General features: G+C 33.3%; 40 protein-coding genes and 17 pseudogenes (2 of these 57 cut by a window edge). 43 read left to right on the top strand and 14 right to left on the bottom strand.

The genetic code is table 11. The features are described 5' to 3' along the window. The 6 genes and pseudogenes from ACZZ95_RS15635 to corA all read right to left on the bottom strand — a co-directional run. Positions 1-455: the 5' portion of a TonB-dependent receptor plug domain-containing protein gene (locus ACZZ95_RS15635; RefSeq protein ID WP_463469736.1), read on the bottom strand. The gene continues 337 nt to the left of window position 1, outside the view; 455 of the gene's 792 nt are visible here — the first part of the coding sequence; it begins with the start codon at positions 453-455; its stop codon lies beyond the left edge, outside the window. A 244-nt stretch (positions 456-699) separates the two neighbouring features. After that, the gene (locus ACZZ95_RS15630) at positions 700-1,341 is read right to left on the bottom strand and encodes a helix-turn-helix transcriptional regulator (RefSeq protein ID WP_463469735.1); all 642 of its coding nucleotides are present in this window, start codon (positions 1,339-1,341) and stop codon (positions 700-702) included. Between the two features lie 46 nt (positions 1,342-1,387). Beyond that, positions 1,388-3,445, bottom strand: a complete 2,058-nt coding sequence (locus ACZZ95_RS15625) for a ligand-binding sensor domain-containing protein (protein WP_463469734.1) — start codon at positions 3,443-3,445, stop codon at positions 1,388-1,390. A 100-nt stretch (positions 3,446-3,545) separates the two neighbouring features. Further along, a pseudogene (locus tag ACZZ95_RS15620) lies at positions 3,546-4,731 on the bottom strand (acetate/propionate family kinase). Between the two features lie 74 nt (positions 4,732-4,805). Beyond that, positions 4,806-6,900, bottom strand: a pseudogene (gene pta, locus ACZZ95_RS15615) (phosphate acetyltransferase). Positions 6,901-6,967: 67 nt separating this feature from the next. Further along, positions 6,968-8,043 (bottom strand): annotated as a pseudogene (gene corA, locus ACZZ95_RS15610) (magnesium/cobalt transporter CorA). 166 nt (positions 8,044-8,209) lie between these two features. On the opposite strand from corA, the gene ACZZ95_RS15605 reads away from it, so the two are divergent. The 6 genes from ACZZ95_RS15605 to ACZZ95_RS15580 all read left to right on the top strand — a co-directional run bounded on the left by ACZZ95_RS15605 (position 8,210) and on the right by ACZZ95_RS15580 (position 15,994). Further along, positions 8,210-8,812: a transposase gene (locus tag ACZZ95_RS15605; protein WP_463469733.1), complete on the top strand. Its 603-nt coding sequence runs from the start codon at positions 8,210-8,212 to the stop codon at positions 8,810-8,812. A 1,266-nt stretch (positions 8,813-10,078) separates the two neighbouring features. Continuing rightward, complete coding sequence (locus ACZZ95_RS15600) at positions 10,079-10,870, top strand: hypothetical protein (protein WP_463469732.1); 792 nt, start codon at positions 10,079-10,081, stop codon at positions 10,868-10,870. 94 nt (positions 10,871-10,964) lie between these two features. Continuing rightward, positions 10,965-12,008 carry a hypothetical protein gene (locus tag ACZZ95_RS15595; protein WP_463469731.1) on the top strand — a complete coding sequence of 348 codons (1,044 nt, stop codon included), beginning with the start codon at positions 10,965-10,967 and terminating at the stop codon, positions 12,006-12,008. Further along, a complete protein-coding gene (locus ACZZ95_RS15590) occupies positions 11,998-13,128 on the top strand; it encodes a hypothetical protein (protein ID WP_463469730.1) in 1,131 nt (376 codons plus the stop codon). The genes ACZZ95_RS15595 and ACZZ95_RS15590 overlap by 11 nt, the downstream gene beginning before the upstream one ends. A 447-nt stretch (positions 13,129-13,575) precedes the next feature. After that, on the top strand, positions 13,576-15,144 hold the full coding sequence (locus tag ACZZ95_RS15585; protein ID WP_463469729.1) for a hypothetical protein: 1,569 nt from the start codon (positions 13,576-13,578) through the stop codon (positions 15,142-15,144). Further along, complete coding sequence (locus tag ACZZ95_RS15580) at positions 15,065-15,994, top strand: T9SS type A sorting domain-containing protein (protein ID WP_463469728.1); 930 nt, start codon at positions 15,065-15,067, stop codon at positions 15,992-15,994. Before ACZZ95_RS15585 ends, ACZZ95_RS15580 begins: the two co-directional genes overlap by 80 nt. Before the next feature lie 514 nt (positions 15,995-16,508). On the opposite strand, the pseudogene dnaK reads toward ACZZ95_RS15580, so the two are convergent. Beyond that, positions 16,509-18,391: pseudogene (gene dnaK, locus ACZZ95_RS15575) on the bottom strand (molecular chaperone DnaK). Positions 18,392-18,811: 420 nt separating this feature from the next. On the opposite strand from dnaK, the gene ACZZ95_RS15570 reads away from it, so the two are divergent. The 16 genes and pseudogenes from ACZZ95_RS15570 to ACZZ95_RS15495 all read left to right on the top strand — a co-directional run bounded on the left by ACZZ95_RS15570 (position 18,812) and on the right by ACZZ95_RS15495 (position 29,043). Continuing rightward, the gene (locus tag ACZZ95_RS15570) at positions 18,812-19,570 is read left to right on the top strand and encodes a hypothetical protein (protein ID WP_463469727.1); all 759 of its coding nucleotides are present in this window, start codon (positions 18,812-18,814) and stop codon (positions 19,568-19,570) included. A gap of 18 nt (positions 19,571-19,588) precedes the next feature. Further along, positions 19,589-20,864: pseudogene (locus tag ACZZ95_RS15565) on the top strand (Na+/H+ antiporter). Positions 20,865-20,911: 47 nt separating this feature from the next. Beyond that, on the top strand, positions 20,912-21,355 hold the full coding sequence (locus ACZZ95_RS15560; RefSeq protein ID WP_463469726.1) for a hypothetical protein: 444 nt from the start codon (positions 20,912-20,914) through the stop codon (positions 21,353-21,355). Positions 21,356-21,605: 250 nt separating this feature from the next. Next, positions 21,606-22,073 carry a hypothetical protein gene (locus tag ACZZ95_RS15555; protein ID WP_463469725.1) on the top strand — a complete coding sequence of 156 codons (468 nt, stop codon included), beginning with the start codon at positions 21,606-21,608 and terminating at the stop codon, positions 22,071-22,073. Positions 22,074-22,158: 85 nt separating this feature from the next. Beyond that, complete coding sequence (locus ACZZ95_RS15550; protein WP_463469724.1) at positions 22,159-22,620, top strand: SRPBCC domain-containing protein; 462 nt, start codon at positions 22,159-22,161, stop codon at positions 22,618-22,620. A gap of 15 nt (positions 22,621-22,635) precedes the next feature. After that, a complete protein-coding gene (locus tag ACZZ95_RS15545; protein ID WP_463469723.1) occupies positions 22,636-23,010 on the top strand; it encodes a hypothetical protein in 375 nt (124 codons plus the stop codon). A 70-nt stretch (positions 23,011-23,080) separates the two neighbouring features. Beyond that, a pseudogene (locus ACZZ95_RS15540) lies at positions 23,081-23,519 on the top strand (acyl-CoA thioesterase). A 90-nt stretch (positions 23,520-23,609) separates the two neighbouring features. Next, entirely contained in the window at positions 23,610-23,954 is a 345-nt protein-coding gene (locus ACZZ95_RS15535) for a hypothetical protein (protein ID WP_463469722.1), read from the top strand. Next, positions 23,914-24,471: a mechanosensitive ion channel family protein gene (locus tag ACZZ95_RS15530; protein WP_463469721.1), complete on the top strand. Its 558-nt coding sequence runs from the start codon at positions 23,914-23,916 to the stop codon at positions 24,469-24,471. Before ACZZ95_RS15535 ends, ACZZ95_RS15530 begins: the two co-directional genes overlap by 41 nt. A 223-nt stretch (positions 24,472-24,694) precedes the next feature. Beyond that, a complete protein-coding gene (locus ACZZ95_RS15525) occupies positions 24,695-25,684 on the top strand; it encodes an alpha/beta fold hydrolase (protein WP_463469720.1) in 990 nt (329 codons plus the stop codon). 60 nt (positions 25,685-25,744) lie between these two features. After that, the gene (locus ACZZ95_RS15520) at positions 25,745-25,930 is read left to right on the top strand and encodes a DUF1398 family protein (RefSeq protein WP_463469719.1); all 186 of its coding nucleotides are present in this window, start codon (positions 25,745-25,747) and stop codon (positions 25,928-25,930) included. Further along, positions 25,893-26,135 carry a DUF1398 family protein gene (locus ACZZ95_RS15515; protein WP_463471692.1) on the top strand — a complete coding sequence of 81 codons (243 nt, stop codon included), beginning with the start codon at positions 25,893-25,895 and terminating at the stop codon, positions 26,133-26,135. The genes ACZZ95_RS15520 and ACZZ95_RS15515 overlap by 38 nt, the downstream gene beginning before the upstream one ends. A gap of 82 nt (positions 26,136-26,217) precedes the next feature. Continuing rightward, positions 26,218-27,069 carry a sulfurtransferase gene (locus tag ACZZ95_RS15510; RefSeq protein WP_463469718.1) on the top strand — a complete coding sequence of 284 codons (852 nt, stop codon included), beginning with the start codon at positions 26,218-26,220 and terminating at the stop codon, positions 27,067-27,069. A gap of 55 nt (positions 27,070-27,124) precedes the next feature. Then, a complete protein-coding gene (locus ACZZ95_RS15505; protein WP_463469717.1) occupies positions 27,125-28,432 on the top strand; it encodes an ATP-binding cassette domain-containing protein in 1,308 nt (435 codons plus the stop codon). 31 nt (positions 28,433-28,463) lie between these two features. Beyond that, entirely contained in the window at positions 28,464-28,886 is a 423-nt protein-coding gene (locus tag ACZZ95_RS15500; protein ID WP_463469716.1) for a hypothetical protein, read from the top strand. Then, positions 28,852-29,043 carry a hypothetical protein gene (locus tag ACZZ95_RS15495; protein WP_463471802.1) on the top strand — a complete coding sequence of 64 codons (192 nt, stop codon included), beginning with the start codon at positions 28,852-28,854 and terminating at the stop codon, positions 29,041-29,043. The genes ACZZ95_RS15500 and ACZZ95_RS15495 overlap by 35 nt, the downstream gene beginning before the upstream one ends. Before the next feature lie 169 nt (positions 29,044-29,212). Here the strand turns inward: ACZZ95_RS15495 and ACZZ95_RS15490 are convergent. Further along, positions 29,213-30,257: pseudogene (locus ACZZ95_RS15490) on the bottom strand (RluA family pseudouridine synthase). Then, positions 30,247-30,865 (bottom strand): annotated as a pseudogene (locus ACZZ95_RS15485) (PASTA domain-containing protein). Before ACZZ95_RS15485 ends, ACZZ95_RS15490 begins: the two co-directional pseudogenes overlap by 11 nt. 641 nt (positions 30,866-31,506) lie before the next feature. On the opposite strand from ACZZ95_RS15485, the pseudogene ACZZ95_RS15480 reads away from it, so the two are divergent. From ACZZ95_RS15480 to ACZZ95_RS15460, 5 genes and pseudogenes are all read left to right on the top strand, one after another. Then, positions 31,507-32,480, top strand: a pseudogene (locus ACZZ95_RS15480) (D-alanine--D-alanine ligase). A gap of 122 nt (positions 32,481-32,602) precedes the next feature. Next, entirely contained in the window at positions 32,603-33,292 is a 690-nt protein-coding gene (locus ACZZ95_RS15475; protein WP_463469715.1) for a YetF domain-containing protein, read from the top strand. Between the two features lie 105 nt (positions 33,293-33,397). Further along, positions 33,398-33,857: pseudogene (gene coaD / locus ACZZ95_RS15470) on the top strand (pantetheine-phosphate adenylyltransferase). 156 nt (positions 33,858-34,013) lie between these two features. Then, positions 34,014-34,529, top strand: coding sequence for a hypothetical protein (locus tag ACZZ95_RS15465; RefSeq protein ID WP_463469714.1), 516 nt, complete (start codon positions 34,014-34,016; stop codon positions 34,527-34,529). 69 nt (positions 34,530-34,598) lie between these two features. Further along, a complete protein-coding gene (locus ACZZ95_RS15460) occupies positions 34,599-35,177 on the top strand; it encodes a PhnA domain-containing protein (RefSeq protein ID WP_463469713.1) in 579 nt (192 codons plus the stop codon). Between the two features lie 346 nt (positions 35,178-35,523). On the opposite strand, the gene ACZZ95_RS15455 is transcribed toward ACZZ95_RS15460, so the two are convergent. Together ACZZ95_RS15455 and ACZZ95_RS15450 are read right to left on the bottom strand one after the other, a co-directional pair. Then, the gene (locus ACZZ95_RS15455) at positions 35,524-35,973 is read right to left on the bottom strand and encodes a hypothetical protein (RefSeq protein ID WP_463469712.1); all 450 of its coding nucleotides are present in this window, start codon (positions 35,971-35,973) and stop codon (positions 35,524-35,526) included. 211 nt (positions 35,974-36,184) lie between these two features. Then, positions 36,185-37,550 (bottom strand): annotated as a pseudogene (locus ACZZ95_RS15450) (DEAD/DEAH box helicase). Between the two features lie 259 nt (positions 37,551-37,809). On the opposite strand from ACZZ95_RS15450, the gene ACZZ95_RS15445 reads away from it, so the two are divergent. From ACZZ95_RS15445 to ACZZ95_RS15435, 3 genes are all read left to right on the top strand, one after another. After that, complete coding sequence (locus ACZZ95_RS15445; protein ID WP_463469711.1) at positions 37,810-39,537, top strand: M14 family metallopeptidase; 1,728 nt, start codon at positions 37,810-37,812, stop codon at positions 39,535-39,537. A gap of 441 nt (positions 39,538-39,978) precedes the next feature. Then, positions 39,979-40,209 (top strand): DUF4287 domain-containing protein, encoded by a 231-nt coding sequence (locus ACZZ95_RS15440; RefSeq protein ID WP_095954715.1) that lies wholly within the window; start codon positions 39,979-39,981, stop codon positions 40,207-40,209. Between the two features lie 42 nt (positions 40,210-40,251). Further along, positions 40,252-40,701 (top strand): GNAT family N-acetyltransferase, encoded by a 450-nt coding sequence (locus ACZZ95_RS15435; protein ID WP_463469710.1) that lies wholly within the window; start codon positions 40,252-40,254, stop codon positions 40,699-40,701. A gap of 477 nt (positions 40,702-41,178) precedes the next feature. On the opposite strand, the gene ACZZ95_RS15430 is transcribed toward ACZZ95_RS15435, so the two are convergent. Continuing rightward, on the bottom strand, positions 41,179-41,832 hold the full coding sequence (locus ACZZ95_RS15430) for an NUDIX hydrolase (RefSeq protein ID WP_095954713.1): 654 nt from the start codon (positions 41,830-41,832) through the stop codon (positions 41,179-41,181). 7 nt (positions 41,833-41,839) lie between these two features. Between ACZZ95_RS15430 and pyrE the strand changes: the two genes are divergently transcribed. Together pyrE and ACZZ95_RS15420 are read left to right on the top strand one after the other, a co-directional pair. Further along, positions 41,840-42,487, top strand: coding sequence for an orotate phosphoribosyltransferase (gene pyrE / locus ACZZ95_RS15425; RefSeq protein ID WP_463469709.1), 648 nt, complete (start codon positions 41,840-41,842; stop codon positions 42,485-42,487). 215 nt (positions 42,488-42,702) lie between these two features. Further along, positions 42,703-43,095: an SRPBCC family protein gene (locus ACZZ95_RS15420; protein ID WP_463469708.1), complete on the top strand. Its 393-nt coding sequence runs from the start codon at positions 42,703-42,705 to the stop codon at positions 43,093-43,095. 243 nt (positions 43,096-43,338) lie between these two features. On the opposite strand, the gene ACZZ95_RS15415 is transcribed toward ACZZ95_RS15420, so the two are convergent. Continuing rightward, positions 43,339-44,067, bottom strand: a complete 729-nt coding sequence (locus tag ACZZ95_RS15415; protein WP_463469707.1) for a biotin--[acetyl-CoA-carboxylase] ligase — start codon at positions 44,065-44,067, stop codon at positions 43,339-43,341. 94 nt (positions 44,068-44,161) lie between these two features. Here ACZZ95_RS15415 and rsfS point away from each other — a divergent pair, with 94 nt between their 5' ends. The 8 genes and pseudogenes from rsfS to ACZZ95_RS15375 all read left to right on the top strand — a co-directional run bounded on the left by rsfS (position 44,162) and on the right by ACZZ95_RS15375 (position 50,911). After that, positions 44,162-44,533, top strand: a complete 372-nt coding sequence (gene rsfS / locus ACZZ95_RS15410) for a ribosome silencing factor (protein WP_007809313.1) — start codon at positions 44,162-44,164, stop codon at positions 44,531-44,533. Positions 44,534-44,548: 15 nt separating this feature from the next. After that, positions 44,549-46,475, top strand: a pseudogene (gene ftsH / locus ACZZ95_RS15405) (ATP-dependent zinc metalloprotease FtsH). A gap of 116 nt (positions 46,476-46,591) precedes the next feature. Beyond that, positions 46,592-47,198 (top strand): annotated as a pseudogene (locus ACZZ95_RS15400) (lactate utilization protein B/C). Between the two features lies 1 nt (position 47,199). After that, positions 47,200-48,091, top strand: a pseudogene (locus ACZZ95_RS15395) (phosphatidate cytidylyltransferase). Beyond that, a pseudogene (locus tag ACZZ95_RS15390) lies at positions 48,081-48,735 on the top strand (phosphatidylserine decarboxylase family protein). Before ACZZ95_RS15395 ends, ACZZ95_RS15390 begins: the two co-directional pseudogenes overlap by 11 nt. Beyond that, a complete protein-coding gene (locus tag ACZZ95_RS15385; RefSeq protein WP_095954705.1) occupies positions 48,736-49,005 on the top strand; it encodes an acyl-CoA-binding protein in 270 nt (89 codons plus the stop codon). Positions 49,006-49,013: 8 nt separating this feature from the next. Beyond that, positions 49,014-49,793: a superoxide dismutase gene (locus ACZZ95_RS15380; RefSeq protein ID WP_095954704.1), complete on the top strand. Its 780-nt coding sequence runs from the start codon at positions 49,014-49,016 to the stop codon at positions 49,791-49,793. 65 nt (positions 49,794-49,858) lie between these two features. After that, positions 49,859-50,911 carry a glycoside hydrolase family 130 protein gene (locus ACZZ95_RS15375; RefSeq protein ID WP_463469706.1) on the top strand — a complete coding sequence of 351 codons (1,053 nt, stop codon included), beginning with the start codon at positions 49,859-49,861 and terminating at the stop codon, positions 50,909-50,911. A gap of 79 nt (positions 50,912-50,990) precedes the next feature. On the opposite strand, the gene ACZZ95_RS15370 is transcribed toward ACZZ95_RS15375, so the two are convergent. Next, the gene (locus ACZZ95_RS15370) at positions 50,991-52,862 is read right to left on the bottom strand and encodes an alpha-amylase family protein (RefSeq protein WP_463469705.1); all 1,872 of its coding nucleotides are present in this window, start codon (positions 52,860-52,862) and stop codon (positions 50,991-50,993) included. A 326-nt stretch (positions 52,863-53,188) separates the two neighbouring features. Here ACZZ95_RS15370 and ACZZ95_RS15365 point away from each other — a divergent pair. The 3 genes and pseudogenes from ACZZ95_RS15365 to ACZZ95_RS15355 form a co-directional block, all read left to right on the top strand. Continuing rightward, positions 53,189-54,837: pseudogene (locus tag ACZZ95_RS15365) on the top strand (OstA-like protein). Between the two features lie 243 nt (positions 54,838-55,080). Then, positions 55,081-56,273, top strand: a pseudogene (locus ACZZ95_RS15360) (aspartate aminotransferase family protein). Between the two features lie 262 nt (positions 56,274-56,535). Beyond that, positions 56,536-57,671: the 5' portion of a tetratricopeptide repeat protein gene (locus ACZZ95_RS15355; protein WP_463469704.1), read on the top strand. Its footprint extends 259 nt past the window's final position; the window shows 1,136 of its 1,395 coding nt (coding positions 1-1,136); its start codon is at positions 56,536-56,538; its stop codon lies off the right edge, out of view.

The following is a 57,671-nucleotide window of genomic DNA, read 5'->3' as shown; positions in this document are numbered from 1 at the left end:
GAAGCAGTTACCTGAACCCCAGTCGCCTTACCTTGAATAGCTTGAGTTGCATTTGACACCTTCATTTTGGTAATTTCTTCTGACTTTAATGAGCTTACAGCAGAAGTATTATCAATTTTCTTTCTGGTACCATAACCAATAACAACTACTTCTTTAAGTGCAGTATCACCTGACTCTTTTAAAGTTATAGACATCATTCCCGCAGTTGCCGGCACAGAAACTGCATCAAAACCAAGCATAGAGATTTTTATAGTTTCTCCAACTTTAGCATTAATGGTAAAATTACCGTCGAAATCAGCATCAGCAGAGGCTTTGGATTCTGGAGCACTAATAATTGCACCCGGAACTCCCATTCCACTACTGTCTACTACCTTCCCTTTAATTGCTTGTGCCTGTCCCATCATATATGATGGCGACAACAAGAGTGCTAAAAAGCTAAAAATAAAATTTTTCATACAGTACGTAATCGTTTAAGTTAGTAGAGCCAAATTAAACAATTACAACGTTGTAGTACATCAAATGACACTACAACACAGCTACATCATTATGTTAAATTTTCAGTATATACTAATGATAATCAGTATAATAAATGTTAAATTAATTTCGTTAACATTACGTTATGATGTAGTAATGATGTATTGGAATTCTGTAAAAATAGGTATGTAAAAATATAAATTCCGTAAAAAACAAAATCAAATCTTACAGACTTAATAAAAACTTTGAGAGGTTTTCATCCTGAGTAAGGTTTAATTTCTTTCTAAGGCGGTATCTGTGCAATTCAACACCTCGAAAAGAGATGTTCATCATAGGTGCAATTTCCTTTGAAGAAAGGTTCATTTTAAGATAAACGCACAGTTTTATATCTTTTGGGGTAAGGTGTGGATATTTCTTAGAAAGGTTTATAATAAACTCATTATGGATTTGATTCAAATTGGTTTCAAATGTTTCCCATTCGTGTTTATTAACCTCATTAATTTTAATTGCTTTTTTGATTTCGCTCTTCAGCTTGCTGAAATCTTTTTCTTTATCTAAAATATCCTGAATTTTATCAATCATCTCTGTTTGCTTGGCAATTGATAATGATTTTCCAGCAACCTCAGAAGATTTTGTCTGAAGCTCGAGTTCTAAAATATGTTTTTCATATTCTTGAAGATTAAGCTCATTTTCTTTTTTCAGCTCCATCTCAAGAATCTCCCTTTGATGCTTTAGTTCTTCGGCCTGCAATTTTAGTTTTTGCATGTAACGCAGTTTATTCCATTTATAATAGAAAAATAAAACCGCCCCAACCACAAGCAGATACAAGAGGATCATCCAAAAAGAGAAATACCACGGTTCCGCCACTTTAAATTTGTAAAAAGAAACTTTATCATAAGTTGCTCCGTCGTGTTTAAATATTTCTACAGAATGGTAACCAGCCGCTTAAATTATTTAAAATAATTAATCCGTCCGAAATTGGAATAAAATCTTTTTCGTTATCCAGCTTATAAAATAAATTGGGTTTACTTCCTCCGTAAATTCCCGAAATGACATTTATTTTTAATTCGGTATTGAATTTAATTTTGGATTGATTGGGAATTAAAAGATCATTACTGAAAGCTTCAATTTCAACTTTCGAATTTTGTTTGTTTTCATATTGGAGATTAAGCGAAATAAATCCGTCATCCAGGTTAAATAAGTAATAATTATCTTTTTTAAAGATTCTTAGGTTTTCATTTATCAGCTTTCCTTTATAATATTTTTCCTGAATGATATTCCAGATAAATTTATTTCCTTCGGCATAAATATGATATAAAATTCCATTTTGCAAAACCATAAAATGATCTTCATCTATAGAAACAACATCGGTTACATTTTTAAAACTAGCATTAAACAGTTGGTTTTCTTCCAATTTATTGGAAATAGAATTATAAGTATACCAAGTGTTATTGATGAGAAAGAGTATTTCTTTTCTAAATTCAAAAATTTTGATTCCGAAATCATTTTGTATTTTGCTCTGCTGGGTGACATTTTCGACCTTTAGAGTATTGTAATTGTCGTCTAATAAAACTCGGTATAAACCACGATAGTTATCAGTTGCCCAAATTTCATTCTTTTTATTTTGCGCAACATATTTAATAGGCTTCGCAAGATCTTTAATGATTTTATACTTAGAAAGATTGGACGGATCATCATAAACCAAAATACCGCTGTATGTTGACTGAAAATAAGTGTCATTTATACTGCTTTTAGACATATTCCAACCGCCGCTTACTCCATTTATTTTTGTTAAAGCGTTACTTTCATAGGAGAAAGTTCCATCATTATGTCCAATAATATATTTTCCGTCTATTAAAGAAATATTCCATGCCTGTCCTTGTGTGTTGGGAATCATATTGAATTTTCCTGAACTATATTCGAAAATACCGTGATTGGAAGCAATTAAATAGCCTTTATTGATTGTCGCAACCGCATACACCGATCCTAAGATTCCAGAATTATCGTAAAAGAACGATATTGGAGAATTTACTTCAACATGAGCAATTCCATTATCCAAACCGAGCCACAGATCATTTTCTTTATCGAATCCTAAACTTAAAATCGAATTATTCATTAGAACATTGTCGCGTTCAATGTTTTTATAGGAATTGTTTTTTAAATCTAAAATAAAAATTCCTCTATTTCCAGTTCCAACAACTAATTTTTCTCCTTTTATAAATTTTGCCACGTTAATTGTAGCCGATTTTAAAGTTTCGTTGATTGGATTTTCCCACGTTTTTAAACCATCATCATCAGCAACAAAAACACCTTTTTTCTGTGTAAATATGTAGGTTTTATTGTGATACTTTTCTATGGCATGAACAACTGTCTTTTTTAAAATGTTCCATCCTTTTGGATTAGAAATATATTTACCATTCATTTTAAAAATTCCGTCCTTAACAGATGCGACATATAAATTATTATCCACAGCAAAACAATACGAAATAAGAAAAGGAAATTTAATTTTCTTGATCGTTTTTCCGTTATAAATAAAAACGTCATTGAATGACTGAAAGTAAAGCGAGCCGTTAAACCTAAAAATTTTCCAAATCTCTTCGTTATCTTTTTCATCAAATAATTTCAGGTTTTTAGTAATCGAAACATAATGCATTGTTCCATCTTTTCGATACCAATAACCAAACTCTTTATAAGAACCCGAATAGATTTTATCTCCTTCAATTAAAATAGATCGAATAATGGTTTTGTTTGGAAGCGTATATTTTTCCCATTTTACTCCATCGTAACGAAGCAAATAGTGATTATTAGCAAAATACATCGCATCATCTTTACCTTGCGCTACATTCCAGATTTGATTATCACCCTGATAATCTGACTTGCTGTAATTTTCTACGAAAGGAAGTAATTCTTGTGCTTGAAGTTGTAAAGCGATGAAAAAGAAGAAAACTGATTTTAAAAGTATCGATTTCAAGATATTCTGATTTTATTTCAAAGATACTGACAAAAAATTAATTTTTAGGCGTAAAAAAAGCTTCTCACTTGAGAAGCTTTTTTAGTATTTATTTCGAGTTTTAATTCTCTAATAACTGATAAACCTGATTTGCGATTTCATACTCTTCATCTGTTGGTACAACTAAAATCTTTACAGTCGAATCTGCAGTATTTATTTCTCTCAATTCTTTAGAGCGGATTTGATTCTTAGCTGTATCAATTTGAATTCCGAAATAATCCATATCTGTGCAGATTAAATTGCGCATAAATGAAGAATTTTCACCAATTCCAGCTGTAAAAACAATAGCATCTAATCCGTTTAAAGTCGCTTGCGTAAGCACCAATAGTTTTTCTAATTCTGTAAGCATTCATCAATAAAGCAAGTTCACAGTCTTTATTTCCTTCCTCCGCTTTTGATTCGATATCACGAAGATCGCTGTAACCTGTTAAACCAAGCATTCCGCTTTGTTTTAGTAAAATAGAATTTACCTCATCTGGTGTATAACCTAGGTTTTTTACCATATAAAAAATAACAGATTGATCAATATCACCTGCGCGAGTTCCCATAATTAAACCATTTGAAGGTGAAAAACCCATCGTGGTATCGATACTTTTTCCGTCTTTAATCGCAGTCATACTGCGACCATTTCCTAAGTGAATGGTAATAATTTTAGAATTCTTTTCTAAATAACTAATCGCTTTTTCTGAAACATATTTATGACTTGTTCCATGAAAGCCATACACACGAACTTTATGTTCTGTCAGTAAGAAATTCGGAATAGCATATTTGTGCGCTTCAACTGGAATTGTCTGATGAAAAGCCGTATCAAAAACGGCAACTTGTTTTGCATCTGAAAAAATTTCTTCCGCAACATTGATTCCCACTAAGTGTGCAGGATTATGAAGAGGCGCTAATTCTGAAAGTTCTTTTATTTTCTCTTTAACTTCTTCTGTAATAATAGCTGTTTCAGAGAAATAACTTCCTCCATGAACCACTCTATGTCCAACAGCTGTAATTTCTGAAGTAGTTTTGATTACTCCGGTTTCAGGATCTAAAAGCATATCGGCTACTTTTTGTAAACCTACTTTATGAGTTGGAACTGGCAGTATTTCTTCAAAAGAATTCACAGCCGTTTTAAAGGTAATATTTGAAGTTTCTAAACCAATTCTATCAATCATACCGCCGCAAATTACTTCATTTGTCGGCATAACCATTAATTGATATTTTATTGAAGAACTTCCTGAATTTATAATTAGTATTTTCATTCTTTTTAAGTTGCTAAGATTCTCAGAAGCTAGGATTCTAAGGTTTTTAGTTTATTATTTAAATTTTAATTGATTTACATTCCCTGCGCCTGAATCGCTGTAATAACAACTGTATTAATGATGTCATCAACAGTACAGCCACGGCTCAAATCGTTTACAGGCTTATTTAAACCTTGCGACATTGGACCGATTGCCAAAGCTCCAGTTTCTCTTTGAACGGCTTTGTAGGTATTATTTCCTGTATTTAAATCAGGAAAAATAAGTACACTCGCCTGCCCTGCTACTTCTGAGTCTGGCATTTTGCTTTTTCCTACACTCAAATCGACCGTCGCATCGTACTGAATTGGACCTTCAATTTTTAAGTCCGGACGTTTTTGTTTTACAATTTCAGTTGCGGCTCTTACTTTTTCTACTTCATCTCCTTTCCCTGATGAACCTGAAGAATAAGAAAGCATGGCAATTTTTGGTTCAATTCCGAAAGCTGCACTTGATTCTGCCGATGAAATAGCGATTTCTGCCAATTGTTCTGCAGTTGGGTTCGGATTTATGGCACAGTCTCCAAAAACAGAAACCCTGTCTTCTAAACACATAAAAAACACAGAAGAAACTACAGATGAATTGGGTTTGGTTTTAATGAATTGGAGCGCTGGCAAAATAGTATGTCGCGTTGTATGTGCCGCACCAGAAACCATTCCGTCTGCATGACCTTTATACACCATCATAGTTCCGAAATACGAAACATCTTCCATTAAATCCCTTGCCATTGTAATACTTACATTTTTAGCTTTTCGCGACTCATAATAGGTATTGGCATAATCCTCATAAAACTCAGATTCTATCGGATTTATAATATTTACTTTAGAAAAATCAAATGTAATCCCAAGTTCTGTTACCTTACTTTCAATTTGTTTTTTATCCCCAATAATTGAAATATCAACCACATCCATATCTAATAATCTTGATGCTCGCAGTAATAATTCGATCATCATTTCCTTCTGGAAGTACAATATGTTTTCGGTGCTGTTTGGCTCTTTTAACCATGTTGTATTGAAACATTTTAGGCGTCATACCTTCTGCTTCAAAAGTGATTAATCTTTCTGACAGGGCATCATTATCAACATATTTCTCGAAAGTAGTTATTGAAGTTTCAATTTTATGTGTGTTGTTGGCATAAATTTCAGATTTAATAGATCCTATTTTGTTTGTAATATGATAAGTTCCGCCATCAACAGCAATAATTGGAACAATTGCCGAAAGTCCTTCTATAAGCTTTAAAATACTTTCTTCTGGAACAATATTTCCTGTTAGAATAATTCCCGAAATAGTGGGATAATTGGCCGATTCATTTGCCTGCAAAGCGCCTAAAATGATATCCGAACGATCTCCAGGCGTGATTACTAACGCATTATTATTCAAATGAACTAAATAATTATGAAGTCGCATTGCGCCCACGCTAAAATGACCGATTTCGTTATTAAGGTAATTTTCTCCAAAGAGTACTTTAGCACCCAATTCATGTACAATCTCCTGCATGGTCGGATTGTTTAAACTTGAGATCAACGGAATTGTATTAATTAGAACATTGGACGGTAAACTTTTCTGTAAACTTTTCGTAACCAATTCTATGTTCTCAGGTCGCACTTTATTGGCAAAAACCGATAAAACTTCCACCTCTTTTACTTTGAAAGAATCATAAACCAAATACAAACTGTCTACTAATTCTTCTAAAGTTTTACCAACTCCCGAACCTATAATAATGGTTGGAATTCCAAGGTTCTTAGCAATTAAAACATTCAAATCTAGTTCGATAGAAGTTCCTTCACCAGTAAAGCTTGTTCCTTCAACCAAAACAAAATCAAAGCGTTCTTCAAGTTTCTTATATTTTTCGATAATCAAATCGAGAACTTCTCCAATTTTACCTTTGTTCTTTTTTTTGATTAATCTGCTTTTGGTAATCGCATAGGCTTCTTCAAACTGAATATCAAGGTTAAAATAAGACAAAACCGTTTCAATATGATTGTCCACCTCACCATCAACAAAATCTTCAATTATAGGCCTAAAATACCCCACTTTGGCTGTTTTACCAATTAAGATACTCATCAAACCGAGCGTGATAATCGACTTACCACTATTGTGATCACTAGTGGCTATATATATTGCTTTACTCATGATTTATTTATATTTATTCTAAATAACAAATTTATACAATTCAATTCTTTTAATACGGTAACAAACGTTAAAACCATCTTCTTTTCTTAAAATAAATGATTAAAGCTACAACCAATAAAAACATAATACCCATAACCACAAAATAACCGTTTTGGGTTTTGAGTTCCGGCATGTTTTCAAAGTTCATTCCGTATACTCCAACGATAAAGGTCAGCGGAATAAAAACGGCTGAAATTATAGTAAGGGTTTTCATAATCTCGTTCATTTTTCGGCTTTGTTCCGAAAAATAAAAATTGGATGCACTTTCTAAAGCACTCATATCAGATTCTATCTGCTCTAAAAGCTCTAAACTCTTTTGATGCAGTCTGACAAAGAAATTAAAAGTTTCTTTCTGAATAAGCCCGTTATTTTCGTCATCATCCTTTATTGTTTTGAGATAATACAATGAATCCCGAAGCGGTACAATCGAACGCTTTAAAAAATTAAAATTATCTCGATGATTCTCTATTTTTTCTAAAATAACTGGATCTGCCCCTTTTTTAGTCAAGTTGATTAATTCTTCTATCTTATCTTCTTCATCTTCAATTGTAATGTAAAAATTCTCCATTACGGCATCTAAAAGCAAGTATAAAAGATAATCTACTTTTTTTAGTTCTAACAATTCCCACATGCGTTCGAAGTCGTTCGCGGATATGTGTAAAGAAATCACTTCGCTTTTCCTGAAAAGAAATCAGCATTCCGTCTTTTAAAATAAAACTAATCTGCTCGACACTTAGATTATCCGAATATTCAGAAGGCGACAATGATTTTATATTAAAGAACAATACATTTTGCTGTTCTTCTAATTTTGTTCTTTTGGTCGTGTTTAAAATATCGGCGAGCAGAAAATCATCCAATTTAAAATGCGTTCCGATTGTTTTAATGAGATTAATATCATTTAGACCATGAATGTTCAGCCAATTGTTTTTCGTGTAATCAAAACAAGAATTAAGGGCAAGAACCGTAAACTTATCATATTCTATTACATCAGCATCATCATACACAAAAAAGTCGCATTTCGCTTTCATGCTCCTTATGAGATCCCGTATACTCTAATGTAATGTGTTGCAGCTTTCGGCCTTTCTTATATTTGATCTTTCTCATTCAAAAAAATTTACAATAGTAATATTACGAAAAAGAATTCGAATGGGAAATGACAATTGTCAGTTTGTGAAAAACTAAATCAACTTAAAATATAGTACTTTTACTACTTTTTTAATCAAACCAGACAGGTTTTTAAAACCTGTCTGGTTTCCATAGAGAATCTTTAATGCATAAAATTGAAAATCTTGAATATGGAAAATATTACCATATTTTTAATAGAGGAATTAACAGCGAAAATTTATTCAAGGAAAATAGAAATCATGAATATTTTTTAATGCTTTACAGCAAACATATCGACCCTATTGCTGAAACATATGCTTGGTGTTTATTAAAAAATCATTTTCACTTATTGGTAAGAATTAAAACCTTGGAAGAAATTTTACAGATACAAAAGGAAAATGAAATCAAAAAAAATATTCTCCTACATCAATCTTTTGGCAATTTATTCAATGCTTACACAAAGGCAATTAATAAAGGTTATAATAGACACGGAACTTTATTTGAAAGACCTTTTAAAAGAAAACTAATAGATAATGAAACTTATTTACGCTCTGTTATAAAATATATCCATTATAACCCTGTAAATCATGGATTCTGTGAACACCCAATAGAATACCCATGGAGTTCTTATCTTACTTGCATTTCCGAAAAACCAACTAAATTAAAACGTGAAAAAGTAGTTTCGTTGTTTAAAAATGTCGAAGGTTTAAAAACTTCACATAATCAAAAAGAAAATTTCACTCCCCTAGAAGAGTTTTTAAATCTGTGACGTAATCTATAACAAACCCGACAGGTTTAACGTCACGCAATACATCACAAAAAACAATATCCAAATCGTAACCGCAAAGAAAACCCGACAGGTTTAAAAAACCTGTCGGGTTTAACGTTACGCAAAATACACTGCACAAAAACAATATCTAAATATTAATCGCAAAGAAAACCCGACAGGTTTTGAAAACCTGTCGGGTTTAACGTTGCGCAAATACACGGCATAAAACAATATCCAAATCGTAACCGCAAGGAAACCCGACAGGTTTTGAAAACCTGTCGGGTTTAACGTCATGCAAATACACCGCACAAAACAATATCCAAATCGTAACCGCAAAAGAAACCCGACAGGTTTCAAAAACCTGTCGGGTTTAACGTTACCCAAATACACAGCATAAAACAATATCCAAATCGTAACCGCAAAAAAAAACCGACAGGTTTTTAAAACCTGTCGGGTTTAATATAAGCAACCATAAAAAAAACCGAGTCATTTCTGACTCGGTTCCTATCTTAATACTTTGTACTAATTACTTAGTACTAAAGAATTATTTTACCTCTTCAAAAGTAACAAACCTATATATAACGGCACATTACAAAGCAATGGTACAAATAAGGTACAAATAAATCTGCAAAATAATGAGCAAAAATACTACTAAATTAAAGTTTTGTCCACTCATTGGATCTCAAAAGTTTCCGAATCTAAAAAAAGACGTAATTAATCAAAACGCATCCAAAAGATAATTTGCTAAAAATCACATATAAGAGCTAAATCTCAGTAAATACAAGGATTTTCGCAAATATGATTCTATTATATTCCCGTTTTTCAACACACCTAATAATTTAAAGCTTAATTTGACTATATCCAAAACCGCTCAAATTTTAAATGCATAAAAATTTGAACTATACTTTTTTATTAACTCCTTAATAATAAATAATTTTATAAAACCTTTTAAACATTACTAATACAAGAAATTAAATGCGGAGCCAGCCGATTTACATATGCGGTTCAAAACATGTTCCTCCTTTAAACACATTGAGGAAGAAATTCAACCAATTGAGAAAAACATATTTACCCTGATGTATATTCATAATATTGATTTACGAACATAATAATCATTTCAAATCGTCATGCTCAAAAATGACTATTAAGATACAGATTCCCAATAATTTAAAAGAACTTATTTTCTTTTCTAGTCGACACTAGTGTAATAATGTATATATTTATAGAATTGAAAACCCAAAAAATCTATCGATAACTAAAATACTTATGAGATTAAAACTGGTTGGTAAAAAAGAACTTACCTACATACTATTCCTTTGTATTACTGTGAATTATGCCCAAAATGGAACATTTAAAAAAAATAAAACCACACCGAGCACTAAATCCAAACTAGAGACATTAGCATCAATTGAAAAAGTCTGTCAAACCATAATAGACGATTATTACGTTAATCCAAATAGTATTACTTTAACTGAAAGTAATATTAGCAAGACTTCCACAGATAAAAATTTGCTTGAAGTATTCAATGATATTTCGGTTGAACTTCAAAAAAACAAAAATAGTACTACCGAAAATCTGGGATCGGAAACTAAAGTAAATAGTGAACCGTCATTTAACGAAGTGTATCCAAAGGAAAAATATGAAGCTTTGATAGCTCATGGAACTGCTTTTGTCAAAAAATCTGAATTACTTTCACAATCGTTGCAAAAGAAAGCAACCGAATTTGACGCTGCCGCTAAAGCAAATAATATTGAAGAAGTTAAAAAGGCTTACACTAAAATGGGATTGGCATTTCATGTTATGGGTACTAAGCTTGATAGCGCAATACTTGAATTGAGAAGAACACAACCGTCTATAGTTGAAACCTATACAAAAATGACGACTGTTAGCAACGAAACAGATACCCTAAAAAAAGTAGAAACTACCGTTGATGCCACAAGCAGTATGGTTGGAATCCTATATTATTTATCGGCTATTAAAAATTGTAATACTGTAGTCTCTAAAATTCAAGAATATTTGGCACAATTATCTAAGGCATCAGCTACCCAAAAAGGTTGATTTGTATAGCGGTCCATATAAATGTCTAATATTATTTTGAAGTCCGAATACATCATAAATTAACCAGCCAGGTCGAATATAAATATTACTTAAAATGCATAAAATAAAAATCCTACTACTATTTCTTTCCCTTTCGCTAAACTGCTTTTCACAGCTTAAAACCAATAATCAAAATGGAATTAATAAAGATTTGTATCGTTTAAATTTAAATGATTCGGTCAAATCAGTCGTTTATGGTCGTACCTTTTACAAAGAAGATCTCACAGCATATGAAATAGATGATATCACAGATGTAGTAATATTACGCCAAAACTCATACGAATCATATGAATTTAATAAATATGGTTTGATATCAAAACATTTTTACGATTCGATAGTATATGCCCCAAAAGATCTTCAAAATAATTTCAAATATGAATTGGGTAAAAAGGTGTATCGAGTACCCGATTGGACGGGAATGGTTAATTTAAATATGCAAAATGTGAATAAAATTACATTTAAGAGGTCTAACTGTTTTAAATATTCAGACTCGGATTTTGCGTATAAATATAATTTCGATAAAAACGGTAAAATAACTGCTGAAAAAGAATACTTTGTAGACAAAGATAATTCTAATAATATAATTGAAACTGAACTATACCAAACCAAAAAATATATATACGATCTAAAAGGTAATTTGGTACAGCAACGCTTATTTTATGAGGGAGAATACAAAAAAGATCATTATAATACGGGGAAAGATGGGGCGTATGAAAAATGGATGTATGAATATGATGTTAAAAATCGCTTAATTAAAGTAACTGAAATGTATGCTGTAGAATCTCAGGAAGTTCAAGAGCCACGTATAGAACTGAAATACAAATATCATCCTACCGAAAATTACGTTACTGAGGTAGAAATATTTAACGACGATGGTTTTAAATTAAAATATAAAACAGCCAAATTTTATTATAACAAAAATGCAGATATCATAGCATGTGAATACATAAATGATATTTTACAAAAACAAGAAAAAGTCTTTTACGAATATGAGTATGATAGTCATAACAATTGGATAAAATGTAAACTTAGATGTAATTCCATGCAGGACGAGGTGATTAAAAGTATAAAAAGAAAAATTTCATATTATGGAAATTAAATTAGGTGTTAAAAAAGTTATTGTAGGCTTTGCATTGATATACAGTAGCCTTTGCACTGCTCAGGAAAACAAATTAAAAGTAAACAGATCGTTAAATTTAAACGGCCCTGTGAAGACCGTAAATACATTTTATTCCTTTTACAAACAAAACATTACACCACTAGTAAAATACCGTGTTTTATTTGAAAATGATATTGCTAATGATGATTCTTACGAATTTAATAAAGAGGGACTTCCTATACAAAAAGCAATTACTCTTAGAACCAAAGGTTATGAAGATCGTCCGGTGGGGAAATTATATAAATATCAATATGATGACAAAGATTATATTTTAAAGAAAGATTTGTTGCCTTACTTAAGCATTTCAAAACTATTATCTATTGATTTGGATTTACAAATCCAGACAAATTTTGCTATTGAAAATAGATTTAAAAATGACAAAGATTATAAAATAGCCAAACTAGACAGCGCAAATATAGTACTAAATCAATATCAAGATCGATATAGAGATCTAAGGCAGTTTCAATATCAATATAAAACTGAAGGAAATAAAATTATTGAAGAAAAGATTTATTATAAACCTAAACCTGAACAAAAAGTATTTAAATCACCTTCTGAAAACGAACTACTGTTAGTAAAAACATTTAAATACGATTCGAAAGGAAACCTAACAGAATGTAATTTTGATTCAAAGAACACAAGCCCGTATCGCGACACTAATTCAGACAATAAATTTCATTATGCTTGTGACACTAAATTTAAATGTTATTACAATGACAAAAGCAAAATCACCAAGATAACTTGGAGTAACTATTTAGGAACATCCCTTATTGCAATTTATACTTATGACTCTAACAATACTTATGTTCAAAAAATACATATTACAGGTCAACAAACTTATCCCTACCCAAGTGACGATCTGGTTTTCAACTATAATGAAAATAACGATTTAGTGGAAGTCAATTTTATTAGTGAAGATGAAATAAATCAGCCAACAAACAGATATTATGAATATGAATACGATAATCATAAAAACTGGATTAAGTGTAAGATGTATTTAGAAGGGAATAAAAATGAAGTAACGGCTACAATGGAGCGAAAGATTCAATATTTTAAATAGCAGATTGTTGAAAATCTGAAACTGGAGTTCCCTCCAAAAATGTCACAAAAAACTAAGATGAATTTAAAAATAATTTGTCATTAGAAATTTGTGGCAGAATCATGGCACATTACAATTTAGAAAGCAGTACTTCATCAATATATAATGTTGCTAAATAAAGGTTCGAATGGCAGAGCGTCCCTATTTAAAATTTGAAAATGTGTAAATTATTTCAAGAATAGATCTTTTTTTTCCTATATAACTACTTATTAACTTGCTGTTCTCCTAAGGCTAATTGTTGGTTTATTTCTATTTGATACATATTCATTACCATATCTTACATAAAATCATTTGTTATATTTATCAGCACATAAATTCAATGTTTATTTTAAAATATTACTCACTTTAATGAAAACTACCTCGCAGTTACTTTATTTTGTAAATTCGTGCATCTTTAAAATTAAGACAATGAAAACTAAATTTTATCTTCTAATAAGCTTATTGATTTCAACAAATACTTTTTCTCAAGCAGAACAACTGTCGAATGTAACTGTAGGAACTAAGTTTGACATGGTTTACGAGCCTATCACAGTGCAGGCCGAATATTCAAGATCACAAACAATATATTACCCTGATGAGATGCGTTTTAGAGGTACTATCACTTCACTTAAATATTTTCTAGAATTTTCATCTTCTGCTTTTGAAAACTCCACTATATGGCGTGTAGCAATAGGTTATACCAATAAAACAGAATTTGCTCAAGGTGATCCCAATATCCCAGATAGTGAACTTACCGAAGTTTTTAATGGTAGAATCAGCGGGTCTGGAAATACTGTCATTTTAACATTCGATAAACCTTTTTACTATGATGGTCAACAAAATCTAGTGATCGATGTACAGGAAATAGAACCTGGAAAAACTGCCAGTCAATTGACAACTTTCAAAGGGGTTAAAAACTACAACAAACCACCTACAAGAACCCGAATGACAATGTCTGGTGGAACAGCTATATATGAAAACGCTTATGCGTGTACCGAATTTGGAGGATCTTTGGAACGATGCGAACCATTCTATAATGGTACGTTTAGTATCGTCACTGCTACATCTGTATTGGCAAATTGGCCCAGTAATGTTATATCGCCTGCCTTCCGCTATATGATTCAAAAGTTGGGAGATCCTATGCCAACTACCTATAAAGTTGTTAATGGAAAAAATGTGCTGTTGGAAAATCTGCAACCCGCTACTAGCTATGCTTTCTACCGCAAAACGGATTGTGACATTACACCTACTAATTATTACTCTCAGCAGTTTACTACTGGCCCATATAATCTTAAGGTTCCTACAACCATTACCTTTGATGGCAATAATACATTCGACTATTTTCTGATGGCAAGTAAAAATGTCGGAGTTTACATTTCACCAATTGCGGCTTCAAATTCTGAAAACGGCATACTTTTCAGAGGAACAGATGATTTGATAAAGTCCGGGGAATGGAAAACAACTACCAACGATTCTTGGAATGACAATCCGTCGTTCATTTCAAGAGCTTATTTTACCATTGATTTAACCAATTATACTGGAAATCCGATACTTCAATTTGATCTGAGGCAGACAAAAGATTCCAAATTCAGAATCGCGACAATAACGAACTCAGATTACGCACTAATTCCTGGAGTTTATACATCAACTACCGACAATTCCGACGAATTTAAAACCATAACGATTGATTTATCTAAATCAAATGGAACCAAATTTGATTTAATTATGGAACATCTTGGTAGATATACCACCGAAGCTTCTCCGTATAATACTGCCTTTGTAGATAATGTAAAACTAATTGAAATGCCGGTTTGTAATCCTCCGCAAAAGATCATAGTCGCAAGGACAGAAAATAGCATAACACTCAATTGGACTTCTCTCTGCCGACGAATGGGAAGTGGCATGGGTCGATCACGATATGACTGCTCCAAACTCTGGTACGGTCACAAAAGACAAGTTTTTTACCATTACAGGACTGACAGTTGCCAAATCCTATGATATATATATTAGAAACAAGTATAAAAACAGTTATTGTGAATGGAAGAAAATAATAGAATCGACTAATCCTACTACAGTAAAAGTACCATATCAACAGCTTTTCACAACCGCTACAACTAATTATGCTCCAGAATTACAAGATTTTTCGAGACAATTCTTGTATTCGAATGCATTAAACTTCTATCAAAAACTACAAGGAAATGGCTCAGCTTGGGTTGGTGGATCAACTACTACAGAACAGCAGGCATGGAATGACAACAAGGCTTTCACATCAGGAATTTCTTTTAAAGTTGATGCGACAAACGTAAGTAGTTTGAAATTGGCAATTACAATGAAGCAAAAATATTACTATAGCAAAAATACTTCTTGGTTCAGAGTATTGGTAAACGGAGTCCAACAAGGCTACAGCCGAAACCCAACTACTTCTTATAATGATGCTTATGCAACATTAAACTATGATTTAACAGCATATGCTGGTACAACTTTAGATGTTACTTTAGAACATTGTGGCAGGTATATGAATAATTACTATAATAATGCGCCAATGGATCTTACAATGGTAAGCAATGTACAGTTTAGTGGTCAGACTTTGGGTACTGAGGATTTTAAACAAAAATCTGGCATAAAGGTATTCCCTATCCCATCTGATGGTTTTATCCATTTCAGTCACACCGAACCTATAGATGAAATAACAGTTCTTGACTTAAATGGGAGAGTATTGATGACAGTTAGTCCTAAAAATAAAACACAGGAAATTACTTTAAATATTGCTTCTTTAGCAACAGGGATATACATCGCAAAAATAAAAAGTAATGGAACCTATCAACATACGAAAATAGTACGTCAATAAGTCAATAATGTGACAGAAACATTTGATAAAGTTGAAATTTGAATAGGAGTACAAAAATAAGCTTCATTTAAGTTTAACTTAGTTGTTTTTTTAAAATATGATTTTAGAAAATTTGTAACACCATATATTATGTTTTTTTTTACTACGTTAGGTTGTGAAAATTCATTTTTTTTGCCCTGAATCATTCATCTAGAATAAATTAATTGGGAATCTATTATATCTTTAATCTTTGTTCAGGATTTTGATTTCTGTTTTCAACCATGACGAAACTTGATTCAAAATATTTTGTGATTTTTTTAATATATTGTATCTCTCATTTAAGTGCCATAAGTATACATAAGAGACACTTTGTCTCCACTTAAGTGCCGGTGCAAATGTGGTACAAATATATGATGAAAAACGATTAAAAAAGAGCAGAAACAATAAAAAAGAAAAAAGAAAAACCGCTGTAAACATTAAGTTTACAGCGGTTTAGCACTTATTATTAACCGATGTTAATCGATGTTAATCAAATCTATTTGACCTCTTCGAATTCAACGTCTTCAACATTGTCTCCAGAAGACTGCTCTTGTTGTGGAGCGACTTGTTGTCCTTCACCACCTTGAGCGTACATTGCTTCTGTAGCTGTTTTCCAAGTCGCATTTACATTGTCTAATCCTTTTTGGATTGCATCAAGATCTTGAGATTGGTGAGCCATTCTCAATTCAGTTAAAGCATATTCGATAGCTGTTTTGTGCTCATCTGTAAGTTTATCTCCCAATTCTTTCAATTGACTTTCAGTTTGGAAAATAGTACTATCAGCTTCGTTCAATTTCTCAGCTCTTTCTTTTGCAATTCTGTCAGCATCAGCGTTAGCTTCAGCATCTTTTTTCATTTTTTCGATTTCTTCAGCTGTTAATCCAGAAGAAGCTTCGATACGGATATCATGAGATTTTCCTGTTCCTTTATCAGTTGCAGAAACTTTGATGATACCATTAGCATCAATATCAAAAGTTACTTCAATTTGAGGAACTCCTCTTGGTGCTGGTGGAATACCATCTAAGTGGAAACGACCGATAGTTTTGTTATCAGCGACCATTGCTCTTTCTCCTTGTAATACGTGGATTTCAACAGATGGTTGAGAATCAGCGACAGTAGAGAATACTTGAGATTTTTTAGTTGGGATAGTTGTGTTAGACTCGATTAATTTAGTCAATACACCACCCATAGTTTCGATACCTAAAGAAAGAGGTGTTACGTCAAGTAACAATACATCTTTTACATCTCCAGATAAAACTCCACCTTGAATAGCGACTCCAATAGCAACAACCTCATCAGGGTTAACACCTTTAGATGCTTTTTTACCGAAGAATTTCTCCACTTCGTCAGCGATTCTTGGCATACGAGTAGATCCTCCAACAAGGATTACTTCGTCGATATCAGATGTAGATAAACCTGCATCTTTTAATGCTTTAGCAACTGGCTCCATAGAACGTTTTACTAAAGTATCAGATAACTGCTCAAATTTAGCTCTAGATAATTTTTTCACTAAGTGTTTTGGTCCAGAAGCAGTAGCCGTTACGTAAGGTAAGTTGATTTCTGTTTCAGCAGAAGATGATAATTCAATCTTAGCTTTCTCAGCGACTTCTTTCAAACGTTGTAATGACATTGGGTCTAAACGTAAATCAATACCTTCTTCAGTTTTGAATTCGTCAGCTAACCAGTCAATAATAACTTGGTCAAAATCATCACCACCTAAGTGAGTATCACCATTTGTAGATAATACTTCAAATACACCGTCTCCTAATTCAAGAACAGAGATATCAAAAGTACCTCCACCTAAATCGTAAACAGCAATTTTTTGATCAGTTCCTTTTTTATCTAATCCGTAAGCAAGTGCGGAAGCAGTTGGCTCGTTGATGATACGCATAACTTTAAGACCAGCGATTTCACCAGCTTCTTTAGTAGCTTGACGTTGCGCATCGTTAAAGTAAGCAGGAACAGTAATAACCGCTTCAGTTACAGTTTGACCTAAATAGTCTTCAGCAGTTTTTTTCATTTTTTGAAGTGTCATTGCAGACAATTCTTGAGCAGTGTATAAACGACCGTCAATATCCACACGTGGAGTATTGTTGTCACCTTTTACAACACTGTAAGGAACTCTTTTGCCTCTTCTTGAGTTTCAGCAAAAGTGTGTCCCATAAAACGTTTAATAGAAGCAATCGTTTTTGTAGGATTCGTTACTGCTTGTCTTTTTGCAGGATCACCTACTTTAATCTCTCCACCTTCAACAAAAGCGATGATAGAAGGAGTAGTTCTTTTTCCTTCTGCGTTAGGGATAACAACTGCTTCGTTACCTTCCATTACAGAAACACAAGAGTTCGTCGTACCTAAGTCAATTCCGATTATTTTACCCATTTTTTATATATTTAATTTTTGATTTAATTTTATTAACTCAGGTGGCATAAGTCAATCTTTGTGCCAATATAAAAAACCAAAGTAATTTGTCAGTTATACTATTGGCACGACAATAATCTTCTGACAACATGACATTTTTTTAACCTGACAATCATGGCATAATTTATTTTTTCATGTCATTATTAAGGTATTAACGAGCCGTTTCCCGCTATACACTATATCTTATTTCCGTCGCGACGGACATAAAATGTCTTGCGCTTTGAAAGAAGTTCACTGAACTCAGATTAAAATAAAAGCATAGTGAAGTAATCGGGGGCTAGGGCACTCATTTTCATCAGCACTTTTCGTTACTATCAAATCATAATATATTTTTAATTAAATAATGAATTACTTACATTAGCATTTTTCTAAATCATTAAAATGAAAAAACGAATTCTCCTTGCCATATCAATTCTATTCGCATGTACAATTCAATCTTGCCTCAAGAAAGATAAAAGCAATAGTACAGCAAATACCGAAGTTGTAGACAGTCTTCCCTCTAAAGACATAGAAGAAACAAGTGAAGAGTCAGAAGAAAACATTCCTGAAGAACCCAATGTTACCTATCCTAAAACAGGAAATAAAATTGCCGATTTCCTACCCAAACTTGATATTTATGACGTTCAGTATGAAGCCGAAGGAGACTTGAACAATGATGGTTTAGCAGATATTGCTGTTGTACTGAAACATAAACAAAGTAATCTTTTAAAAAGACCAACATTAGTTCTTTTGCAAAACGAAGATAAATCGTATCGTCTAGGCAAAGTTTCAAATACCGCAATGCCAATTGAATATAATGATTTCGATTACAAACTTTATGATACTGAAGATATTAGTATAGAAAAGGGAGAATTACAAATAAACCTTTACGGCGATGGTCCAAGCGGTACTCATTTAAGTACATTCAAATTCGTAGGCGACGATTTTATACTTACTGCGATGGAGACTCATTACAGCGGTGCTGGAGGTCGTTCTGGACTTTTTTACGATTATGAAAAAGGAGAAATTACAACAACCGAAACCAACACAATGAAAGAAGATGAACCTACAACATCTGAAACTACCAAGGTAAAAACAAAATCACATCCTTTTGAAAGTATTTCAATTACTGACTTCTTTAACGAAGATGATAAATCTTAAAAAATTATACGCCCAATAATGGAAAATTACAGCATTATCATATTTATACTCGCCATTGTTATCGGATTATCCGCCTTCGCTGAAAAAGCAAAACTCCCATACCCTATTCTACTTGTTATTGTCGGCATAGCAATTGGCTTTATCCCAACAATGACAGAAATCGAAATAAATCCCGAAATTATATTTCTATTATTTCTGCCGCCTTTATTGTATGATGCCTCTTTTAATATTTCTCCAAAAGATTTTAAAACTAATATTAATACGATAGGAACGCTGGCCATTACTTTGGTTTTCCTTACTACATTTTGGATTGCCGTAGTGGCTCATTATATGATTCCAGATATAACGTGGCCGCTCGCATTTGTACTCGGAGCTATTCTTTCTGCAACCGATGCCGTTGTCGCCGTAAACATTACAAAAGGTCTCGGAATTTCTCATAAAACCATTACCATCTTAGAAGGCGAAAGTCTGATAAACGATGCGTCCGCATTAGTAGCCTACCGATTCGCAGTTGCCGCCGTAATGGGTTCGGCTTTTATAATCTGGCAGGCGACATTACAATTTATTTTATTATTGGGAGGCGGTTTTCTGGTTGGTTTTGTAATGGCAAAAATTCTTTCGTTTATCTTAAGTAAAGTCAAAAAGAATGCAAATGTCACAATCAGTTTTATGCTTTTAATGCCATTTGTAACGTATTTAATAGCCGAACATTTGCACGTTTCTGGAGTAATTGCTGTTGTAATTTCAGGATTAGCCATTGCCCGTTTTAGTAAAAAGATATTTCCCGAAAGCTTAAAAAAACAGTTCGCGAAGCCTTTGGGATATTATTATCTTCTTATTAAATGGATTAATCTTTATCCTTATTGGACTTAACTTTAGATATGTCCTAAAAGATATTGATGACGATATGATACTGCCGTACATTGGTTATGCTTTTATTATCACGATCGTGGCATTATTAATCCGATTTGTTAGAATATTTCTTCAAAAAATTAATCTCCAAAAAGCCTTTCAAAAAAATCGCGGCGGAAAAAGAAAAATCACCAAAGATGCGCTTTTAGATTTTGATAATAGTATCATTTTAGGCTGGTCGGGAATGCGCGGTATTGTTTCTCTTGCCATTGCTATTGGACTTCCTAGGTTTCTGGAAGACGGCAGTCCGTTTCCAGAAAGAAATGCCATAATCTTTATTTCTGTTGCCGTTGTACTCTTTACCCTTATTGGACAAGGACTCACTTTACCATTGATTGTCAAAAGACTAAATGCTAAAAAAACAGAAGAACTTCAATCCTGATTGTTTTCCTAAATAAATAATTTAACTAAAACCAAAATACAATTTAAATGACTGATAATTTAAAATACGTTACCAAACTGTTTAGCGACGCAACATTTAGTTTTTTCAAAATCAATATTCTAGGGCAATTATTATCTGCCATTATATTAGTCATTTCTTTTTTTACAATTATTTACCAATCATCACCCAGAATGGGTCACGTAAACGGATCTGCAGTTCTAATTATATTATTTGCTTTACGACCAATTGGTTATACCTTGACCGTAATTTCTTTATTTGCAGTTCCCTTTTTATTGTTTTCTCTTGGAAATAAATATATTATATCAAAAACGATTCATAAATTATTAGCAGACAAAGGTGAGACATTACTTTTTCCAATCATCGATAAAGTTCTAGAAAAAATCAAATTAAACCAGCCCGATCTGCTAAAACAAGGAACAGATAAAACTAAATTAAAACTGAAATTGCTCGCAGGAAATCAGGGATTCTAAAGAAAACAAATGGCTCAAAAAAATAATCCTATACGGTTTTAAAAAAGTAAATCTTGACGAAATTGATTTTACAGATGAAAATGTAAGCTTTTCAGCAATTATAAAAGATAAAATTATAACGGGTTTAAAAAACGTCTCACAGCCTAACCGAAACTTTTTTTGGATCATTTTAGGAATCCAACTAACCATTATGACGCCGCTTCTTTTACAGGTAATCTAAACATAAAAATCAACATTAAAACCAAAAACAATGAATCCAGAATTACAAAGCCAATTTGACGAATTTGACAAACCTCCAATAATTAGACGCAAATTATTACCGTGGTGGATTAAAACTTTCTGCTGGATTTTTATGGTTTTAGCTGTAGTCGCCATTGGTTCGCTTATTACAAATCTTTTTGAACCAAGCGTACATCTGTCACTTTACGGATTTTCTAGCGACATTGCTTATTCTGGAACAGGCCTTTTTATAATTGCTACTATGCTCTTAAAAGGAGTTGTCGCTTATTCTCTTTGGTTTGAAAAACCAAATGCAATTATGATTGCAAAAATTGATGCCATTGTTGGAATTGCAATTTGTATTGCCTCAATGTTCATTATTCCCTTTACAATTGGAGATGGTCATATCTCTTTAAGATTAGAAATTTTATTACTCATTCCGTATTATATGAAAGTAAACAAAATTGAGTACGAATGGGATAATCTCGAAAGCATTTAAGATATAAAACAGATAAACAGCCAATTATAAAAATTTATCCTAACTTTATACTTCTGCCTTTTTATTTAATTAAAAAACATCAGAAATGACTTCAGCTATTCTTTCCACAACGCCAAATTCTGAAATTGTTACTACCCGAATTTTAAATTTCCCGCAAGAACTTGTTTTTAAAGCTTGGAGCGATCCCGAACATTTACAAAATTGGTGGGGTCCAAAAGGTTTCAGCAATACTTTTACCGAATTTAATTTTTGTGAAGGCGGTAAATGGAGCTTTATCATGCACGGTCCCGAAGTTGGAAATTATGCCAACGAATGCGAATTTATAAAAATAGACAAACCGAATCTCATTGCGTGGAAACGTCATTCGAAACCATTATTCCAAATTCTTACCACATTTGAAACCGTTACTGAGAATCAGACGAAAGTTGTTTTTAAAATGCTTTTTGAAACTGAAGAGGAATGTCAAAAACTAAAACCTTACGTTGTGGATAAGAATGAAGAAAATTTTGATAAGCTGGAGGTAGAATTATCTGAGATGAAATTGTAATAAATCGATCTTTAAATGAGCTATAATATCTTTTTAGATAACAAGAAAATTGGTACCTCACATCTTGAGAAAGCAGATGCTCCAATGGGAGTTGTAAGTGGAAAAATTAATTTTACTGAAGTAGATTTAGACTATAATTATTTTAGTAATTACTGCAAAAAGAATTCAATAAAAACAGACGAATCAAAGGAAGATAAATTCATTTCAACCCAAATTATTCCAGCCTTAAAAGTTTACAATTCAAAAGAAGTCGAAATTAAAGGAATTGGATGCTATATTGAAGGCATAGATTCAGAAGAATTCGAAATTAATATCATTGGAATTCCATATCCACTTTATGAAGAAGAATTTCCTCAGCATGTAAATGAATATAGAGAATTATTCAAATAAGATTTTATACTTACAGCTGATTTGTTTTTTATTTGTAATTTCGATTTATCATTAAAATACAAATACTAAAATGGCTTCATTTACTAAAGAAATTTCTTTTCGCTGGTCAGATCTTGACCCAAACTTTCACGTTCGTCATAGTGCTTATTACGATTTTGGCGCACAGCATCGTATTGAAATCCTTGAAGAATTGGGTTTAACTTTAAAAGTGATGCAGACACAAGGCTTTGGACCTGTTTTGTTTAGAGAAGAATGTGTTTTTAGAAAAAGAATTAAAACTTTCAGACAAAATATTCATTCATACCAAAACATCAAAAATGAAAGCCGATGCTTCGCGCTGGTCGATCATTCACGAATTTAGAAGAGAAGACGATACACTCTGCGCAACAATTACGGTTGACGGCGCCTGGATGGACACGAAACTGCGTAAATTAGCTTCGCCGACTCCAGAAATTGCGATTCAAGCTTTGAGTATTTTTCCAAAAAGCGAGGATTTTATCGGACTCTAAAATAAAGCTAATTTATATCAACTTTATAAAATCCAAAAAACAGCTATAGAGATATTGTTTTTTGGATTTTTTTTCTCAAAATCAGAATTTATGATTGATTACTTAAAGGATTTTAGAATAGGCTTTTTCATTGCCGTAATTGCAATTGTAACAATCGTTCTTGGCGCAATCACAGATAGAGTGCTTCGTTATTTTCTCTATAAAAAAGAAAGCAATAAAGAATATGATGCAACGGGATTTAAATTCTTAAAACATTTAATTATAACGATAATTTACATTCTCGGATTTGCTTTTGCATTAATTCAAATTCCCGAATTCAAGATTATCGGGCATTCGTTTTTAGCAGGCGCGGGAGTTATTTCCCTTGTTGCCGGTTTAGCTTCGCAAGCAAGCTTTGAGCAATATTGTAAGCGGTATTTTCTTAGTCATTTTTAAACCCTTTAAAATCAATGACAAAATCACGATCAATAATTTTGTGGGTACTGTTGAAGATATCAATCTGAGACAAGTCGTTCTAAAAGATGCAGAAAATAACCGCATTATTATTCCAAATTCCGTTATCAGCAATCAAATTATTGTCAACACCAATATGCATGATACTAAATGTCGCAAAATAATCGAAATTGGAATTGGTTACGATTCGGATATTGAAAATGCATTAGAAATCATGAAAGACGAAATTGCCAAACATCCGCTTTTTATTGATACACGCACAGCAGAAGCCAAGAAATTAAAAACCCCAATAGTTGTGGCACGCGTTGTTGCATTGGCAGATTCCAGCGTAAATTTAAAAGCTTGGGCTTGGGCAAAAAATTCTAATGACGGATTTGTAATGTATTGTGATTTACTGCAAAGCATTAAGAAAAGATTTGACCAAAATAATATTGAAATTCCTTATCCACAGCGTGTTATCACTTTAAAAAATGATTTAAAAATTCCCGATCAAAAGTAAATTGAGATGAAACCTTCCCAAATAATTCCGATTCAAATTTTACACCTATTTCCTATTTTGTAATTGGCAGAAATATCTTCAAAGCATTGCGCTCAAAATTATTGCTGTAATGGCTTAATTTTTAACTCAATCGCTTTTTTGTAATAACTTTAAGAGAGGATTTTTTGGTTTTAAAAATGCATAGCGGTAATTTTATAATCCTTAATAAAAAAATCGCTTTTAAATGAAAACCTTAAAACTCCTTATACTTTTATTGCCCGTTTTTTGTTTAGCACAAGAACAGAAAATCAAGCAATTAGATATTAATTTAACGAATTACGAATATCCTTTTCCTGTAAGCTTTCTAGAGCTGAGCAATCAGCGTCAAGCGCTTCAAATGGCTTATATGGATATTAAACCTGATAATTACAATAATAAAAACATTGTACTGCTTCACGGAAAAAATTTCAATGGCGCTTATTGGGAAACAACTATAAAAGCACTTACAAAGGAAGGTTTCCGTGTTATTGTTCCTGATCAGATTGGTTTTGGAAAATCGACAAAACCTGATAATTTTCAATACACTTTTCAGCAGTTAGCCGAAAACACCAAAAAACTTTTAGATCATTTAGGAATTGAAAAAACAACCATTTTAGGTCATTCTATGGGCGGAATGCTTGCCGCACGTTTTGCTTTACTATATCCTGAAACTACAGAAAAACTAGTTCTCGAAAATCCGATAGGTTTAGAAGACTGGAAACTAGTTGTTCCTTATAAACCTGTAGATTGGTGGTACGAATCGGAATTAAAACAAAATTACGAAGGCATCAAAAAATACCAAATGGCCAATTATTATGACGGAAAATGGAATGCCGATTATCAAAAATGGGCCGAACTTGGCGCGGGATGGACAACGGCTCCAAATTACGACCGCGTAGCCTGGAATTCGGCCCTTTTATATGATATGATTTTTACACAGCCAGTTTTATACGAATTTAAAAACATCAAGAGTCCAACACTTTTAATCATCGGAACGAGAGACAAGACGGCTTTAGGAAAACCATTGGTTTCTCAAGAAGTTCAAAAAACAATGGGAAATTATATGGAACTGGGCAAGAAAACTCAAAAGGCAATTCCGAACGCAAAATTGGTCGAAGTTCCCAATACAGGACATTTACCGCATATCGAATCTTTTGATTCATTTATAAAACCATTAATCGTATTTTTGAAATAAAATATTTTTTGTCTGCCACGAATTAAACAGCAAAAAACTAACTTAAAAACTATACAAATTATGTTTACAATTGACCAAATAAAAGAAGCTCATTCAAAAGTAAAAACGGGAGCAGATTTTCCAAATTATATACAAGATTTAATCATTTTAGGCGTAAAAGGATACGACACTTTTGTAAACGACGGAAGCGTAGTTTATTTCGGATTGAATAATTACACAGCTACAACGAGAAGAAAAATACCCTGAAATAAAAGTTGCTGATTTTCCTAACAAAGAACTTTTTATAGAGTTCTTAGTAAAACACCAGCACGGAGAAACCGATTATATGACTTTCTGTAAAAATTGCGCACAATGCGGTATTGCAAAATGGCGTGTTGATATTGTCGAAATGACCTGCACTTATTTTGATAAAGCTGAAAATGAAATTTTGATCGAAAAAATTCCAAGTTAATTTAAAGGTTATTCATCATATCTATTTGAGCGTATTCAAATAAACCATTTTAATTTTTATTTTGCTTTATCAACAATAAAAAATGTCCAGTAAAATTTCTCCTTTAATTACAGCAGAAGAACTTCTTAAATTAGATCTTTCTGATATTATTTTAATTGATGCTCGAGCTGGTGCCAATGCTTTTGAAAACTATCAAAAAGAGCATTTAAAAGGCGCTCGGTTTGTAGATTTAAATCATGACTTGGCCGAAATTCCAGATGATCCGGCAAACGGAGGAAGACATCCTTTACCAACTCCTGCACAATTTTCTAAAACACTTTCTGCTCTTGGAATTAATTCTTCGAGTCATGTTGTAGTGTACGATGACAAAAACGGTTCTAATTTTGCCGCTCGTTTCTGGTGGATGATGCGTGCGATTGGACATGAAGAAATTCAGGTTTTAAATGGCGGTTTTCAAGTCGCTATGAAAATTAATTTTCCAACAAGTACCGGAATCGAGACCTTTCAAAAAACTACATATTCTGTTCAAGAATGGAAACTGCCATTAGCAAACATGGAGGAAGTTGAAAAAGCTCGAAAAAGCGATCAAAATATTGTAATTGATGTTCGGGACAAAAATAGATTTGAAGGACTCACAGAACCGCTGGATTTAATTGCAGGCCATATTCCAGGCGCAGTAAATGTTCCGCTGACTGAAAATCTAGATGAAAATGGATTTTTCAAATCTCCTGAAGAATTAACGCAAAAATACAAATCCATAATTGGAGATAACGAAACTGAAAACACAATCGTACATTGCGGTTCTGGTGTTACAGCCTGCCATACTTTATTAGCAATGGATTATGCTGGACTCCCTATTCCGAAATTATATGTAGGATCTTGGAGCGAATGGTCTAGAAATAACCGCGAAATGACAACGAAAAAACCAGAATAAAATATGTTTTTTGCCTCAGATTAAAGTACTTTAAAAGAGTAATTATTTCTAATCTGTGATTCCGATTGCGGTCGGGAGTGGCAAAAAATACTTAAATAACACAACAAATCAAAAAACACAATGCAAGCATTGGGATATACTTTTATCAAATCAGGTAAATAAAAAAGCTTTTATAGACAACATATTAAACGGAGAAGCAAAAGGCGAATTAGAAGTTTTTAATAACCAAAAAGGAATCTTGTTTTCTGATATTTCTATTGAGAAATTTATCGAAAAAGAATTTCAATACGACAGCGTTGAGACTTCTCCAAGCTCACACAGGCAATTGAGAACTTTTTCTTCTGGAGAACGCAAAAAAGAGTTTTTACGCTACTGCATTAACCAAAAACCAGATTTTATCATTTTTGATAATCCATTCGATCATTTAGATCAGCCTTCAAGAGTAATTCTTGCCGATTCTTTAAAAGACCTTACGAACGAGATCGCTATTATTCAGCTTTTAAACCGTACTGTAGATGTCTTAGAGTTTGTTCCAAATAAAGCTTTAATTAAAGACAATACTTTCGAATTACATCCATTTGTAAAAATCGAAAATCACTTTAAAACTCTTAATACAGCCGCAATTCCAAAAGCTCTTGAACCACATGACTTTCACGAAAGTGAATTAATAAAACTAGACGATGTTTCTGTAAGTTACGAAGAACGAAAAATCCTCAACAACATTTCTTGGACAGTAAAACAAGGCGAATTCTGGCAGTTAATTGGTCCGAACGGTTCTGGAAAAAGCACCATTTTATCATTGATTACAGGCGATAATCCGAAAGGTTTTGGACAGAATTTATTTTTATTTGGAAGAAAAAAAGGAACGGGAGAAAGTGTATGGGAAATCAAAAAGAAAATTGGAATCTTCGCAACTTCTATGACCGATTTATTTCAAAAAAGCCATACTTTAGAACAAATGATCTTATCCGGATTCTTTGACCAAATCGGACTTTACACGGAACCTACAACACATCAAAAGCAAATTGTAACGCAATGGCTTGAAGTAATAGAAATGTCCCATTTGCGTAAAAAACGTTTTATAGATCTTTCCATCGGACAGCAAAGAGTGGCATTGATTGTTCGCGCCGTTTTAAAGCATCCGCCTTTACTAATTTTAGATGAACCTGTCGAAGGTTTAGACGACGAAAATGTAGATCTGGTAATTCAACTAATTAATACCATTAAACAAGAAACAAACGTGAGCATTATTTACGTTTCACACCGTATTGAATCAGGGCTTGCCCCTACTTCAGTTTTCGAACTTGTACCAGCAGAAACAGGATCAATCGGAAAAATAAAATACCACTCAGAATTAAATTAAAATCAAAATCAAAATATCCTTAATTCTAGTTTTGCAATTCTTATTGTTTTCTTGTTCGAGTACAATTTCAACAGCAAAAAAAGAATATACTTTTAATACATCATCTCAACTAAAATCAAGCTGGAAAATAATGTCCCAGCAATGGATTTCAAAAAACGATACCATTACAGGAACAGGTTCATTGTCGAAATGGGGAGTTTTAGAATCTAAAAAACAACTTCCAAAAAACTATGAAATAGATTTCAAAGTCAATATGACAAAAGAATCACTTTTTGAAGTAATGCTCAATTTAGACAAAGAAAATTACATCAGAACCTATCTCTATCAAATTGACCAAAACATTGTAATAGGAAAAGGCGTTTACCACAAAAACAGCGACGAATATGAAAAACGCGTACCCCACTTTATTCAAAAAACCAATGAAGTTAGAAAACAACAAATGGTATTCGGTTAAAATTAAAGTCGTAAACAATCAATTATACTTTTCCGTCGACAACAAAACATCAGTAGAATGTTCACTTGAAAAAAGCAATTTAAGCCAAAATGGAAAAATAGGATTTATCACAAACGGCGAAGTCAAAATAACTGATTTCAAAATTAAAACATTGTAAAAAATATATTTACCATTAAGATATTAAGTTAATTAAGTGCTTGCGATTATTTTCTTAATTAACTCAATATTTTAATAGTTAAAAACAAAAAAAGCTCCAAAAAGGAGCTTTTTTTTGTTTTTATATTTCAAGTAAAATTATCTAATTTTCTAATTGGCAAATTATCTAATTAATTCTCCTCTTCGTCCGTATTATGCGACTTCACATAGTTACGCCATTTCTCGATACAATCCTGAAAATCTTGAGGCAGTTCTGTATCAAAACGCATTAATTCTCCCGTATTTGGGTGAACAAAACCAAGTGTCTTCGCATGTAGTGCCTGACGTGGCAAGGCTTTAAAACAGTTCTCTATAAACTGCTTGTATTTTGTAAAAGTCGTTCCTTTCAAAATCAAATGACCGCCGTAACGTTCATCATTAAATAACGGATGACCAATATGCTTCATGTGCGCACGAATCTGGTGAGTTCTTCCTGTTTCTAGTTTACACGAAATCAAAGTCACATAACCAAAACGCTCCAAAACTTTATAATGCGTAATAGCAGGTTTTCCAATTTCTGGATCATCAAAAACAGCCATTTGCATTCGGTCTTTCAAATGTCTGGCAAGGTTTCCCTCAATTGTACCACTCTCAGCGACAACATTTCCCCACACAAGAGCAATATACTCACGTTCAGAAGTTTTAGCTTCAAACTGCTTTGCCAAATGCGTCATAGCCGCTTCCGTTTTAGCCACAACCAAAAGTCCAGACGTATCCTTATCAATTCGATGTACCAAACCTGGGCGCTCACTGCTGTTCATTGGCAGATTATCAAAATGATGCGCCAGAGCATTTACCAAAGTGCCGGTATAATTTCCGTGACCTGGGTGCACCACCATTCCAGGCTCTTTATTAATCAATAAAAGAGCATCATCTTCATACACAATATTCAGCGGAAGATCCTCTGGAAGAATATGATTTTCAAACGGCGGATGCGATAACATAACCGTCACCACATCAAAAGGTTTAACCTTGTAATTTGATTTTACAGGAATATCATTTACAAAAATGTTTCCTTCAGTTGCTTGCGTTCTGAATTTTATTTCGCGTAGCATTCTGAATCAAATTCATTAAATATTTGTCAATACGCAAAAGCGCCTGACCTTTAGGGACTTCAAATCTAAAATGTTCGAATAATTCGTCTTCCAGATCTAAATTTTCAATATTATTGTTCATCATTTGGGGTTTCTACAGGCGCCGCAGTACTGTCTGACTGGCTTTCATCTACATAACTTGCTTTTCCATCACCTAAAACCAAATCGATTTTAGACGCTTTCAAAACGCGGTCTCCTACTTTTAAATTTCTTCCTTTCAAACGCATTTCCAAAACCATATCTTTTCCAAGATTCGGAATATACGTAATCGTTCCAAGTTCAAGACCTAAAGCCTTCAAAGTCGGCACAGCCTCACGATATGTTTTTTCAATCAAATCAGGAATTTTAACAGATGAGAAACCAGAAGCATTAATCTTAATATAAATCTTACGACCTACTTTTACCTTCGTTCCCGGCAGCGGATCCTGCTCAACAACGCTATATTTTGGGAATTCACTTCTGTAATCAACACTATCCAAAAGAACATAATCCAAATCCAGTTCATCCAATTTTGCTTCAACCTGCTCTTCAGTCAATTTAGACAAATTCGGAACAGCAATTTCATGTCCGTGATCAGTTGTAAAAGTCAACCAATGCATAAATAAATAACCTATAACCGCTATAATAGTCTGCGGCAGCAAGCAATTGCAAGAAAAAAACTCGGCTTGTTAAATACTGACGTAAACTCATAAATTTATTTTTATTAGTCGCAAAGATAAACCTATTTCGTTTCAAAAAAAATGATAATTTTGTTTAAAACAAGAAAGTAGCAAGATTGTCATTATAATCGAAAACAAAGGAAGTTTGGAATTTGAAGTTTTAAAAAATTAGAATTTCAATTTCACGGAGCTGTTTCCTGCTGTCCGCTGTATCTTTTCCCGGCTAAAGGAGCCAGAAAAAGGATGCTCGCTTCCATCAGGGCTAGGGCACTCGGTTTTATAAATGCATTTTCGGTTCTATTTGTAAAATAAGCGAAATTCAATTGTCCAATTGAGCGGGTTCAAATTGTCCAATTGAGCGAGTTCAAATTGTCCAATTGAACGAAATTCAATTGTCAGACTGAGCGAAGTCGAAGTCCCCGCAAAGTGATTCAGCAAACGGGACTTCGACTTCGCTCAGTCTGACAAACGTAACAAACAAAAACAAAAAACATTAAAAATCAGTTCAATAAAAAATAAAACAATTACACGTCCAAACGATTAAACAGTTAAACAATTAAACAGTTTAAACAACAAAACAGTTAAACAATTAAAAGGTTAAACAATAATAAAAACGATTAAACAGTTTAAACAAATAAACGGTTAAACAAATAAACGATTAAACATAAAAAAATGAAAAACATTGCCATCATCATGGGCGGATATTCAAGCGAATACAAAATTTCGCTTATCAGCGGAAACGTTGTCTACCAATATCTTGACAAAACAAAATACAACGGATTCCGAATTCATATTTTTAAAGAAAAATGGGTTTATGTAGACCAAAACGATGCCGAATTCCCAATCGATAGAAATGATTTTTCAGTTACTGTAAATGGAGAAAAAATTACATTTGACTGTGTTTTCAACGCCATTCACGGAACTCCGGGAGAAGATGGATTAATGCAGGCTTATTTCGAATTAATCGGATTACCGCAATCTTCCTGCGATTATTACCAATCTGCGCTTACTTTCAATAAAAGAGATTTATTATCGGTTTTAAAACCATACGGAATCAAAACGGCAATCTCTTACTATTTGAACAAAGGAGACGAAATCAATACAGATGAAATTGTTAAAAAAGTAGGTTTACCATGTTTTGTAAAACCAAACAAAGCAGGATCAAGCTTCGGAATTTCAAAAGTAAAAACCGGCGCCGAATTGCCAATCGCAATTGAAGTGGCTTATAAAGAAGACAACGAAATTATCATAGAAAGTTTCCTTGACGGAACTGAAGTTTCTGTGGGCGTAATTAACTACAAAGGTGAAATTAAAGTATTACCAATAACAGAAATCGTCTCAGATAATGATTTCTTCGATTACGAAGCCAAATACGAAGGAAAATCACAAGAAATCACACCAGCGAGAATCTCTGACGAATTAACTCAAAAAGTGGGAGAAACAGCAAAACGTGCTTACGAAGTTTTAAAAATGAAAGGTTTCTCAAGAAGCGAATTCATCATCGTAGACAACGAGCCATACATGCTTGAAATGAATACCATTCCAGGTTTAACTACAGAAAGTTTGATTCCGCAAGACAAGCCAAAGCGACTGGAATTTCTCTGGAAGATTTATTTACAAATGCAATTGAGTTAGCGCTTATTTAAAGATGCTAAGATACTAAGGTGCTAAGGTTCTAATATCTTAGCACTTTTCTTTTTTAAATTTCACTTTCTACACACAAATCTTAGTACCTTAGAATCTCAGAACCTTAGCACCTTAAAAAAAAATGAAACAAATCTTTGAATGGAATAGACTTTTCTTTAACGAACTCCCAGAAATTTTTCTGCTGGAAGTAATATTTCGTTCAACGGTAATGTTTATTATTTTACTGCTAACTTTAAAATTAGCTGGTAAAAGGGGCGTTAAACAATTATCAATTTTCGAAACCGTAATCGTTATTGCCCTTGGATCTGCCGGCGACCCTATGTTTTATGAAGATGTCGGAATCGTGCCAGCGACGATTGTTTTCTTAGTAATTATCACTTTGTACCGCGGTGTAACCTGGCTTACCGGAAAAAGTAAAAAATTCGAAGAATTTATAGAAGGTAAAACCGAATGCCTGATCAACGATGGGAAATTCTCTGTATCAAGCTTTAAAAAAGAAACTTTGGCACAGGACGAATTTTTCTCAGAACTTCGCATAAAATCAATCGAACATTTAGGACAGGTTAAACACGCATTTATAGAAACAAGCGGTGAAATAAGTGTTTTTTTCTATGAAGACGAAGAAGTAAAACACGGACTTCCCATTTTACCTTTGCTATTTCATCAAAAAAGCAAAGAAATTTTAACGGACGGAATTTATTCCTGCACCTTCTGCGGTCACACCGAAGAAAAAAAAGTGGGAACATCGAAATGCAAAGTCTGCCAAAAAGAAGAATGGGTAGCGGCAATTAATACTAAAAGAATCACATAAATATAAATTCCAAATTTTATAAATTCCAAATTCCAAAACCGAAGTTTCAAGTCCTTTAATTAAACTTTGAACCTTTGCAACTTTGAACCTCTGAACCTTAAAAAAATGCGAAAAGCCATATTTCCCGGATCATTTGACCCGATAACACTAGGACACGAAGATATTATCAAAAGAGGGATTCCTTTATTTGATGAAATTGTAATTGCCATTGGTGTCAATGCCGAAAAAAAATACATGTTTTCATTAGAAGAAAGAAAACGCTTTATCGAAGAAACTTTCAAAGACGAACCTAAAGTTTCCGTTATCACTTATGAAGGATTAACAATTGATTTAGCTAAAAAATTAAAAGCAAATTTCATTCTAAGAGGTTTACGCAACCCAGCCGATTTCGAATTCGAAAAAGCAATTGCACACACCAATAGAAAACTGTCGAAAATAGAAACGGTATTTTTATTAACTGCTCGCAAGTACCTCATTTATTAGTTCGAGTATTGTTCGTGATGTATTGCGTCATGGAGGCGAGTACGAAATGCTGGTTCCTGACGCGGTTAGGGTAAAGAAATAATTTAATTGAAATCATTAATTATGTAAGATAAATCCTTATTTTTGTGGACTAATTTAATTATAATTAATAATGATTTTTTACGGATCAAAGTCTGCAAATATTAAAAACGAACGGATTTCTAATATTGAGTGTCAAAGTTGTGGCAATAATGCGTCTATGAATTACAGTATCTTTCAGAGATATATTCATATATATTGGATACCATTGTTTCCAGTTCAAAAAATAACTATTCTAGAATGTAACTCTTGTAAAGCAACATTCTCTTTAAGTGATCTGAGCACAATTAATAAGCAAAAGTTTGAACGCTCAAATGGAAAAACACCAACACCTTTTTGGATGTTTTCTGGAATATTTATAATAAGTATTATTGTTATAGCACTTTTTATTAATTCTATAAAAACTGATTCAGACAGTAAAATTTTTATTCAGAATCCCAAAATTGGAGATGTTTATTTTGTTAAAGAAGCAAACGGATTTTACACAACAATGAAAGTTCATGAAATTTTAAAAGATACATTAATAGTCTATTTTAATGACATGGAGATTGATAAAAAATCACAAATTGATAAAATTAATCTTCACAAAAATTACAACTCTACAGATAAATTGTCTAAAAAAGAAATAGAAAAACTTTTTGAAGAAGGTCAAATTTATGAAGTTTTACGTTACTAATATTAAAAATATAATTTGTGAAGTTTAGATTTAAAAGTAATTTCGCATTTTTAAAACAAACAATAAATAATGAGCATCGAAAGAGAATTAAGCAAACGAAGCGGATCTAAATGTGAACTTTGCGGAAACGAAGAAAACCTTAAAGTTTATCAAGTTCTTCCAACTAAAAAAGGCGGAATTGATGAAGCTGTATTAGCCTGTAATACCTGTATTGACCAAATTGAAAATCCAGATAATGTAGATTTAAATCACTGGAGATGCCTTAACGACAGCATGTGGAATGAAAACGTTGCCGTACAAGTTGTTGCCTGGAGAATGTTAAGCCGCTTACGCGCCGCAGGATGGCCTCAGGAATTACTCGATATGATGTACTTAGACGAAGATACTCTAGAATGGGCAAAAGCAACGGGCGAAGGCGAAGAAGACGAAAATAAACTAGTTCACCGTGACAGCAACGGCGTAGTACTACAACACGGAGATTCTGTTGTTTTAATTAAAGATCTTAAAGTAAAAGGATCCAGTATGGTTGCCAAACAAGGAACTGCCGTAAGAAACATTCGCTTAGACCACGAAAACGCTGAATATATTGAGGGAAAAGTCGATGGACAGCAGATTGTGATTATAACGCAGTATGTGAAGAAGATATAGTTTTTTTTTAAGGTGCTGAGGTTCTAAGATGCTGAGGTTCTAAGTTTTTTTAGCTTGAATAGTAATATTTTTTTTAACTGCACAGCGCACAAATATTTATGTAAAGTTCGCAAAGTTTTATCGACAAAGCTTTGCGAACTTTATTCTTTTACAAAGCCTTAAATTAAAACTTAGCGTGCTTTGCGGTAAAATCAAGACAACACGAAAATAACTTGAAACTTGAAACAAAGTAAACTTGAAACTTGAAACAAAGTAAACTTGAAACTTGAAACAAAGTAAACTTGAAACAAAAAAAGGCCGTTCAAAAAATGAACGGCCTTTTCAATATCTTATTTTTTACAACAAATTATTTCTGGAATAATTTACTGATTTGATCTTTTACTAAAGGCTCAGAAACATTGTTTGTAGCGACGTCTCTCTCTTTGCTGGAAACCATAAATTGAACTGTAGCTTTATCTGGAACAACATTACTTGTGTAGTGTAACCAGATGTAATTGTTAGGTAATTCTAACTTAATATCATATAACGGAGTAGCAGTAAAACCGCCTACAATAATGTTATAAAGATTAGTGTAATCATTGTTTAGATTTCTGAATGAAAATTTTCTTAGGTTAGAAGAAGCATCATCATCAGTTAGAATAGTAGTGTAATACACAGTATATTCATCTCCAATTTTTTGAATGTAATTGTTGTTTACTTTCCCTAATTTCTCAACAGGAACAGTTTCAAGAACTTTAATTTGTGCAAACGAAACAAAGCTAAAGAACAAAGCGACAATGGTAATAATGTTTTTCATAGTGAATTTGGGGTTTACAATTTTACTGTAGCAAAAAAACATAGAAATATTGAAAAAACAGCTATCAAATCATTATTTTTTTAACATAAAATTATAAAACTTAGTTAAAGAATTCTAAACAACTGAAATACAAATAGATAAATTCAAATAATCCAATTTCAAATTGCAATTCAAAAAATCTCTTTTAGGAGATAATTCGTTCCTTTAAAAACTAATATTTCCCTTTTTTCTCCTCTTCTTCTTTCTTTATGACATTGCGGGCAACTTCAATTTTAAATTTCTTGCCTTTCATTTTTTCGTCTTTGATGTTTTTCAGAAGATCTTTTACTTTATTGTATTTTACGGTCGCAAACGAAACGAAATCTTTAACTTCAATTAAACCTAAATCTTCTTTTTCTAATTTTCCTTTTTGAGAAAAGAAGCCTACGATATCAAATTTATTCAGTTTGGTTTTCTTACCGTCGCTGATATAAATGGTTTGAAATTGAGGCGGATTTGGAAGCGAAACTTTCCCTTCAACATCCAGAACATTCATTTCGTAATCAATATAATCGAGCTTTTTTTCGCTTTCGTGAATGATAATATAAGCCGTTCCCGTTGCCTGCATACGCGCTGTACGCCCGTTTCTATGTGTAAATTCGTCTTCTTTTAAAGGAAGATGGTAATGAATAACGTGTTTCATTTCAGGAATATCCAATCCTCTGGTCGCTAAATCTGTTGTTACCAAATAGCTCACACTTCCATTTCTAAACTGAATTAAAGCGCGCTCACGCTCCTCCTGATCCATACCGCCGTGATAGTAAACCGAATAAATTCCTTTTTCGTTTAAAGTATCGCTGATGCGTTCTGCAACGATCTCTATGATTACAGAATATAATCGCCGACTCTGATTTCAACGAACAAATCAAATTGAATAAACTTGTCAGTTTGTCTTTAGAAGACGAAACAACCATTTTCATCGAAAGATTTGCTTTTTCCTCTTCTTCAGGAATAAAATCTAAAACAGTCGGATTTACAACTCTTGTATATTTCGGGATTTCAATATCTGACGTTGCTGAAACCAAAACTCTTTTATTTATTTTTGGTAATCTTCCAATAATAAAAGACATTTGTTCGTGAAAGCCTAATTGAAGCGATTTATCAAACTCGTCTAAAACCAAAGTCTGAATTTTATCTGTTCTAAAAGTATCTCTGTCAATATGATCTGCAATTCTTCCCGGCGTTCCAATTAAAACCGCAGGCGGATTGCTTAAATTCTTAATTTCTGTATCAATTGAATGTCCGCCGTAGCAGATATTTACTTTGTACTGCGTTCCCATTTTCTTCCAAACCTGCTCAATCTGAAGTCCAAGTTCGCGAGACGGAACTAAAATTAAACATTGAACAGAAAGAATTTCAGGCTGTAATAATTCTAAAATTGGCGACAAAAAAGCCAGTGTTTTTCCAGATCCAGTTGGAGAAAGCAATAAAACATTGTTCTCGTTTAAAATAGCATCTTGTGCCATTTCCTGCATTTCGTTCAAGCTCTCAATCCCTAAATTGGAAAGTATATTGTTGGAATGGTGTTTTTTATTCATTTTGCAAAAGTAGAGAAAATAGTTGGCAGTGTACAGTTTTTAGTATTCAGTTTTCAGTTGCAGTTTTCAGTCTCGAGTCAAGTTTACATACAAATCGAAAAAAATGTTTCCCGCAGATCTCTCAGATCTCTCAGATTAATTTTTAACAAATAAAAAATCCGCTCAAACTGCAAAATCTGCGAGAGAAAAAAACACACAGTATTTGAACTTAAAACCTAAAACAAAAAACTTATATTTGATTCATAATAAAAACAAAACCATGAAACTTTTTACTCTTTTCTTTTCACTTTTCACCATCACACTTTTCGCTCAAAACAATAAAAAATACGAAACATTTTTTGAGAAAGGAAACGGAAATCAGTCGGCAACTTACCAGGAAACTATTGCTTATTTTAAGCTTTTGTCCAATGATTTTCCAACGATTCAGGTTAAAGAAATGGGATTGACAGATTCTGGGGAACCTTTACACATGGTGACGTATAATCCAGACAAAGATTTTGATTTTGAGAAAATTCAGAAAACCAAAGCGGTTCTTTTTGTCAATAACGGAATCCACGCGGGCGAGCCTGACGGAATCGATGCAAGCATGCAGTTCTACAGAGATTTGGCAATTGGAAAACTGAAAGCGCCAAAAAACACCGTTTTAGTTTGTATTCCCGTTTATAATATTGGCGGTGCTTTAAACAGGAATTCAACTACGCGCGCCAATCAGGACGGACCAGAAGTTTATGGTTTTAGAGGAAATGCCCGAAATTATGACTTGAATCGTGATTTAATGAAATCGGATACGAGAAATACAAAGAGTTTTGTTGAAATTTTCCAAAAGATAAATGCTGATGTTTTTATTGACAATCACGTAAGTAACGGTTCTGATTATCAATACAAACTGACGTACATTATGACACAGCACAATAAATTGGGAACTGTTTTGGGAGACTTTTTGAATAATGAAATGATGCCGGCGCTGGTAAAAGATCTTCAGAAAAAGAAAATTGAAACCACGCCTTATGTCGATTCTTTTAAGGATACGCCAGACAAAGGTTTTGGACAATTTGTTGATAGTCCGCGTTATACAACGGGATATACTTCCCTATTTAATACGATTGGTTTTGTGGTGGAAACGCATATGCTGAAAAAATATGCCGAACGTGTAAAAATGACGTACGAATACATGAAAACGACTTTGGATTATACGGATGCCAATTATCTAAAAATCAAAGAACTTAGAGTGAAAAATCTAGAGCAATATCAGCCAAAGAAACCGTATACTTTAAAATGGGAATTGGACAGCACAAAAGCGACTACTTTTTCGTTTTTAGGTTATGAAGCGGGTTACAAGAAAAGTGACGCCACAACAGGAAATCGTTTGTATTACGACCGAAGTAAACCGTATAAAAAAGACGTTCCGTATATTAAAGAATTCAAATCGCTGAAAGATGTTGTTATTCCGTCTGCTTATATCATTCCGCGTGGTTATTGGAATATTATTGACCTTTTAAAAAATAACAATATCTCGTTTAAACAAATTAAAAACGATACAATTATAGAAGTGGAAAGTTATAGAATTGCCGATTTTAAAACCGTTCCGTCTGCTTATGAAGGCCATTATTTGCACCGAAATACAACGGTAACTTCTAAAGTGGTTAAAATGGCTTTCGCCAAAGGAGATTACATCGTTCCAACGAACCAAAAAGGGGTAAAATATCTCGTAGAAGCTTTTGAGCCAGAAGGTGTTGATTCGTTTTTTAACTGGAATTTTTTCGATGCAATTTTACAACAAAAAGAACATTATTCTGAATATATTTTTGAAGATACAGCTGGACAGCTTTTAAAAGAAAACCCATCTTTAAAAGCCGAATTCGAAACCAAAAAACAAAACGACCGTGAATTTGCAAAAAATGCAGAAGCGCAGTTAAACTGGATTTATAAGCATTCTGTTTATTATGAAAAGGCGCATATGCAATATCCTGTTTATCGCGTTTTGTAGATTTATTATTGCCTTTTTTTTAACGCAAAGTGCGCTAAGATTTTTTGATTTTGATTGGGTTTGGCTTGTGATAAGAACGCAAAGCTTTGTGCGTAGAACTTTGTCAAAGTTTCGAAACTTTGACAAAGTTGTTCCGTTAGGAACATTTCATCGGTAGAAAAAAAATATCGTTTTGGCATTGTGTCCTGTAGGGACACTTTTTTTACGGAAATAACATATATGTGCCATTAATCAAACGTTCCTACAGAACGTATAACCGCATAATTCAATTATTTTTTCTTCCGACCAGACATTCCGACGGAATGAATTCTTTTAATTTGATTAGTATACATCCATAACAATATTGAATATTCCGTAGGAATATCTCGTTAATAAAAAATCTGAAAACCAATTCTGTTTTAATTTGTATTTTCGTCTTACTTAACTATTAACTTCTTTTTTATGTCATTTCAAGGATACTTAAAAACAATTAGAGAAAAAACAGGAAACGGTCCCGCTGAGTTTAGAACTTTAGCAGAACAAAAAGGTTTTACAGCAGACGGAAAGCTAAAAACCGATGTAAAAGCCGGAGATATTGTAAATTGGCTTAAAAATGATTTTGACTTAGGTCAGGGACATTCAATGGCGATTTATGCACTGCTTAAGGGCATAAAAAATGAAGATAGCGAATAAAAAGTGTGACTATTAAAACTTTTACACGATAATTTAAAAAAAATGAAAATAATTTCAGTAAGGGAGAACCCTGAATATAAAGACAAAATGATTCAGTATTTTCAAAACAGCTGGTCTGAGGTATCACCAATTATTTATGAAGATTGTATTAAACATAGCATAGAAGCTAAAGACGCTTTGCCTCAATGGTATTTATTAGAAAATAATGATGAGGTTATTGGCTGTGCGGGACTTATTACAAATGACTTTATCAGCAGAATGGACTTATATCCTTGGGTTTGCGCAATTTTTATAAATGAAAAACACAGAGGAAACAATTACAGTAAATTACTAATTGAAAAAGCTAAAGAAGATTCTAAAAAGGCTGGATTTAAAAACCTATATCTATGCACGGATCATATTGGATTCTACGAAAAAATTGGTTTTAAATACATCGGGCAAGGGTATCATCCTTGGGAAGAAGAATCCAGAATTTATCAAATAGATTTGTAAACTTATTTTAGGAAAAGACAATGAACACAATCTAAATAAAAAAAGTCATGAGAACGGAACTTGCGCTAGCAGAGAAAATATTCCGTTAGGAATATCTCGTCGGTAGAAATAATTGTATCGTTTTGTATTGTGTCCTGTAGGGACACTTGTTTTGCGGATAATATATCTGTTACATTATTCAAACGTTCCTACGGAACGTATAAACACAAATCTTTTTTTTGGCTACCAACGAGACATTCCTAACGGAATGAAGCCTCACTGGCCAACTCACCGGCGAAAAAACCTGAAACCTGAAACCTGAAACCTGAAACCTGAAACTTGAAACTTGAAACATTTTTAATCTCAAAATGCGGCTTCGCGTGAGGGATAGAGCTAAGCTACCGAAGTAGCGACTGAAAGCCCGACAGCAATAAAAAAAATACCCAATGAACGCAAAGTTGATTGGGTATTTTTTGTATTGGTGGCACGCCCTGCTATTTAATTATTAGAACTTGGACTTGATCGATATGGAACTGGCGGTACAGTTTTTTCTGTTGGAATTTCTTCTTCTTCGAACAATAATTTGATATTTTCGTAAGAGTTTTTTAGCGCTTCTTTGATTTGCTCTGGGTTTAACCAGGCTACTTTTTCGATGCCTTCTTCGATCTGGCCTTTTGGAGTTCCTTCAAAATCTGACTGCATTTCGAACCAATGTGTGATTTTGAGTTTGTATTTTCCGTTGCGTTTGAAAATATGATAGGTTTTTTGAAGTTTATTGATGATTCTGAGTTTACCTACACCCGTTTCTTCTTCGACTTCGCGCATTGCGGTGTCTTCGATATCCTCACCTTTTTCGATACCGCCCTTTGGTAAATCCCATTTTCCGTTTCTAAAAATGAACAAAACCTCGCCTTTCTTGTTGTACACAAAACCGCCGCCGGCTTTGTTTACTGGGATTTTGGCTTTTAGGGTTTTCATTATTTCACTTTCATCGGGATGATATAAAATAGCTTTTTGAATTTTATTTTGAAAAATTTTTATGATAAGATGTTCTATATCAATACTCTCCAACAAGAACAATTGGAAATCTGTTTCTTTGGAGATTTCATTTGTCAAAAAAAGTGGTTTGTCGTTTACAAAAACTTTATACATTTGTACTATGATTTTTAATAAAGATACTGCCGAAAAAACAGCCGAATTGCTTTTGCAAATAAATGCAATTAAATTGAATCCCGAAAATCCTTTTACATGGGCTTCTGGTTGGAAATCTCCTATTTATTGCGATAATAGGTTAATTCTTTCATTTCCGAGCATCAGAAATTATGTTCGTGATGAATTTGCAAAGAATATAGAAAAACAATTTGGAAAACCTGATGTAATTGCTGGTGTTGCCACTGGAGCCATTGGAGTTGGGATTTTGGTTGCCGAAAGCTTGGGACTTCCATTCGTTTACGTGCGCCCAGAACCTAAAAAACACGGAAGACAAAACCAAGTTGAAGGTTTTTTGCAAAAAGGCCAAAATGTTGTAGTTGTCGAAGATTTAATTAGTACTGGAAAAAGCAGTTTGATGGCTGTTGAAGCTTTAAGAAGCGAAGGTGCAAACATTAAAGGTATGGTCGCAATTTTTACATACGGTTTTGGTGTTGCTGAAGAAAATTTCAAGGAAGCTAATATTGATTTATTCACTTTGAGCAACTACGAAAACTTATTAGATTTGGCGGTTCAAAAACAATATATCACCGAAGAGCAACAATCGACTCTGCTGGAATGGAACGAAAGTCCGTCTACTTGGGGACAGGAAGAGTAGATTTTAGTCCCGAAGCCGTCGGGATAGATTTTAGATTTTAGATTTTAGATTTTAGATTTTAGATTTTCTAAAAGTCGCTTTGCTCCTTTTGAATTTATTTAAAGTTTAAGCTTTGCGAACTTAAATAAAGTCAAAGTAACGTAAAAAAAAACCTTGCGTCCTTTGCGGTAAAAAAACATTTGCGGTAAAAAAACAAAACAAAAATAAAAAACAATATGAACTTAGAAAGTCCAAAAGTTACTGTTCAGAAATCAGCTCAAGATTTATTTGATCAATTGACTGATGTTAAGAATTTTGAAAAATTAATGCCGGATAATATCGCTAAATTTGAAGTGACTGGTGAAGACGCTTTTATTTTTGGATTGAAAGGGATGCCTGAAATCAAATTAAAAATGAAAGACAAAGTGGCTCCAAACAAAATTGTTTTGGGTGTCGCAAGTGATAAACTTCCGTTTACTTTGACTTCTAATATTGATAGTATTTCTGATTCGGAAAGTGCTGTTCAGTTATTTTTTGAGGGCGAGTTCAATGCTATGATGGCGATGATGGTTAAAGGACCAATTAGTAAGTTTATAGAAACTTTAGCAAACAATATGAATAAACTTTAATTAAATGGTTAATGGTTAATTATTAATTGTGAATTATAAATGGAAGCCCGATCTAAATGATTGGGCTTTTTTTATGAGGTTTTTTTTCTGCGTTTATTAATGAAAATACTGTGTGGTAACTTTGCGTTAGACACACTGCAGTGTGTCTCTACAGAAAAATCTTTCTTTCTATGAACCTTTGCACCTTTGTCGCTATGAACCTATGCACCTATGCACCTATGCACCTTTTCACCTTTGCACCTCTCAATAAAGCATTTTAACCTCTTTTATTTCAAATTCTACAACAGAATCGTCTTCTAATAAAACCTGTAGTTTTCCAATTGGAGAAACGCCTTGGATTATTCCCATGAAATTTTGATCGTTTAGGTTTTTAAAAGGCATTGGAACTCCTTTTTTGAATAAAGAATCAAAATAATCTTTCCATAAATCCTTTGATGACGTCTGCCATAATTGGATGTTCTCTTTTATTTTTTCTACAATTAAGATTGCGAGTGTTTCTTTGTCGAAAAATCTGCCTGAAATGACAGCAAGAGAAGAAGCATTTGGCAAATCGCTGTAATCGGTTTGATTTACATTGATTCCGATTCCGACAACTGACACGATCCTGCCATCGCTTTTTATAGTGTTTTCGATTAGTATGCCAGCCAGTTTCTTATTGTATGACAGAATGTCGTTTGGCCATTTTATAGATATATCAGGAATATTTAACGATTTTAAAACAGCTGTAACGGCTAACGAAACTACGATGCTTAAATCAAAAACCTGCTCGTTATTAAAAAGAAAATCTTTTACCAATACACTCATAATTAAGTTTTTACCAACTTCAGACTCCCACTTTCCGCCCATTTGCCCTTTGCCTTTTGTCTGATTTTCAGCTGTTACCACAGTAAAATTCTCCTGCTGATCCTGACTTGACAATGCTTTCAGGAAATCATTTGTTGAATCTATGGCATCGAGTTTGATTAGTTTCATTAAATAATTTAAATAACTTAATTTAATATTTTGTTAAGGTTCAAAAATAATCACAAAATTTGGTAACTTTACAAATTCACATATAAAATAATTCATGGCGAAAAAGACGATTAATAATGATGTTCTACTGGCGAACATAATAAAAGGGATAGAGGAAGTAAAAGGAAATGATATCGACATTCTTGACTTAAGAGAAATAGATACAGCTGTATGCGATTATTTTGTGATCTGCAACGGTAGCTCGAATACCCAAGTTAACGCCATCGTAAACTCAATTCAAAAAACAGTATCAAAAGACTTAAAAGATAAGCCTTGGCACGTAGAAGGAACCGATAATGCAGAATGGGTTTTAATGGATTATGTACACATTGTGGTACACGTTTTCCAAAAGCATATTCGCGAATATTACAATATCGAGAGCCTTTGGGGCGATGCCAAAATAACTACAATCGAGAACAAATACTAAAGAAACTTTCATTAAATGGCTAAAGATAATAATCCAAATCCGAATAAATTTAAAATAAGTCCTTGGTTAATATATACCGCAATACTTTTAGTTTTTTTATTCATAAGTTTTGCCACAGGAGGATCAAGCTTAAGCGAACCTGCTCAATTAACTTCTTCTAAATTCAACGTTCTTTTAGAAAAAGGCCAGATTGATAAAGTTATTGTTTACAATAAGGCAGAAGCTGAAGTATATTTAAATACTGCCGCTCTTAAAGATCCGGCAAATAAAAAAGTAGCTGAAGATATTTTCAAACAGCCAAACAAAGGTCCACACTACACTTTGGAAATTGGTAATGATCAAATTTTTCAGACTAAACTTGAAAAAGCGGTTAGCGAAGGCAAACTGAAAGATTTTAATTTCCTTCAAAAAAACAATTGGAGCGATATTTTAATCAGCTTACTTCCTATCATCATCATTGTGGGTGTATGGATTTTCATTATGCGTAAAATGTCTGGCGGAGGCGCTGGCGGAGGCGGACAAATTTTCAATATTGGAAAATCTAAAGCCAAACTTTTTGATGAAAAAACAGATATCAAAACAACTTTTAAAGATGTTGCAGGTCTAGAAGGTGCGAAAGAAGAAATTCAAGAAATTGTTGAATTCCTTAAAAACCCTGAAAAATATACCAACTTAGGAGGTAAAATCCCTAAAGGAGCTTTACTCGTAGGACCTCCAGGAACTGGTAAAACTTTACTAGCAAAAGCTGTTGCCGGTGAAGCTCAGGTACCTTTCTTCTCTTTATCAGGTTCTGATTTCGTAGAGATGTTCGTAGGTGTTGGTGCGTCACGTGTACGTGATTTATTCAAACAAGCAAAAGAAAAATCTCCTGCTATCATTTTCATCGACGAGATTGATGCTGTTGGTAGAGCAAGAGGAAAAAGCAATATGTCAGGCGGAAATGACGAAAGAGAAAATACTTTGAACCAATTACTAACAGAAATGGACGGTTTTGGTACAAACTCTAACGTAATTGTCCTAGCAAGCAACAAACAGAGCTGATGTTTTAGACAAGGCTTTAATGCGTGCAGGACGTTTTGACAGACAAATTTTTGTTGACTTACCAGACATTCGCGAAAGAGCTGAAATCTTCAAAGTGCACTTAGCTCCTATTAAAAAGGTTGAAGGTCTTGATTTAGATTTCTTAGCGAAACAAACTCCAGGTTTTTCTGGTGCTGATATTGCCAATGTTTGTAACGAAGTCGCCTTAATCGCCGCACGTAATAACAAAGCGACTGTAGACAGACAAGATTTTCTTGATGCTGTTGATAGAATTATAGGTGGTCTTGAAAAGAAAAATAAAATCATTACTCCAGAAGAGAAAAGAGCAATTGCTATTCACGAAGCGGGTCACGCAACGGTAAGCTGGATGTTAGAGCATGCTGCGCCACTTATTAAAGTAACTATTGTGCCTCGTGGACAAAGCTTAGGTGTCGCTTGGTATTTGCCAGAAGAGAGACAAATCGTAAGAACAGATCAAATGTTAGACGAAATGTGTGCTACTATGGGAGGAAGAGCTGCTGAAAAGGTAACTTTCGACAGAATTTCTACTGGTGCTTTAAGCGATTTAGAAAAAGTAACCCGTCAGGCTCGTGCTATGGTAACGATCTACGGATTGAACGATAAAATCGGAAACGTTACTTATTATGATTCAACTGGACAAAGCGAGTATAACTTTTCGAAACCATATTCTGATGAAACAGCAAAAATCATTGATGCTGAAATTTCAGAGTTAATCGAAGGTCAGTACCAAAGAGCAATCCAGATACTAGAAGAAAATAAAGATAAATTAAATCAACTAGCTGATATTCTGATTGAAAAAGAAGTTATCTTTAAAGATGATCTAGAAAATATCTTTGGGAAACGAACTTTTGACAAAAATCTAGAAGAAGTAGTTTCATAAATAATTACGAAATACGTAATAATTTTTCAAAATCTTAATTCAAAACACCCTTTTGAATTAAGATTTTTTTATCTTTGAACGTTTTCAATTAACATGTAAAGTATTTCATATAAAAAATGAATTTTTTCAAAAAAATATTTGGCTCAAGTGAAGCCGCTTCTGACGAAGAGAACGAAAGCGAATATGCAGGTACATCTGCGCAGAACAGTCATTTATCTTTAGACGAACAATTTATTTTCAATTTTAAGAAAAATGGAGGTAAATTCTTGTACTGTGAAAACTCTCAAGAAGTTGCTGAACAGTTTGAAAACATACTAGAAGAAAATGACTGGTTTGAAAGTGAAGTTTTATGTTACGAACAAGCTTTTTTTAATTTATTAGACGAAAATAAATTATTCTATATCGCTCCTTCAAAACCTAAATTCTTATTAGCAAGTCAGCGAAAATCTTATTGCTGATGAAGGTTCAATTTTATTTTCATCCAAACAAATCAGACAAAACAAACCAAACGAACTACCTGCAAATATTGTTATTATAGCAACCACAAGCCAAATCCTGCCAATGAAAAGCGACGGATTAAGCGCTATAAAACGAAAATACGAACGAGACTATCCTACTAATATCACTACAATAAAATATTTCGAAAAAGCGAAAGAAGAAGACTTTACTCAATACGGAAGTGTTGCCAAGAATCTTTATTTATTGCTTTTAGAAGATCTTTAAGATGAATGAAACGCTGAAGAGAACCATTTCTGGTGCTGTTTATATCGCTCTATTATTAACTTCGATATTGTTTTCTACCGAAAGCTTCATTACTCTTTTTGGTGTTTTCTTAATTATCACAGTTTATGAATTTTCTAATTTAGTAAACTTAAATAAAGTATTTTCGATCGTTTTTGGAATGTTAATTTATGCGACAACAATTCTCATAAGCCATTACAATAAACAAACCAGTAAATTTTTAAACGAGACTTTCAATTCTAACATCACTTTAGAAACCAATATCAAACAGCTGGATTTAGTTCTTTTAGCCGTTACGCTTGTTGTTTCTATAAAATGTATCATCTTCTTGTTTTATGACTCTGTTCAAAAAATAAGTACTTCATCAAAATATTTGTATCTGCTTGGATACATCACACTTCCTTTTATTTTTATAGTTAAAATTTCATTTGGAACTAACGATTATAATCCGAAAATTATTTTAGGTTTATTCGTTTTGATTTGGACGAATGATACTTTTGCCTATTTGGTTGGAAAATCCATTGGAAAACATAAATTATTTGAGCGTGTTTCTCCTAAAAAAACTATTGAAGGATTTCTGGGCGGTGTTGTTTTCGCAGACATTTGCAGGCTTTTTGATTTCCAAATTTTACATTCAGCCAAATCCTGAGTTCAGCTCAAAATCGATTTTAATCTGGACAATAATTGCTTTAATTGTGAGCATTTTTGGAACTATCGGCGATTTGATTGAATCCAAATTTAAAAGAATTGCAGGCGTAAAAGACAGCGGTTCGATAATGCCAGGCCACGGAGGTATCCTAGATCGATTAGATAGTGTTATATTTGTAGCACCAATTATATTTTTATTTTATCAAATTTTATATTATGTTTCATAAAGAAGGAGGCCCATCCATTTTATTAGGAGTAGTTTTTACGGTTGTTGTGGTTTTATTAGCTGATAAATTTATTGACATCACTTGGCTAAGAACACTTGTTCAAATTGCAAGCACTGGTAATTTTGATCATTATTTTACAATTCTTTAGAAATCCTAGAAGAATTGCAGTTAGAAACAGCGATCACATCCTTGCTCCTGTTGATGGAAAAGTTGTGGTTATCGAAGAAGTTTATGAAGGAGAATATTTTAAAGATAAACGTTTACAGGTTTCTATTTTTATGTCGCCAATCAATGTTCACGTAACACGTTACGCGATGGATGGTATTATTAAATTTAGCAAATACCACTCTGGGAAATTTCTTGTTGCATGGCATCCAAAAGCAAGTGAAGAAAACGAAAGAACGACAGTTGTGATCGAAAATGAAACTTTTGGCGCTATTTTATACCGACAAATTGCTGGAGCATTGGCTCGTAGAATTGTAAATTATGCTCAAGAAGGCATGCAGGTTGTTCAAGGAACAGATGCAGGTTTTATTAAATTTGGATCGAGAGTAGATTTATTTTTACCTTTAGGTACACCAATCAATGTTTCGTTAAATCAGAAAGCGATTGGTGGAAAAACAATTATTGCTACGAAAGCATAAATGGCTGAAAAAGATTTAGATATTCGCTTTGCGGAAGCTGTAGAAATTGCATTGACAATGACTCAGGCTTCACTGCCGCAAGATGTGCAGTTAAGACTTTACGCTTTTTACAAACAGGCTACTTTTGGTACAGCAATTTACAATCAATCTGAAAATTTTGATTTACGAAATGCTTTTAAAACTAATGCCTGGATGCAGATCAGCCATATGTCTACCGATGAGGCCAAAGAACATTACATCGAGATCATTAATTCATTAACATCAAAATAAATATCATTATGAAGAAAAACGTTGTTCTTTATAGCATTTTAGCTTCATTTTTACTATTGTTTTCTTGTAAAGAAGATAAGCTGACAGAAGTTGTTGAAGTCCCGCTTCCTACCAAAGAAGAAAAAATAACAATTGGTTCGCCAAACGATGTTAAAGCTGATCCCGGTTCTTTTGAAATGACAAAACTGTCTTTTAATTATGATGGTCTTGCGCCTGATATCCGAACTTTGACTTTAGAAACACATTATTCTAAACATTATTTATCGTATACAAACAATTTTAATAAAGAAATTGTTTCGACTGAGTATGAAAATATGCCTATCGAGGATATTTTGAAAAAGATGGATTTAAATAATGCCAAACTTCGTCAGAATGCAGGAGGTTATTACAATCATACACTTTATTTTAATGTTTTAACACCAAAAGAGCTGACTCCAAAAGATACGCTTGCAGGCTCTATTAATAAAGAATTTGGTTCTTTTACTAATTTAACGAATCAATTTAAAGCACAGTCTGAAAAGCAATTTGGTTCTGGATGGGTTTGGTTAGTAGTCGACCGATATGGAAAACTTCAAATTACGACAACTCAGGATCAAGATAATCCATTAATGAGAAATGCTTTGATTCCAGGAACTCCTATTTTAGGAATTGATCTTTGGGAACATGCTTATTACTTAGACTATCAAAATAGAAAAGGAAGTTATATTGATGCTTTTTACCAGCATATTAATTGGGAAAAAGTAAACGAATATTATATTGAGGCACTGAAAAAGGTCAAAAAAGTGTAAAAAAAAGCTGATACAAATTAAGTATCAGCTTTTTTTATACCTTTTATATTCTATAACTGAACAATATGAAAGACATTGCCCATCGTTTTGCAGAAAATCCGCCGCTTTCACCAGCAGATTTACCACCAAGCAGAGAAGGATTGGAAATTACCTGCCTTCTTAATCCTGGAGTATTTCAATTTCAAAATAAAACCTGGCTGGCTGTCAGGGTTGCCGAAAGACCAAAACAGCTGGAAAACATCATTTCTTTTCCTGTACTTACAGAAACAGGGGTAATTCAAATTATTGAAATCCTAAAAGATCATCCTGAACTTATTGCAACAGACGCACGTGTCATAAACTATCAAGGAATTGATTATTTAACGACTTTATCGCATATCCGATTATTATGCAGTGATGATGGAAAACATTTTTATGAGCCTGAAGATTATCCTCATTTAGTCGGTGAAGGAATATTGGAAACTTTTGGAATTGAAGACTGTCGTGTTGCATTGGTTGAAGGAAAATATTACCTGACATTTACTTCGGTATCTGGAGATGGCGTTGGTGTAGGCTTGCGTACTACAACGGATTGGAAGAATTTTCAAAAACATGGATTGATATTACCGCCTCATAATAAAGATTGTGCAATCTTTGAGGAAAGAATAAACGGCTTATTTTACGCATTGCATCGTCCGAGCAGTGTTTCTCTCGGTGGTAATTACATTTGGATTGCTTCTTCTCCAGATGGCATTCACTGGGGAAATCACAAATGTATTATTAAAACCAGAAAAGGAAACTGGGACAGCGTAAGGGTTGGTGCGGGAGCGACTCCAATAAAAACAGAAAAAGGCTGGCTGGAAATTTATCATGGAGCCAACGAACATCATCAATATTGTCTGGGTGCTTTTTTATTAGATCTTGAAGATCCATCAAAAGTAATTTCCAGAACGGAAACTCCCATTATGTTTCCACAAACTGATTATGAATTGAGCGGCTTTTTTGGGAATGTAGTTTTTACAAACGGACATATTGTAGAACCAGACGGCGATACCCTTACGGTATATTATGGCGCTTCAGACGAATTTGTCTGTGGTGCAAAATTTTCAATCCAAGAAATACTTTCACTTCTAAAATAATTTTAAAAAAACAAACCTGCTTAGAATCTACTAGATCTAAGCAGGTTTTATTTTAAACTCTTTATTTTAATTCTATCTCTTAGTTAACTTCATAAATAAATGATTCAGACGGCTTTATTTTAACTCGAGCCGAACCTTCACCATTTTTGACTGTAAGATAAGTTTTGTTCTCTGAATACAATTTATCTATAAGCACATAAGAACCATCTTTTAAATTCCATTTTGAAATCAGAGATGATGGGATTTTTAGATTGAATTCACTGGCTTTTTCAGAAGAGAAATTAGCAACTACAATGAGTTTTTGATTTCCTGACCAACGTGCGTACGAATACAATAATGCATCATAACCCTCATTGTTTTGAAGATTTGCAGATTGAATTTCTTCAAAACTTCCCATCAAGGCACTGCTGTTAATCGTGAAATTTAATAAACGTTTGTAAAAATCACGAAGTTCTTTTTCAGAAGTAGAAAGCTGACCTCCATCAAATTTTCCCTCGTTCATCCAACGCTGATGATTTGGTACTCCGATATAATCAAAAATTGACGTTCTGGAACGTTTTCCAAAACCAGCATCTTCATTTCCTGCCTCTCCTACTTCTTGTCCGAAATAAATCATTGTCGGCGAAGTGCTTATCGTTGCTGAAACCACCATTAATGGTTTTCCTCTTTCTGGAGTTCCCGCAAATTCTGGACTTGCTAAACGCTGTTCGTCATGATTATCTAAAAAGTGAAGCATGTGATGCTCTATATCCGACATTCCATTTTGAATACTTGTCAATTCATCTGGGGAAGATTTTCCGCGAATAACATCCTTCAACTTATCATAAGTTTCTACTTTGTCGTACAAATAATCCATTTTTCCTAAACGGATATAGTTGCGATATTCATTAGGATTGTAAACTTCTGCCAGTAAAAATGCATTCGGATTTTTCATTTTAATGGAAGAATTCATATAACTCCAAAACTCATATGGAACCATTTCTGCCATATCATAACGAAATCCGTCTACTCCTTTTGCTGTCCAATACAAAGCAATATCTCTAAATTTTTTCCAAGAATCCGGTACATCTTTATCCTGCCAAAAAGCAAAATGCTCTTGATACGATTTTTGGTCAAAACCTGCGGGAAGTTCAGGAAAATCTTTACTCCCATCTGGGCGTATTCCGTAATTTACTTTTACGGTTTCGTACCAGTCATTTTGATCTGGCTTCGCTTTACGCGATCCGTTTCCTGTCCATTTTGCTGGATTTTCGTCAAATTTCCCATCAATCAATGCGTTTGGCTCTCCATTTAATGGAATATCTCCATTTGGAATTTCAAAATGCTCTTTTGGAATATAATAGAAATTATTATCTCTTTTATATTCAACAGTAACATCATCATTAGCACCAAAATCTTTTACACCTTCAGGATTCGTTTTTCCTTCATATTTACGTGCAATATGATTTGGAACAATATCGATGATCAATTTTAGTCCGGCATTGTGTGTACGCTTAACCAAAGCTTCGAATTCTTCTAAACGTTTCGCTGGGTTTTCGGCCAAATCTGGATTTACATTGTAATAATCTTTAACAGCATAAGGCGATCCTGCCCTTCCTTTTACTACTTCTGGATCATCATTTGAGATTCCGTAAGCGGTATAATCACGTACCAACGCATGATGCGGCACGCCAGTGTACCAAATGTAAGTAACTCCTAAATCTTTTATTTCATGAAGCGCTTTATCTGTAAAATCATTAAATTTTCCAACTCCATTCTCTTCAATGGTTCCCCAAGGTTTATTCGTTTTATTTTTATTTCCAAATAGGCGCGTAAAAACTTGATAAACTACCACTTTCTTTTCTGTCGCAGTTTCTTCTTTTGCTGTACTCATTTTTAATCCTTGTGTTTTACAGGCCGAAAATAGTACAGTTAACGTAATTCCAGCTGCAATTAATCTTTTACTTATCATATAATTGTTGAACTAATCTAAATTTAGTCTTTATAATTTTAATTGTCTTAACAGCGATATTAAAACAATTTTCTAAATGTAACTCATTTTTTAAAATTCAGAACACGCTCTTTTTAATTTGCATCATTTAAGAGTTGAAATAGTGCAACTACAACGTGAGAGTTCTATGTTTTGTTGAAAAAATAAATGAAGTCTAATTTATCATTCAAAGTGTTGATGACTTATTATAAATTAATCCTAATAGCGACCATAGGTTGTAACCTTTTTTATAAATTTGACAAAAATTTAATCAGTTGAAGAAATCACTCTTTTACATATTTATTTGTCTGTCTTTTTTAAGCAGTCAATTCATTTCCGCGCAAGCAAAAAAGAAACCTGCACAGGCTCCAAAACAGATTATTATCGAAAACTCTGATAATGCAGATGTTAATCAGGATCTAGTACCTGATGGTTTATTATTGTCTGGTAATGTGAAAATTAACCACGATGGTGTTGTGCTTACCTGTAATAAAGCGTATTTCTTTCAAAAAGAGAATTATTTAAAAGCTTTTGGAAATGTACAATTAGTACAGGGCGATACTTTGTTCCTAAATAGTAAATATGCGGAATACAGCGGTAATGAAAAAAAGCTTTTGCAACAGGGAATGCTGTTTTGACTTCACCAGACGCTACATTACAAACGGATACTATTAATTTTGACAGAAATATTCAGGAAGTTTTTTATAACACTAAAGGTACGATTGTTAATAAAGACAATACTTTGGTCAGTAAATCTGGTAGATATTATGTAGAACAAAAGAAATTTCAGTTTTTAACTGAAGTTACGATTACGAATCCTAAATATGTAATCAAATCAAATCATTTGGATTATTACAGTAATTCTGGACATACGTATCTTCTTGGCCCTTCAACAATTACAAGTCAGGCGAATTACATTTATACTGAAAAAGGATTTTACGACACAAAGAAAAACCTTGCCCATTTTTTGAGGAAATCTTATATCAAATACGATGACAGGCGTATAGAAGGCGATAGTTTGTTTTACAATCGAAATACCGAATTTGCTTCTGCAACCCGAAATGTAAAGATCACAGATTCTATCAATAAAGGAATTGTAAAAGGCCATTATGCGGAACTTTACAAACTAAAAGATTCCATGTTTGTCACCAAAAGAGCGGTTGCGATCAATTTGGTTGAAAATGATTCGGTTTACATTCACGGACAAAAACTATTGGTTACAGGAAAAGAAGGAGAAAGAATTTTAAGGGCTTTTAAAAATGTTCGTTTCTTTAAAATAGATATGAGTGGAAAATGTGACTCGATTCATTCAGATTCTAAAAGCGCTTTGACCAAATTAATTGGAAATCCGATTTTATGGAATGGAGAAAGTCAGATTACTGGAGATTTAATGCATTTGATTGGTGATAATAAAACGAGAAAAATAGATTCTTTGAAAGTGATCAATAATACTTTCCTCATATCCAAGGATACACTCGGAACTGGTTATAATCAAGTAAAAGGCCTCAATTTGTTTGGAAAATTTCGGGATGGAAAACTGCATGATGTTGATGTCGTCAAAAATACCGAAGTCGTCTATTTTATGCGGAACGACGCCAATGAGCTTATCGGAATTAATAAAAATGTCAGCAGTAAAATTAATTTGATTTTAGAGAATAATGCTGTTGAAACCATTACGTTTTTCAATAAAGTCGATGGAGATATTTTCCCAGAAGATGAACTTCCTGAAAACGCCCGAAAACTGCGAGGAATGGTTTGGCGGGGCGACGAAAGGATAAAATCTAAAGATGATATTTTTACCGCAGAAGAAAATGAACTTAATGACAAACTGATTAAGCAAGGTAAAGACGAGGAAGAGAAAGGAAAAAATATCCCGATGAAAGTCAGGAAGGAAACTTTGAATTACGACAAAAAGAAGCCAGCTGATAAGACAGAAACTAAACCTAAAATTAAATAGTTTCAGTCGCAGTAGCAGTTTACAGTCTTTTGCAAATTATTAATTCATAAAAATTAGCCTAAGCGTAAACTTAAAAAAACTTAGAACCTAAGTACCTTTGCAACTTTGAACCTTAAAAAAGTTTTCAGTCGCAGTCGTGACTTACAGTCTTTTGCGAATTATGAACTTACAAAAGTTAACCTAGGCGTAAAGTTAGAAAACCTTAGAACCTCAGTACCTTTGCAACTTTGAACCTTAAAAAAAATGAATCCAGACTTTATAAAATACCAGGCTCAGACTTCTCCTTATCCTTTAGGAATGGAGGTTTCGCACGCCATTGGATCTTACATATACGACACAAACGATAAAAAATACTTAGATTTTGTAGCTGGAGTTTCGGCTTGTACACTTGGACATCAGCATCCTAGAGTAAATCAGGCTATAAAAGATCAATTGGATAAATATTCACACGTGATGGTTTACGGCGAATATTCGCAAAGTCCAGCTGTTGAATATTGCAAATTAATGGCTTCCCTCCTTCCAGAATCTTTAAACAAAACCTATTTGGTAAATTCGGGCACAGAGGCTATTGAAGGCGCTTTAAAACTTGCCAAGAGAACAACAGGACGCAGTCAACTTATTTCTTGTCATAATGCCTATCATGGTAACACAATGGGTTCAATGAGTGTTATGGGATTCGAAGAGCGCAAACAAGCTTTTAGACCTTTACTTCCAGATGTTGATTTTATCACTTTTAATAACGAAGCAGATTTACAAAAAATAACAACCCGCACGGCGCAATTCTTCTTGAAACAATTCAAGGTGGTGCTGGATTCATTCAGCCGGAAAATGATTTTCTGCAAAAAGTCCGCAATCGATGCGATGAAGTTGGAGCATTGATGATTGTTGATGAAATCCAGCCTGGATTTGGAAGAACAGGTAAACTATTTGGTTTTCAAAATTATGACGTTGTTCCTGATATTGTTGTAATGGGAAAAGGTATGGGTGGCGGAATGCCTGTAGGTGCTTTTACTGCTTCTGCTGAAAAAATGGATCTTTTAACAGAAAATCCTAAATTGGGTCATATAACCACTTTTGGAGGGCATCCTGTCATTGCGTCAGCTTGTCTGGCTACTTTGCAGGAATTAACTGAAACAAATTTAATGGCAGAAACACTGGAGAAGGAAAAGCTCTTCAGATCGCTTTTGGTACATCCTTTGATAACAGAAGTAAGGGGAAAAGGATTAATGCTGGTCGCAATGACAGAATCGGCAGAAATTACCAACGAAGTAATTTTAAACTGTCAAGACAAAGGACTTATTTTATTCTGGCTTTTATTTGAAGGATGTGCTATACGAATTACACCTCCTTTAACTATTTCAGAAGACGAAATCAAGGAAGGATGCGCCATCATTTTAGATGTTATGAATGAAATAATGGAAAGAAATACTAAATAAAATTACGGATTCCATTTTAATACCTTGAAGAACATTGAGTTAGTTTTAATTGAATTTAAATTGCGACAAAACTATCCAGCATTAATAAAAAAATAATAGAACGGAAGTTAATCCCTTAAGAATAAAGGAGATTTCTTCCCAAAACAGAATAAAAAACGCTATATATTGTTAATTAAATTGTTCAAAACAATTAATTCTCTTTCCTTACAACAACTATATGGTTGCCTAAATTTATAACAGGCTAATTTCAAAAATACGAAGTATGCAATTAAGCAACGAAGAAGAAGATTATAACCTATCCCTATCCAAATTTGAGTCGATGTTAAAAACTAACAAAGTACTCTTTTTTGATTCTGAAGAATTTGAAGAAATCATTCTTCACTATTTAGATATAGGCAAGGCTAATTTAGCAAAAAAGGCCTTGAAACTTGCATTAGACCAACATCCAAAATCTACAGGCTTAAAATTAGTACAAGTAGAAATGCTGGTTTATGATGATAAACTCGAGCTGGCTGAAAAGCTGTTGAACGAGTTATACGCAATTGAACCCAACAACGAGGAAATTTATATCCAGAAAGCTAATATTTGTTCCAAAAGAGATCAGCACGAAAAAGCAGTTGAACTGTTAAAAATCGTGTCGCAATACACTGATGATTATGCTGACGTGTATAATTTGATTGGAATGGAATATCTTTTTATGGATAATCTGGAACTGGCAAAAGAGAGTTTTATCAAATGTCTTGAAGAAGATTTAGAAGATCAATCTGCTCTTTACAACGTGGTATACTGTTTTGAATTTTTAGATCAAAATCAGGAAGCTATTGTATATTTAAACGATTACATCAATAAGAATCCATACAGCGAAATTGCGTGGCATCAGCTTGGGCGACTTCATTACGGAGTAAAAGAGTATGAAAATGCTATTCGTGCGTTTGACTATGCAACGCTTATTGACGATGAGTTTTTAGGCGCTTTTATGGAAAAAGCAAAAGCTTATGAGCGTCTGAAAAAATACAATGATGCCATTGAAAGTTACAACAGAACGATCGAACTGGACGATGCAACATCTTATGCCCTGCTTCGAATTGGTAAATGTTATGAGAAACTTGGAAATTTAGCGAAAGCGATTCAATACTATAACCAAACGGTTCATGAAGATCCGCTTTTGGACAAAGGCTGGATTGCGATTACTGATTTTCATCTTCGCCAGAAAAACTATCAAAAAGCATTGTTTTTTGTAAACAAAGCATTGGCAATTGACAATCAAAATCGTTTGTATTGGAAAAGATACGCAACAATCAACAAACACATGAATTTCTTTGAAGAAGCCGAATTTGGTTTTAGAAAAGCAGTTGAATTTGGTGATTATGCGTTAGATACTTGGTTGTATTGGGTTGA

The organism is Flavobacterium sp. AC267 (assembly GCF_979258715.1).
The sequence above is the reverse complement of the archived record's forward strand: the minus strand, read 5'-3'. Positions and strand labels throughout refer to the sequence as shown.

What these genes read in the sequence shown, in the direction of transcription:
- ACZZ95_RS15520 (WP_463469719.1), top strand. Translation starts at nt 25,745, where the DNA reads ATGTTTACAATTGACCAAATAAAAGAAGCTCATTCAAAAGTAAAAACG.
- ACZZ95_RS15535 (WP_463469722.1), top strand. Translation starts at nt 23,610, where the DNA reads ATGATTGATTACTTAAAGGATTTTAGAATAGGCTTTTTCATTGCCGTA.
- ACZZ95_RS15440 (WP_095954715.1), top strand. Translation starts at nt 39,979, where the DNA reads ATGTCATTTCAAGGATACTTAAAAACAATTAGAGAAAAAACAGGAAAC.
- rsfS (WP_007809313.1), top strand. Translation starts at nt 44,162, where the DNA reads ATGGCGAAAAAGACGATTAATAATGATGTTCTACTGGCGAACATAATA.
- ACZZ95_RS15375 (WP_463469706.1), top strand. Translation starts at nt 49,859, where the DNA reads ATGAAAGACATTGCCCATCGTTTTGCAGAAAATCCGCCGCTTTCACCA.
- ACZZ95_RS15580 (WP_463469728.1), top strand. Translation starts at nt 15,065, where the DNA reads ATGACTGCTCCAAACTCTGGTACGGTCACAAAAGACAAGTTTTTTACC.
- ACZZ95_RS15510 (WP_463469718.1), top strand. Translation starts at nt 26,218, where the DNA reads ATGTCCAGTAAAATTTCTCCTTTAATTACAGCAGAAGAACTTCTTAAA.
- ACZZ95_RS15370 (WP_463469705.1), bottom strand. Translation starts at nt 52,862, where the DNA reads ATGATAAGTAAAAGATTAATTGCAGCTGGAATTACGTTAACTGTACTA.
- ACZZ95_RS15420 (WP_463469708.1), top strand. Translation starts at nt 42,703, where the DNA reads ATGAACTTAGAAAGTCCAAAAGTTACTGTTCAGAAATCAGCTCAAGAT.
- ACZZ95_RS15385 (WP_095954705.1), top strand. Translation starts at nt 48,736, where the DNA reads ATGGCTGAAAAAGATTTAGATATTCGCTTTGCGGAAGCTGTAGAAATT.
- ACZZ95_RS15455 (WP_463469712.1), bottom strand. Translation starts at nt 35,973, where the DNA reads ATGAAAAACATTATTACCATTGTCGCTTTGTTCTTTAGCTTTGTTTCG.
- ACZZ95_RS15430 (WP_095954713.1), bottom strand. Translation starts at nt 41,832, where the DNA reads ATGTATAAAGTTTTTGTAAACGACAAACCACTTTTTTTGACAAATGAA.
- ACZZ95_RS15585 (WP_463469729.1), top strand. Translation starts at nt 13,576, where the DNA reads ATGAAAACTAAATTTTATCTTCTAATAAGCTTATTGATTTCAACAAAT.
- pyrE (WP_463469709.1), top strand. Translation starts at nt 41,840, where the DNA reads ATGATTTTTAATAAAGATACTGCCGAAAAAACAGCCGAATTGCTTTTG.
- ACZZ95_RS15590 (WP_463469730.1), top strand. Translation starts at nt 11,998, where the DNA reads ATGGAAATTAAATTAGGTGTTAAAAAAGTTATTGTAGGCTTTGCATTG.
- ACZZ95_RS15380 (WP_095954704.1), top strand. Translation starts at nt 49,014, where the DNA reads ATGAAGAAAAACGTTGTTCTTTATAGCATTTTAGCTTCATTTTTACTA.
- ACZZ95_RS15435 (WP_463469710.1), top strand. Translation starts at nt 40,252, where the DNA reads ATGAAAATAATTTCAGTAAGGGAGAACCCTGAATATAAAGACAAAATG.
- ACZZ95_RS15415 (WP_463469707.1), bottom strand. Translation starts at nt 44,067, where the DNA reads ATGAAACTAATCAAACTCGATGCCATAGATTCAACAAATGATTTCCTG.
- ACZZ95_RS15545 (WP_463469723.1), top strand. Translation starts at nt 22,636, where the DNA reads ATGAGCTATAATATCTTTTTAGATAACAAGAAAATTGGTACCTCACAT.
- ACZZ95_RS15605 (WP_463469733.1), top strand. Translation starts at nt 8,210, where the DNA reads ATGCATAAAATTGAAAATCTTGAATATGGAAAATATTACCATATTTTT.
- ACZZ95_RS15570 (WP_463469727.1), top strand. Translation starts at nt 18,812, where the DNA reads ATGAAAAAACGAATTCTCCTTGCCATATCAATTCTATTCGCATGTACA.
- ACZZ95_RS15475 (WP_463469715.1), top strand. Translation starts at nt 32,603, where the DNA reads ATGAAACAAATCTTTGAATGGAATAGACTTTTCTTTAACGAACTCCCA.
- ACZZ95_RS15525 (WP_463469720.1), top strand. Translation starts at nt 24,695, where the DNA reads ATGAAAACCTTAAAACTCCTTATACTTTTATTGCCCGTTTTTTGTTTA.
- ACZZ95_RS15495 (WP_463471802.1), top strand. Translation starts at nt 28,852, where the DNA reads ATGAAGTTAGAAAACAACAAATGGTATTCGGTTAAAATTAAAGTCGTA.
- ACZZ95_RS15555 (WP_463469725.1), top strand. Translation starts at nt 21,606, where the DNA reads ATGAATCCAGAATTACAAAGCCAATTTGACGAATTTGACAAACCTCCA.
- ACZZ95_RS15560 (WP_463469726.1), top strand. Translation starts at nt 20,912, where the DNA reads ATGACTGATAATTTAAAATACGTTACCAAACTGTTTAGCGACGCAACA.
- ACZZ95_RS15600 (WP_463469732.1), top strand. Translation starts at nt 10,079, where the DNA reads ATGAGATTAAAACTGGTTGGTAAAAAAGAACTTACCTACATACTATTC.
- ACZZ95_RS15550 (WP_463469724.1), top strand. Translation starts at nt 22,159, where the DNA reads ATGACTTCAGCTATTCTTTCCACAACGCCAAATTCTGAAATTGTTACT.
- ACZZ95_RS15595 (WP_463469731.1), top strand. Translation starts at nt 10,965, where the DNA reads ATGCATAAAATAAAAATCCTACTACTATTTCTTTCCCTTTCGCTAAAC.
- ACZZ95_RS15460 (WP_463469713.1), top strand. Translation starts at nt 34,599, where the DNA reads ATGAGCATCGAAAGAGAATTAAGCAAACGAAGCGGATCTAAATGTGAA.
- ACZZ95_RS15445 (WP_463469711.1), top strand. Translation starts at nt 37,810, where the DNA reads ATGAAACTTTTTACTCTTTTCTTTTCACTTTTCACCATCACACTTTTC.
- ACZZ95_RS15465 (WP_463469714.1), top strand. Translation starts at nt 34,014, where the DNA reads ATGAATTACAGTATCTTTCAGAGATATATTCATATATATTGGATACCA.